Annotated in this window: 45 protein-coding genes and 2 pseudogenes; 15 read left to right on the top strand and 32 right to left on the bottom strand. The window is 43.8% G+C overall.

What is annotated here, in order from left to right; translation table 11 throughout:
• Positions 1-152 precede the first annotated feature (152 nt).
• Positions 153-581, bottom strand: coding sequence for a DUF2147 domain-containing protein (locus tag L1272_RS16455; RefSeq protein ID WP_199530124.1), 429 nt, complete (start codon positions 579-581; stop codon positions 153-155).
• 104 nt (positions 582-685) lie between these two features.
• Between L1272_RS16455 and L1272_RS16450 the strand changes: the two genes are divergently transcribed.
• Together L1272_RS16450 and L1272_RS16445 are read left to right on the top strand one after the other, a co-directional pair.
• The gene (locus L1272_RS16450; RefSeq protein ID WP_138599637.1) at positions 686-1120 is read left to right on the top strand and encodes a hypothetical protein; all 435 of its coding nucleotides are present in this window, start codon (positions 686-688) and stop codon (positions 1118-1120) included.
• Between the two features lie 57 nt (positions 1121-1177).
• Positions 1178-1861 carry a hypothetical protein gene (locus L1272_RS16445; RefSeq protein ID WP_235373882.1) on the top strand — a complete coding sequence of 228 codons (684 nt, stop codon included), beginning with the start codon at positions 1178-1180 and terminating at the stop codon, positions 1859-1861.
• Positions 1862-1864: 3 nt separating this feature from the next.
• Here L1272_RS16445 and L1272_RS16440 read toward each other — a convergent pair whose 3' ends face one another.
• Positions 1865-2563, bottom strand: coding sequence for a tRNA1(Val) (adenine(37)-N6)-methyltransferase (locus L1272_RS16440; RefSeq protein WP_235373881.1), 699 nt, complete (start codon positions 2561-2563; stop codon positions 1865-1867).
• A 76-nt stretch (positions 2564-2639) separates the two neighbouring features.
• On the opposite strand from L1272_RS16440, the gene srmB reads away from it, so the two are divergent.
• Together srmB and L1272_RS16430 are read left to right on the top strand one after the other, a co-directional pair.
• A complete protein-coding gene (srmB, locus tag L1272_RS16435) occupies positions 2640-3872 on the top strand; it encodes an ATP-dependent RNA helicase SrmB (protein WP_055198154.1) in 1233 nt (410 codons plus the stop codon).
• A 221-nt stretch (positions 3873-4093) separates the two neighbouring features.
• The gene (locus L1272_RS16430; RefSeq protein ID WP_054551241.1) at positions 4094-4432 is read left to right on the top strand and encodes a BON domain-containing protein; all 339 of its coding nucleotides are present in this window, start codon (positions 4094-4096) and stop codon (positions 4430-4432) included.
• Positions 4433-4453: 21 nt separating this feature from the next.
• On the opposite strand, the gene L1272_RS16425 is transcribed toward L1272_RS16430, so the two are convergent.
• Positions 4454-5386, bottom strand: a complete 933-nt coding sequence (locus L1272_RS16425) for a hypothetical protein (RefSeq protein ID WP_138619821.1) — start codon at positions 5384-5386, stop codon at positions 4454-4456.
• Positions 5387-5427: 41 nt separating this feature from the next.
• Positions 5428-6813: a DNA repair protein RadA gene (gene radA / locus L1272_RS16420; RefSeq protein ID WP_054551239.1), complete on the bottom strand. Its 1386-nt coding sequence runs from the start codon at positions 6811-6813 to the stop codon at positions 5428-5430.
• Positions 6814-7139: 326 nt separating this feature from the next.
• Here radA and L1272_RS16415 point away from each other — a divergent pair, with 326 nt between their 5' ends.
• Positions 7140-9620, top strand: coding sequence for a PilZ domain-containing protein (locus L1272_RS16415; protein WP_235373880.1), 2481 nt, complete (start codon positions 7140-7142; stop codon positions 9618-9620).
• On the opposite strand, the gene serB is transcribed toward L1272_RS16415, so the two are convergent.
• A complete protein-coding gene (gene serB / locus L1272_RS16410) occupies positions 9603-10622 on the bottom strand; it encodes a phosphoserine phosphatase SerB (RefSeq protein WP_199530128.1) in 1020 nt (339 codons plus the stop codon). The genes L1272_RS16415 and serB overlap by 18 nt on opposite strands.
• A 125-nt stretch (positions 10623-10747) precedes the next feature.
• Here serB and L1272_RS16405 point away from each other — a divergent pair, with 125 nt between their 5' ends.
• Positions 10748-11368 (top strand): AhpA/YtjB family protein, encoded by a 621-nt coding sequence (locus tag L1272_RS16405; RefSeq protein WP_054551236.1) that lies wholly within the window; start codon positions 10748-10750, stop codon positions 11366-11368.
• On the opposite strand, the gene L1272_RS16400 is transcribed toward L1272_RS16405, so the two are convergent.
• The 5 genes from L1272_RS16400 to L1272_RS16380 form a co-directional block, all read right to left on the bottom strand.
• Complete coding sequence (locus L1272_RS16400; protein ID WP_138619825.1) at positions 11335-12108, bottom strand: TatD family hydrolase; 774 nt, start codon at positions 12106-12108, stop codon at positions 11335-11337. The genes L1272_RS16405 and L1272_RS16400 overlap by 34 nt on opposite strands.
• A complete protein-coding gene (gene pdxH / locus L1272_RS16395) occupies positions 12109-12747 on the bottom strand; it encodes a pyridoxamine 5'-phosphate oxidase (RefSeq protein WP_199530129.1) in 639 nt (212 codons plus the stop codon).
• A 422-nt stretch (positions 12748-13169) separates the two neighbouring features.
• Entirely contained in the window at positions 13170-14912 is a 1743-nt protein-coding gene (argS, locus tag L1272_RS16390; protein WP_138599630.1) for an arginine--tRNA ligase, read from the bottom strand.
• Between the two features lie 61 nt (positions 14913-14973).
• Positions 14974-16563 (bottom strand): peptide chain release factor 3, encoded by a 1590-nt coding sequence (gene prfC / locus L1272_RS16385; protein ID WP_063528978.1) that lies wholly within the window; start codon positions 16561-16563, stop codon positions 14974-14976.
• Positions 16564-16819: 256 nt separating this feature from the next.
• Complete coding sequence (locus L1272_RS16380) at positions 16820-17467, bottom strand: LexA family protein (RefSeq protein ID WP_007105457.1); 648 nt, start codon at positions 17465-17467, stop codon at positions 16820-16822.
• A gap of 117 nt (positions 17468-17584) precedes the next feature.
• Here L1272_RS16380 and L1272_RS16375 point away from each other — a divergent pair, with 117 nt between their 5' ends.
• From L1272_RS16375 to eexR, 7 genes are read left to right on the top strand one after another with little or no spacing between them, the layout of a single operon-like run.
• Positions 17585-17836, top strand: coding sequence for a helix-turn-helix domain-containing protein (locus L1272_RS16375; protein ID WP_000451746.1), 252 nt, complete (start codon positions 17585-17587; stop codon positions 17834-17836).
• A gap of 55 nt (positions 17837-17891) precedes the next feature.
• Complete coding sequence (locus L1272_RS16370; protein ID WP_235373879.1) at positions 17892-18761, top strand: hypothetical protein; 870 nt, start codon at positions 17892-17894, stop codon at positions 18759-18761.
• Positions 18748-19410 (top strand): DUF6475 domain-containing protein, encoded by a 663-nt coding sequence (locus tag L1272_RS16365; protein WP_235373878.1) that lies wholly within the window; start codon positions 18748-18750, stop codon positions 19408-19410. Before L1272_RS16370 ends, L1272_RS16365 begins: the two co-directional genes overlap by 14 nt.
• Positions 19397-19945, top strand: coding sequence for a lytic transglycosylase domain-containing protein (locus L1272_RS16360; protein WP_025610846.1), 549 nt, complete (start codon positions 19397-19399; stop codon positions 19943-19945). Before L1272_RS16365 ends, L1272_RS16360 begins: the two co-directional genes overlap by 14 nt.
• Complete coding sequence (locus tag L1272_RS16355; protein ID WP_000210563.1) at positions 19942-20241, top strand: flagellar transcriptional regulator FlhD; 300 nt, start codon at positions 19942-19944, stop codon at positions 20239-20241. Before L1272_RS16360 ends, L1272_RS16355 begins: the two co-directional genes overlap by 4 nt.
• Entirely contained in the window at positions 20238-20771 is a 534-nt protein-coding gene (locus L1272_RS16350; RefSeq protein WP_000566755.1) for a FlhC family transcriptional regulator, read from the top strand. Before L1272_RS16355 ends, L1272_RS16350 begins: the two co-directional genes overlap by 4 nt.
• Positions 20772-20825: 54 nt before the next feature.
• On the top strand, positions 20826-21257 hold the full coding sequence (eexR, locus tag L1272_RS16345) for an entry exclusion protein EexR (RefSeq protein ID WP_028867978.1): 432 nt from the start codon (positions 20826-20828) through the stop codon (positions 21255-21257).
• 105 nt (positions 21258-21362) lie between these two features.
• Here the strand turns inward: eexR and merA are convergent, their stop codons facing one another.
• From merA to L1272_RS23280, 15 genes and pseudogenes are all read right to left on the bottom strand, one after another.
• Positions 21363-23036: a mercury(II) reductase gene (gene merA, locus L1272_RS16340; RefSeq protein ID WP_235373877.1), complete on the bottom strand. Its 1674-nt coding sequence runs from the start codon at positions 23034-23036 to the stop codon at positions 21363-21365.
• A gap of 37 nt (positions 23037-23073) precedes the next feature.
• Positions 23074-23487: an organomercurial transporter MerC gene (merC, locus tag L1272_RS16335; RefSeq protein WP_154622165.1), complete on the bottom strand. Its 414-nt coding sequence runs from the start codon at positions 23485-23487 to the stop codon at positions 23074-23076.
• A gap of 9 nt (positions 23488-23496) precedes the next feature.
• Positions 23497-23772: a mercury resistance system periplasmic binding protein MerP gene (gene merP / locus L1272_RS16330; protein WP_028867975.1), complete on the bottom strand. Its 276-nt coding sequence runs from the start codon at positions 23770-23772 to the stop codon at positions 23497-23499.
• 59 nt (positions 23773-23831) lie between these two features.
• The gene (locus L1272_RS16325) at positions 23832-24179 is read right to left on the bottom strand and encodes a mercuric transporter MerT family protein (RefSeq protein ID WP_028867974.1); all 348 of its coding nucleotides are present in this window, start codon (positions 24177-24179) and stop codon (positions 23832-23834) included.
• 84 nt (positions 24180-24263) lie between these two features.
• Complete coding sequence (gene merR / locus L1272_RS16320; protein WP_028867973.1) at positions 24264-24653, bottom strand: Hg(II)-responsive transcriptional regulator; 390 nt, start codon at positions 24651-24653, stop codon at positions 24264-24266.
• Positions 24654-24748: 95 nt separating this feature from the next.
• Entirely contained in the window at positions 24749-28318 is a 3570-nt protein-coding gene (locus L1272_RS16315) for a conjugal transfer protein TraG N-terminal domain-containing protein (protein WP_235373876.1), read from the bottom strand.
• Positions 28319-28321: 3 nt separating this feature from the next.
• Positions 28322-29710: a conjugal transfer protein TraH gene (locus L1272_RS16310; RefSeq protein ID WP_119978261.1), complete on the bottom strand. Its 1389-nt coding sequence runs from the start codon at positions 29708-29710 to the stop codon at positions 28322-28324.
• Positions 29711-29712: 2 nt separating this feature from the next.
• Positions 29713-30657, bottom strand: coding sequence for a thioredoxin family protein (locus L1272_RS16305; protein ID WP_235373875.1), 945 nt, complete (start codon positions 30655-30657; stop codon positions 29713-29715).
• A gap of 293 nt (positions 30658-30950) precedes the next feature.
• On the bottom strand, positions 30951-31655 hold the full coding sequence (locus L1272_RS16300) for a DUF3379 family protein (protein WP_235373874.1): 705 nt from the start codon (positions 31653-31655) through the stop codon (positions 30951-30953).
• A gap of 3 nt (positions 31656-31658) precedes the next feature.
• Positions 31659-32183 (bottom strand): sigma-70 family RNA polymerase sigma factor, encoded by a 525-nt coding sequence (locus L1272_RS16295; protein ID WP_235373873.1) that lies wholly within the window; start codon positions 32181-32183, stop codon positions 31659-31661.
• Between the two features lie 343 nt (positions 32184-32526).
• Positions 32527-32775: pseudogene (locus L1272_RS16290) on the bottom strand (HvfX family Cu-binding RiPP maturation protein); the annotation flags it as partial.
• A gap of 27 nt (positions 32776-32802) precedes the next feature.
• A protein-coding gene (locus tag L1272_RS16285; RefSeq protein WP_235373872.1) for an IS3 family transposase occupies positions 32803-33953 on the bottom strand; the annotation gives its coding sequence in 2 pieces (ribosomal slippage) (positions 32803-33713 and positions 33713-33953; 1152 coding nt in all).
• Positions 33954-34007: 54 nt separating this feature from the next.
• Positions 34008-35375: a His-Xaa-Ser system radical SAM maturase HxsB gene (gene hxsB, locus L1272_RS16280; protein ID WP_235373871.1), complete on the bottom strand. Its 1368-nt coding sequence runs from the start codon at positions 35373-35375 to the stop codon at positions 34008-34010.
• A complete protein-coding gene (locus tag L1272_RS16275) occupies positions 35376-35696 on the bottom strand; it encodes a hypothetical protein (protein WP_235373870.1) in 321 nt (106 codons plus the stop codon).
• Between the two features lie 848 nt (positions 35697-36544).
• On the bottom strand, positions 36545-36814 hold the full coding sequence (locus L1272_RS23280) for a helix-turn-helix domain-containing protein (RefSeq protein ID WP_366035308.1): 270 nt from the start codon (positions 36812-36814) through the stop codon (positions 36545-36547).
• A gap of 182 nt (positions 36815-36996) precedes the next feature.
• On the opposite strand from L1272_RS23280, the gene L1272_RS16270 reads away from it, so the two are divergent.
• Positions 36997-38505, top strand: coding sequence for a DUF4942 domain-containing protein (locus tag L1272_RS16270; RefSeq protein ID WP_235373869.1), 1509 nt, complete (start codon positions 36997-36999; stop codon positions 38503-38505).
• Between the two features lie 249 nt (positions 38506-38754).
• Here L1272_RS16270 and L1272_RS16265 read toward each other — a convergent pair.
• The 6 genes and pseudogenes from L1272_RS16265 to L1272_RS16240 all read right to left on the bottom strand — a co-directional run.
• Positions 38755-39024 (bottom strand): annotated as a pseudogene (locus L1272_RS16265) (IS481 family transposase); the annotation flags it as partial.
• Positions 39025-39039: 15 nt separating this feature from the next.
• Entirely contained in the window at positions 39040-39579 is a 540-nt protein-coding gene (locus tag L1272_RS16260) for a peptide-methionine (S)-S-oxide reductase (protein WP_041413416.1), read from the bottom strand.
• A 29-nt stretch (positions 39580-39608) separates the two neighbouring features.
• Positions 39609-40109 (bottom strand): peptide-methionine (S)-S-oxide reductase MsrA, encoded by a 501-nt coding sequence (gene msrA / locus L1272_RS16255; RefSeq protein WP_011711652.1) that lies wholly within the window; start codon positions 40107-40109, stop codon positions 39609-39611.
• Positions 40110-40111: 2 nt separating this feature from the next.
• Entirely contained in the window at positions 40112-40558 is a 447-nt protein-coding gene (msrB, locus tag L1272_RS16250; RefSeq protein ID WP_235373868.1) for a peptide-methionine (R)-S-oxide reductase MsrB, read from the bottom strand.
• Positions 40559-40778: 220 nt separating this feature from the next.
• Positions 40779-41333 (bottom strand): carboxymuconolactone decarboxylase family protein, encoded by a 555-nt coding sequence (locus tag L1272_RS16245; protein WP_235373867.1) that lies wholly within the window; start codon positions 41331-41333, stop codon positions 40779-40781.
• 58 nt (positions 41334-41391) lie between these two features.
• Positions 41392-41553: a peptide-methionine (S)-S-oxide reductase gene (locus L1272_RS16240; RefSeq protein ID WP_235373866.1), complete on the bottom strand. Its 162-nt coding sequence runs from the start codon at positions 41551-41553 to the stop codon at positions 41392-41394.
• A gap of 554 nt (positions 41554-42107) precedes the next feature.
• Between L1272_RS16240 and L1272_RS16235 the strand changes: the two genes are divergently transcribed.
• A complete protein-coding gene (locus tag L1272_RS16235) occupies positions 42108-43382 on the top strand; it encodes a hypothetical protein (RefSeq protein WP_005006246.1) in 1275 nt (424 codons plus the stop codon).
• Positions 43383-43426: 44 nt separating this feature from the next.
• Here the strand turns inward: L1272_RS16235 and L1272_RS16230 are convergent.
• Positions 43427-43806 (bottom strand): helix-turn-helix transcriptional regulator (locus L1272_RS16230; RefSeq protein ID WP_235373865.1); only part of this gene is annotated, 380 nt, incomplete at its 5' end.

The raw sequence follows: 43806 nt of genomic DNA, 5'->3' as shown, positions 1-43806 counted from the left end.
GCTGAAACCTTTGTACTGCCAGAGCGAAGAGAAAGACATTATCCAAGATGTGTGAAAAAGAGACCCAGTCGATACCCTGAACGAAAGCCCCAAAAAATGCCTGTCAGCTCTTAACTGACAGGCATTAAAGCATTGCTTGGCTTTTTTAATGGTTATTCAACGCGTTGCCAATATTGATTTCGATAGAAAAATGCAATATAGCCGCGTACTTCAAGCACCTTACCTTGTTCTTGTGGCGTCAGTTTAAGGGTATAGGTTTTACCATTGTTCGGGTCAAGAATTTCACCCTCTTGCCAGCTACCATCACCGGCATCTTTAGCACCTTCTATAATTTGTAACCCTAAAATTGGCTGATTTTTCTTATCACCTTTACACTCTTCGCAGATTGCGTCTTGCTTGGCTGGGTTAAGGATTTTTTCAACACTACCAACCAATACACCATCTTGCTCACTGATACGTACTAAAGATTTCGCTTCATTCGTTTCTTCGTCAATAGTTTTCCAAAGACCCACTGGCGTCAATGCGGCAAAGCTCAACTGAGAAAATAATAAGGTAGATAAAACAATTGATAAACGGAACATAAAAAACTCGTATAAAACTTAAGACTTTGGCACTATATCAGGGCTTAAGCAAACACACCATTTTGCTTAGCTCTGAAATCGACACAACATTGCGAGGGAACACAATGAGTCAGTTCACATTAATTACCGGTGATATTGTCAGTTACGACAGTAATCAGGTTGCTACAATTAACGCCACGGGCGAAATAAAAATAAATCGCTTTGCTGAGCCATTATTTATTCCTGACAGCGCCAAAGCCGCCATTGAGCTGGGTCGGCTTGATGATAACTTATTTAATTTAAAAAAATTATTACGCTCAGGCTATGCTGACCCTTGTCCAACAACCCGCGTACTAATTGAAACTACACATCCTTTACCTGACATCGAAGGTCTGCTGATCAAGCGTCGCTTTAGCATTATTGATTTTTGCAGCGCCGAAATAGAAAAGTCGCACAGTAAAGCTGTATTAGATACCCTATTAAAGCTTGAATATGTTCAGCAAATTCAGCTTGATGAAGTCATGCAATTACAACCACCGGTACAATTTAACAATCAATAAAGGTACAATAACTTATAAGTATGCTAAACAGCTCCTTCATTTGTAAAAGGAATAACAATGAAAAGTGCGCTACCAATAATAGCTGCCGCAAGCATTTTGCTCGCAGGGTGTGATGAATTAGAAGTTGAAGAAACTCATAACTTTGGCGACGAAATGTATGAGAACAATTACACACTCGTTAATACCACTGATTTAGAAGTGGATTATTACATGGCTAACACTGATTTATTTGGTGATGCTCAAGAATTTAAAGACTCTGAATACTATGTTGATACGCTTGCATCGCAATCACCTCCCGTTGATGTAACACATGCTCACAATGAACGTAGTCGTATTTCCTTTTATGTAGTCGATCACAGCGACACAAGTAACTCAGCCACACAGATGTATCAGGTAGCTCAAGATCAACCTTATCATTTTATTGCTTGGCAAAATGCTGAAAAGCTCCGTTTAACACTCGTCAAAAAAGCCAATGATAATAAAGATGACTTTTTTGCGATTCGTATTCTCGCAACTGAAAACCTTCGCTTAAAAGTCGAAAAACAACTCGTTAATTTATATCAGAATCAATTAAGTTACTGGTACCACATTGATGACTGCGCTGATGACTTGAAAATATCAAGAATTAACGATGAGGATAAGCGAGTCTATGAACCCGTCTCAATCTGCGACGCATCATATGGGCAGTCATATACCTTGCTCTTAAGTGAAGATGGCCTTGAAACGAGCATTGCTGAATAACCATTACATCTTTAGGTAAAAAGCTTTACATAGCTCCTTATAATCTTGGCTGTAGCTGCCATCAGCTGCATGTATGGTTAACGACGTTGTTTCGCATTCACCGTTGTTTTGGCTGAATAGCATCAGGCTTCGGCTCGCTTGCTTTTTGTCGCTGCTGCGAACCAAGCAATGGCGATTTAAGTACCAGCCAGCTTGCTCGGCAACAGCAATGAATTGTTGTGCCTCTACGCAAGGCAAGATAACATTCAAGCGTGTTTTACTGTGACTCAGTCTAGAACATGATGCTATTAATTCGCTGAAGCTAAGGCCATCAGTATGGCGGGCAGTATTTCGAGCATGATTATCACCTTTTAGGCTCGCATTAAAATAAGGTGGGTTGGTGATGATCGCATCAAAAGGCTCTGCTGCATTAAATGACTGCGCAGCTCCTTCGAAAAGGTTTATATCAGGCCATGGGCTAGCCGCAAAGTTATCTCGGGCATCACTGCAGGCACCAGAATCAATTTCAATGGCACTTACCTTTGCATCAGGCGCTCTTTGTTTTGCCATTAACGCCAACAACCCTGTGCCTGTACCAATGTCTAAAATGCCCTTAGCACCACTCACATCAGCCCACGCCCCTAACAAAATACCATCGGTCGATACTTTCATCGCTGCGCGCGTTTGCGTTACCGTAAATTGTTTAAACACAAAGCCTGACATTTTTTCACCTTTTCATTCACCACAGCCGCGTTAACGCGTATAATTAGGCTCAATTGTCCTCTATTTATGTCACTCTATGCAATTTTCTGAATTTGATATCGATAACAAGCTGTTAAATGCCATTAATAAAATGGGTTTTGATACGCCAACCAGTATTCAACAACAAGCGATCCCTGAAGCACTTCAAGGTCGTGATATTTTGGCATCTGCCCCTACTGGTACGGGTAAAACAGCCGCGTTTTTGATCCCTGCAATTCAATACTTGCTTGATTTCCCGCGTCGCGATCCTGGCTTTGCACGCGTATTGATCATGACACCAACCCGTGAGCTTGCTTACCAAATTCATGAGCAATGTGAATTACTCGCAGCACAAACTCATCTTAAAATTGGGGTTGTGACAGGTGGTATAAACTACGGGACACACAGAGAAATTTTCGAAAGCAATAACGATATTCTCATTGCCACACCAGGGCGTTTAATGGAGTACCTCGAAACAGAGAACTTCCATGCTGAAAACGTTGAAATGCTTATTCTTGATGAAGCTGACCGCATGCTAGACATGGGTTTTCGTAAAGAAATGCTACGCATTTGTGATGAAGCACGTAACCGCCGTCAATGTTTCTTATTCTCAGCCACCCTTGAAGGTGACAGCGTTGAGTTATTTGCAGAGCGAATCTTAAACGATCCGGCACTGCTTGAAGCCGAATCTTCACGTAAAGAGAAAGGCAAAATCCATCAATGGGTTCACCTTGCGGATGACTACGACCACAAGCTAAAAATGTTGGTTGAAACGTTAAATGGTGACGACATTCATAAAGCAATTGTGTTTGTTAAAACTCGTGAACGCCTTGAGACACTGGTTGGCGAGCTAAATAACGAAGGTCTTCGTGTTGCTTGGTTACGCGGTGAAATGCCACAAGATAAGCGCATGAAAGCGATGGAAAACTTTCACTCTGGCCGCAACAATATCCTAGTTGCAACAGATGTTGCTGCTCGTGGTATTGATGTTGCTGATATCAGCCATGTTATCAACTTTGATATGCCACGCACCGCAGACGTATATGTACACCGTATAGGACGTACTGGCCGTGCTGGTAAAAAAGGCATTGCGATTTCATTTATTGAAGCTCATGATGTGGCAATTGTTGGTAAAGTTGAGCGCTACATTGAGCAAAAGCTTAAACGCCGCGTAATTAAAGGGCTTGAGCCACAGCACAAAGAAGCGAAGATCCCATCTAAGAAGAAAAAAGATCCAGTAAAAATGAAGGCAAAGAAAAAAGCCAAAGCTAAAACGAAGAAGAAAAAGTAGTTTTAACTTTAACATCATAAAAGTAAAAATGCCGAGCTTGCCTCGGCATTTTTGTACCCTACCCTTTTTACTTATTTAGTGTGTAATTAGTTCACACTTTCTTACCCATACAGACCGGCAAAAATAGAAAATCAATTAAATTCAAAAGCTTAAAAAATGGAATAATAATTGTAACTGGTTCAGCAATAGTTCACAGCAGACTAGAACAACGAGGGAATTGTATGAGCCGCTTCAAATTAACCATAGTAATTACTTTATTAAGCTGTATTTTTTTACTTGCTTGCGCAACGAATGTGAGTGCCAATACTAGCGTGCTAACAACCAGCACATCGGCACAACCTCGCCTACAACAAATGGCCCTGAAAAAGTTAACAAATAATCCGAATTTTAAGATTAAACATCTTCAGGTGATTATCGATGGCAATACTGTTGAATTAAAAGGAATTGCAGAAACAGGATTTCAACGTGCTTTAGCGCAGAAATTTTTGGAGCACAGTCATGGTGTAACCCAGATCAGAAATAACCTTAAAGTGAACGCATTAAACAACCCGACACTTTAAGGTTAATAATTTAACAGAGGTTTATTTACCGCTTGCTTGTAAATTAATGTAGCTAGCTAATTCTTCTGGCTGCCCCATTAACGCCATAATCTGTTGGTTTATCTCCATCATGGTTTTTCCTTCAGGTAAGCTTGCTGACACAGTCAATTCAGACAATCCACTTACGAAGTTTGTGATAGCAGCTGCTAGCTCTTCACTTACTGGCGCCTGTTGTAACTGCATGGCAACAGTCTGTTGGAACTGCTCGTGGCTCATACCTTGTGCTTCTAAGAAACTATCAACAACTGCTTTAAGCTCACCTTCGTCGGCGATCGACATATTAATGCTACGTGGCTCAAGTTGAGTCATTGCAGCCATCATTTTTGATTGCTGTTGCAGTTGTTGCTCTAAAGTCAGCTCTGCACCTTGCGCTTCATTTTGCATTTTACTTATTGCCATTGATGCTTCCATTAATGGCGTTGAGTTGGCAAGGCCTAAGTTAAAACGCACATCAGCAACTTGGTTTGCAATAACGTTTAAAGCAAAATCACTGCTACCAGTGTCTTTATCATAATCTAGCGATGAATTTACGTCATAGCTTGCAGATGCTAACTTATTGTTCGCATTTTCAGGAAGTTGCGCTAAAAAGTCATCACTAAAACGAAAGCTCTTCATTACAAATCCAGTGTGAGGCGGCACTGCATCGACTTCATATCCTGTCACTTCAATATTGTCGATTGTGGCAATCATCTCATCACCAGTATAGCTTTGAACCTTAATCCCTGAAAGCTGCATGCTGCTAGCAAATACATTTGCTGAAATATCATTGTAAGTAATATCTACACCACTTTGCGCTGATAATGCACTTATTTGCTGATCAACGACCTTTTTTACTTCCTGTGTAGCTGCGTAGTTTGCGTAAAACGCACCGCCAACAGCCGCAGCAACAACCGCTGCTATAATTAACTTTTTCATTTTATTTCCTTTAATTGGTGTAAATTTTTAGCAGTGTATCATTAGTTGATTAACGACAATAGTTCATGCACGGTTTTCACTGGCGTGATCTTAGCGCCAAGCCCTTCCATTGATTTATGGTAATTGCGATGCGGAATAAAAATCTCTGTAAAGCCGTGTTGCGCAGCCTCCTTCACTCGAGGTACGCCGCTGTCGATTGGTCTTACATCACCATTTAAACTAAGTTCGCCCATAATACAGGTGGTGCGTGGTACAACAAATTCGTTCAAGCTGCTTAATAACGCTGCAACCAATGCTAAATCGATACAAGTCTCTGACTCATCGATTTTTAAGCCACCGACAATATTAAAAAAGGTGTCGTGAAAGATTTTTGTCTTTGTGTGTTTACGTAAAATTCCCGTGAGCATCTTAATACGATTCATGTTCAAACCAACACATACCCGCTGTGGGAACTCAGCTTCGGTTTCTGTAGTTAAACATTGAATTTCGAGTAGTAAGTTACGGTTACCTTTACGTATACAGGTAATGGCTGAGCCTGGAGATTCAGTACTCGAGCCTGATAAAAAGATTTCGCTCGGGTTATCAACGCTCAGCATTCCGCGTTCACACATTCTGAAAATACCCACTGTGTCGATATCACCAAAACGGTTTTTATTGGCACGCAATGTTCTGACTTGCCCATCATTAGTATCAATATGCAGTAAGGCATCAACTATATGTACCAGTGTTTGCGGCCCAGCAATTTCGTTATTTTTGTTTACATGGGCAATGATGAACATAGTTACATCGTTTTGCTTACAGTATTGCGTTAATGCCTGAGCTGCACTTTTTACCTGTGACGGTGAACCTGGACTACCATTTGCCGTTTCTGTCACCACTGCCTGAATTGAATCGATAACTGCAAATTTAATTTTGTTTTTATCGAGTTCTTCAATGATTGCTTCAACACTGGTTTCAGAAAGCAAATAAAGCTCATCTTCGTTATAATCTAAGCGCAAGCGATTCACTCGGTTTTTAAACTGAGATAAAGACTCTTCCGCTGTACAGTATAAAGACGGCATCAGCTTTGACATACGTGCAACTAAATCAGACAACAAAGTCGTTTTACCGGCACCAGGGTCGCCTGAGATAATGTTGACGGAACCTGTCGTTACACCACCGCTTAATACTCTGTCTAACTCACCGATTTCGGTAAGGCGTTTTTCTGCCTCGGTGGTTGCAACTTCGTTGATTTTCTTTGAGCCACCGCTTGCGATACCGGCATAGCCTGCCACTGCAGCACGACTTGCCGCTTGCTTTGATTGCCCTGCCGATGGTTTAAATTCTGCAAGTGTATTCCATGCACCGCACTTACACTGCCCTTGCCAGCGCTGATAGTTCATGCCGCACTCAGTGCAAACAAATTCGATTTTTGCTGATTTTGCCATTCGGCCTTACCTATTGAATTATTCTATTTTGACTAATTAGTAACTTAAAAAACTGACTAGCTAAATATTTCATGTATAGTAGTTTTATGAGCTAAAGCCTTTGAACTTAAATCTGTTCGGCTTTTTTACACAGCTATAAGCGCAATAAAAAGTGCTTTAAGGCACATTTTTTGCTTATAAATAAAACTTTACAAATCTTGCCATTTATTTGGCAGGTACTTATAACAATAACTAATACAATAAAAAAGTAGCGATTACTCAAGTTTTAATAATGTACTACCTGCAAGTATACCTACTTTTTTAGATAGACGGTGATGGTTTTATAAATGGCTGAAGACATTTTGCTTAAATATGAGAGCCTAGTTGAAGAGCTAAAGGCGCATTTAGGCACTCCTAAGTTTGACAAATTATTTAAATCAAAGACAGCTAGCTTAACGAAGCCAGAGCAGTTTTTGATTAAAATGGAAATGTCACGCTTATCTCAGCCAGTAGCTCGCTTTATTGATTTACGTGGTCAAGTAACTGGTCAAGTCAAACCCTACGAATATGATGGCAAACAACACTTTATGGACGATACCGCCATTGAAGTGTTCGAAGATGCTATAAAACGCCACGGTGGTTATACTCTTGCTGTTTACGAAGCGGTAATGAACACCGAAAACAATCACCGGGTAATGCAGAAAAAAGCCGCTGAGCAAGCTTTAGCTGACGATAGTGCCGCTACAGAGCAGCCAGCTAAGGTTATTAAGTTTGCATCATACGAGAGTCGCCGCGAAGAGCGGATGAATTACTCAATTAAAATCACCGTTGAACTCGATAAAGACAACAAAGTTGCAGCATCAACGTCTGATATTTCTCTGAGCGGCGCTAAAATAAAACTAGCTCCACGTTATCAAGTTAAAAAAGGTCAGTTAATAGGTCTTCGCTTAGTTGGCTTAGAGCAAGATTTTGAGCTTGGTTTAAAAAACGGTATTCAATATGAAATCGTAGCGGTAGAGAAAGTTTCTCGTGAATATAACCATATACGCCTAAAGCGTACCTTTATTGAAAATAACGAAAAATTTGATGAGTTTCTAGAAAGCTTTATCCATGGCAATAAACGTCGCTATAAGGTTAATCTCGACAACACCTTAGATGCTGTTGTTTCAAAAGGCTACGAGCAATACTATATCCCTCGTGTTACCTCACTTTATACCTTTTTAAGCCTACAGGGTGATAAGCTATATCCTAGCCTTGCGCTAACCACAGAAAATAATATTTTTATTCAACGCTATTTTTGTGATGAGCGTAAGTTGTCTTGCCTGTACAGCATCATCAATCAACAACGATTGGGAGACTTACTAAGCTCTCCAGAAGCTGTTAAAGAAGAGTATTTATATACTTTTACTCATACCGTTGCCGGGAAAATTTATTATTATTCTGCAACTCGATCTGAGCTTGATAGCCAACCAAACTTAAAAAATTTATTTTTAGGATTTGGTAGCCAGAAAGATAGCTGGCAATGCTTTAAGCTTCAGTTGATGCCAAGCCATCCGGAAGATTCGTATATTCCACTGTCGCTACCAAGCAGTGCTGGTAAAAACATCGAAAAACTAAATAAGCCACCGACACCTCGTGTGCAAGGGTTGATCAAAGATGTTAAATATCTACTTATTTTGACCTCAATCGGTACTAAGTTTGAACAACAAACGTACCAACAGCTTGATTACAATAAAGATGCGGTAAACCAACTTAAACAGTTTGGTCACAGTAAGCATAAAACGCCCCCTCATTTAGAGCCTGTGGCGCTTGAGTATGTGAACCTTCGTGCTCATAAACGCTATTTATACAAAACAGCTGTAAGTGTAGAACACCATGAGCAAACTATTACAGGCCATACCCGTGACTTATCTGTGATGGGCTTACAAATTGAGTTCGACCAGCCTGTTGAGTTCAAAAAAGGCGATATCATTAAATTAAACTTGCCTGAATTGCAAAAAATCACCAAAAAGCATGATTTAACAAACCTTGCTTATGAAGTCATGGCGGTGAGTAAGTCACTGACCACCGTGAATTTAAAAGTGCATCGAATTACTGACTTACCGCATATGGCAATTAAGTTTTTCACGGTATTAATTGATAACAACAAAGACAAGCTACGTGTTTGTGAAGAATCCCCTAAAATTCCAGGGCTATCTACTGCACTAAGAAATATGGTGACTAAAAGCGTATGCCAGTTTCCGTTTTATTTACATAAAGAAGCAGCGCATTTTAAAACCGGCGCTATTGGCCAAGGCTTATACCCAAGCCCACTGCATGTTTTATTACAAAATTTTGGATTGTTAAATGAAACAACTAGTATCGATGGTTTCTTATCGACAGATCAAATTACAGAAGTGATCACACCGCTGGTCAAAGACCGTAGTCGCCAAGACCCACCGTTACCATTCACTTTATTTGTTCGCTTTGACCCACGTAAAACCGTTATAAGCGATGCCATTACTAGTCGTTGTATTAGTGAAGATGACTATAAACCACAAACCTTGTTTGTAAAAAAAGCACTAAAAAGCGATTTAGTATATATTTTCAGGCTGTACATTTCTCGCACAGGGCGGCCTGATATTGATTATTTGGCGAATGAATTGAAATATATTAGTCAGTACGCATTACATAAAGCAAAAGATCTTGAAGAAGCGCTATGGGCAGTAGCTGGCGTAGGCGATATAATTGATATTACCGACGAAGCGCTTACCCATTTTGATATTGACCAAAGGTTGATCAATGAAATGAGTAAACGCAAAGCAACATGGTTAAAGCGAGTAATCTAATGGTAGGCCAAGCAAGTAGGCAACTTGTAGTAATGAGCCTTCATTAATTGCTGTTTGTGCTTGCTCAACTACTTTCTGTTTACCGTGCACAGCAACACCAAGCCCTGCAGCAGCCATCATTTTTAAGTCGTTTGCTCCATCACCCATGGCAACAGTTTGGCGGTTATTTAAGGTAAGCCTTTGTTCGATTCGTTTAAGTACACGGGCTTTTTCCTCAGCATCAACTATCGTGCCTATGACCTTGCCTGTTAAACGATTATCTTTGAACTCAAGGGTATTCGCATGCACTTCATCTAAATCAAGCAGTGACTGCACTTGCTCTGCAAAAGGCACAAAGCCACCTGATGCGATTGCTAAATGCCAATTATGCGCTTTTAGGTATTGGCATAATTCACTCACCCCCGGCATCAGCGGTAAACGCGCTTTTAAGCCATCAATTAAGTCACCATCGATACCTTCAAGCTTAGCAACACGCTGCTTTAAGCTTTGTGCAAAATCTAGTTGACCAGCCATAGCTTGCGCGGTTACCGCTGCAACTTCGTCATAAACATCGGCTAGGCGCGCAATTTCGTCGATACATTCAATAGTAATAGCTGTTGAGTCCATATCCATCAGCAATAAGCCTGGTTCATTTACCGTTGGCGGATCCGTTAATTGCACCAATTGAATACCCAATTGCTTTGCAAATTCCACTAATACTAGTGGACTAAGTACTGTTGTTGTTTCGCTATGAAAGCCCCACGCTACTGGCATGTCTGCGACTGGCTGATAACAACAAAGCGATAAATTACTAAACCCTTGCGCGGCTAAAAAATCACTAATCGCGACTAATTGCTCAGCATTAAGCTCATTACCAAAAGCAATACTGAACACGCCTTGATTTGCTTTTGGCGTAAAGTCTGTTGTAATAAGGTGTTTATTTTCAATTTTATACCAGCAATTTAGGCTGATTTGTTCAGCTAAATTTGCTGAAGGTGTAGCAGCTAAGCTAAGCTGTGACATAGTGGCTCCACATTAGACTTATGTCTGTCCTTGGAAGTGCTTTTGGCACTCGCACTCAAGGGGCTGTTAAAGTTATCATGTTGTACCATCAAAATTAAATGCTGTCAGTAACGTATACGGTGACTATGAAAAATAACCAACTTAAAATTCCCTTTTCAGCCACTTATCGCCAACGTGTTGTGCGCTTAAGCTTGGCTACAGCCTGTTTTGTGCTGTTAAGTTGGGTTGCCATGAATAGTAGCTTTCAAAGCCACCAATTACTTTATGATAGCGCTGATAGCACAGCGATAAGCTTAACCAAGTTTATGGCACTGAATGCCAAAACGCCGCTACAAGAAAAAAATAAACCTGAATTAAATGCGTTGTGTAATCACATTGCTGAAGATGAGTATGTGTTAGCGGCAACGATTTACGATCAGCAAGGTATTCAAATTGCTGCCAGTGATAATTGGCAAAGCCACCACACCTTTGGTTTATTACCCGATTCAACCCCTGGTATAAGTAAGCTTAAAACCCCATTTGTAGAGCCTGTGATAAGTGATAATGAAAGGCCAATTGGTTTTGTATCGATAACCTATTTAACACAGGCTTCTATTGCAACCAGCCACAGTAATTTCCATGACTTAGGGCGACAAGTGTTATTAATGCTGGTGATCACCTGTATATTCACTTGGCAATTAGGTCGAGGCTTGAAGCTTTGGCAAATAAATCGTTATATCAAGAAAAGTTCAGAGCAAGAATCGTAGAGTTCTGCAGCTAGTTGCAGCTTTGCATCGCCTGTCGCGCCTTTAAGCTCACATAAATGAGTAAATACATCGCGCACCTTTAGCGGCGTATTAACCTGCCCTTGAAAACCTGCCAGCGGCATTGATGGCGAGTCGGTTTCAAGCACTAAATGCTGCAGCTCAATTAAGCTGATAACTTTACGAGTTTTAGCAGCACGCGGGTAACTTATCACACCACCAACACCAAGTTTAAATCCTTGTTTTATATAACTCTGAGCTTGTTGTTCTGAGCCAGAAAAGGCATGAATTACCCCGCCAAACTTTGGTTTGCAGCGCTTAAATGAGCGAGCAATTAAATCATGGCTTTGCCTGTGATGCACAATAAGTGGTAAAGCGAGTTGGTTGGCAAGCTCTATCTGTCCTTCAAATAACTGCGTTTGTTTATCGAGGTTATCGATGCTTCGATCAAGGCCGCACTCACCGATGGCAATAAACTGCCCTGAATGGGTTTTCGCTAATTGCTCTAGTTCAGCGAGATGATGAGTTTGGTGATCAGATAAAAAATAAGGATGTAAACCTAAAGCCACTGAAATACTCGGCTCTGATTTAGTAAACGATAATAGTTTTGTCGATTGCGCCAAGCTCACACCCGGCACAATAAAGTGCTCGATCCCTACTTGCTTGCATGCTGTGATAAGCTCTGTGCGAGTCTCATCAAATTCGCTAAAATCAAGGTGACAGTGGGAATCGATAAAACGCATTTACGGATTTAAGCGGCCAAACTGCCAACTACCATCGGCTTGGCGTTGATACATAAAGCGGTCATGTAAGCGGTGTGCTCCGCCTTGCCAAAATTCAATTTTAGTAGGCTCAACACAATAGCCTCCCCAAAAATCAGGCAATGGAATTTCACCCTCAGAAAACTTTTGCTTCATTTTCGCAAATGTTTCCATTAATACCTTACGTGATGACACTGGACGACTTTGCTGAGAAGCCCATGCAGCTAACTGGCTTTCTTTAGGACGCGTTAAAAAGTACTTAGCCACAGCAGTTGTTGGTAAGGGTTTAGCCTCGCCGTAGACTATGACTTGTCGCTCCATGTGGTGCCATGGGAAATGCAGAGAAATTTTGTTGTTACCTTTTAGCTCCTGCGCTTTGCGCGAGCCGGTATTAGTAAAAAACACAAAGCCATTTTCATCAAGATGCTTTAACAGCACAATACGCTGCGAAGGCTGACCATGCTCATCAACCGTTGCAACGACCATCGCCGTAGGATCAGGCAAATTAGTTGCAACAGCTTGCTCAAGCCATTTCTCAAACTGCTTGATTGGAGATGCATCAAGCATGTCTTCAGATAAACCATCCTGTAAATATTCACGGCGAATATCTTCAAGTTTCATAAAATTCCCTCTATCGCTACTATCAGCTATCAGCTATCAGCTATCAGCTATCAGCTATCAGCTAAAGATTAATCAAGGTTATTGAGCTGTCAATTTGTTGGGTTTCGCTACGCTCTACCCAACCTACGAAGCTAAGTTCTAGGCTCTACAAGCTACTCCCCTAGCGCCTAGAGTCTAGGGCCTGCGATTTATGTTGGGTTTCGCTGCGCTCTACCCAACCTACGAAGCAGAATTCACCTAGGTAGTTTAGCCTAAGACAAGGCGGAAAACCGACTTATCCCTACGAGCTCTTAAACGTTCTGCAAGTGTAGGAGTGCTGACAAGGCGAAGTGCTTTTTTATACCAAGGAGCATACGTGTTTTGTATGTGACTTCGGTTAAAAAAGCACGACAACGCAGTCAAAGCGAACTACACGAAGCAGATTACATTTGCTCCATGACTTCGATACCTAAAAGATCCAATCCTGATTTCAGTGTCTTCGCAACCAAATTACAAAGTACTAAACGGCTGTCACGAACACTTGGCTCTACGCCTTCTTTTAGAACTGGGCATGCTTCGTAGAACGTCATGTATAGGCTTGCTAGTTCGTATAGGTATCCACATAATACGTGCGGTGTCGCTTCGCTGATCATTAGATCGAGTACTTCTTCTAGCTGAAGAAGTTTAAGTGCCAGCGCTTTTTCTTGCGGCTCGTTGATTGCAACGTCTGCTGTTAATGACGCCGCATCAATACCTGATTTACGGAAGATACTGCGAACACGTGTATATGCATATTGTAAGTAAGGCGCTGTCGCACCTTCAAAGCTCAGCATTGTGTCCCAGTTGAAGATATAGTCGCTAGTACGGTGCTTAGAAAGATCCGCATATTTTACTGCGCCAATACCTACTTTACGGGCAATTTCGCTACGCTCTTCGTCGCTTAAGTCTGACTCACGCTCAGCTAGTTTAGCTGCGGCACGAGTGATTGACTCTTCAAGTAAATCAGCAAGCTTAACGGTACCGCCAGTACGTGTTTTGAATGGCTTACCGTCTTCACCCATCATGGTGCCGAATGGGCAGAACTCATAACTTGTTTCATCACGTAATAAACCTGCTTTACGTGCGGTTAGCTCAACTTGATTGAAGTGTAAGCTTTGACGTGCATCTACAAAGATTAAGATGCGATCAGCACCCAGTTTATTTGAGCGGTAATCACAAGCAGCTAAGTCAGTTGTCGCATATAAGAAACCACCACCTGATTTCTGTACGATAAACACTGAAGGCTCGCCGTCTTTGTTAGCAAGCTCATCTAAGAACACGACTTGTGCGCCATCAGACTCAACGGCAATATTTTTGTCTTTCAATAGTGCGATGATGTTTGCAAGTTCACTGTTGTAAGCACTTTCTGCCATGATGTCATCTTGCGTAAGTGTTACGTTTAGACGCTTATAAACTTCTTCAGAATGCTTTACAGAAGTGGCAATGAATAACTTCCACAGCTTTTCGCAGTGTGCGTCGCCGCTTTGTAATTTAACAACGTAATTACGGGCTTTGTCGGCAAACCCTTCTTCATCATCAAAGCGTTTTTTCGCATCACGGTAGAAGGTTTCAAGATCGGCCAGCGCTACAGACTCTAAGTCTACACCTTGGTTGATTTGATCTTCTAAGTGCGCGATTAACATACCAAACTGAGTCCCCCAGTCACCCATGTGGTTTTGACGAACAACTTCATCACCACGGAACTCAAGGGCACGAACAACCGCATCACCAATGATGGTTGAACGTAAATGACCTACGTGCATTTCTTTAGCAAGGTTAGGTGATGAGTAATCAACAACTACTTTTTGTGCTGTTGCATGTGGCGCAACTGCTAGCTTTTCGTCTTCGTTTGCTGCTTTTAAGCTAGCTGATAAGAACTCAGGCTTTAAGTGAATGTTGATAAAACCAGGACCCGCGATTTCTGTTTTTTCTGCGATATCTGCAAGGTCTAGGTTATCAATAATTTTTTGTGCAAGTTCACGCGGGTTTGATTTTAATTTTTTAGCCGCGCCCATTGCGCCATTGATTTGATAATCACCAAACTGTGGACGTGTACTTTGTGTTACCGCTGGATTAGTGTCTTCAGGTAACCCTGCTGCAACCATAGCAGCAATTGCTTTGTCGATTAAAAGAGTACGAATATTCATTGTAATTTTTACCTTTATGGCCCGCTGTACGGGCACTTAAATTTGAAGCAGACTTAGCGTATTAGTTTTCGCGCGTGTGGTTAAACTTGATGTCTGGATAGCGTTCCATCGACAAGTTTAGGTTTACACGGCTTGGCGCGATATAAGTAAGGTTATCGCCACCATCAAGCGCTAAGTTGCTTTCGCACTTACGCTTAAACTCTTCAAGCTTTTTGGTATCGTCTGAGCTTACCCAACGTGCAGTGTTAACACTCACACCTTCGTAAATCGCATCAACGTTGTATTCTGCTTTTAAGCGCGCAACAACTACGTCAAACTGTAGTACACCGACCGCACCAACGATAAGGTCGTTATTAATAAGCGGTCTAAATACTTGCACAGCACCTTCTTCAGATAACTGAACTAAGCCTTTTAACAATTGCTTTTGTTTTAATGGATCTTTTAAGCGAATACGACGGAATAATTCTGGCGCGAAGTTAGGAATACCACCAAACTTCATTTTTTCACCTTGCGTGAAGGTATCACCAATTTGAATTGTACCGTGGTTATGTAAACCAATGATGTCACCTGCGTAAGCATCTTGCGCTCGCTCACGATCACCAGCCATAAAGGTTACCGCATCAGAAATACTCACTTGCTTACCAATACGCACATGGTTCATCTTCATACCTTGGCTATATTTGCCAGATACTATACGCATAAAGGCGATACGGTCACGGTGTTTAGGGTCCATGTTCGCTTGGATTTTAAATACGAAGCCAGAGAAGTTATCTTCTGTTGCAGCAACTTGGCGGTCTTCTGTTTCGCGTGGTAATGGCGCAGGAGCCCACTCAGTTAAGCCATCAAGAACATGGTCAACACCAAAGTTACCAAGTGCTGTACCAAAGTAGACTGGTGATAGTTCGCCCGCTAAGAACAGATCTAAATCAAACTCGTGTGATGCACCAATTACTAACTCTAGCTCTTCACGAAGCTGCTCAGCAAGTTCGCTACCAATCGCAGTATCAAGCTCAGGGTTATCTAAACCTTTGATAACGCGAACTTCTTGAATTGTGTGGCCTTGACCTGTGCTATACAAAATCGTTTCTTCACGGTGGATGTGATACACACCTTTAAACTCTTTACCACAACCAATCGGCCAAGTTACCGGCGCACAAGCAATGTTTAGCTCAGTTTCAACTTCGTCTAATAACTCCATTGGATCACGAATATCACGGTCACACTTATTCATGAAAGTTACGATAGGTGTGGTACGTAAGCGTGTTACTTCCATTAATTTACGAGTACGATCCTCAACACCTTTCGCTGCGTCGATGACCATTAGGCATGAGTCAACCGCAGTCAGTGTACGATAAGTATCTTCAGAGAAGTCTTCGTGTCCCGGAGTATCAAGTAAGTTAACTAGACGCTCATTGTAAGGAAATTGCATAACAGACGTAGTTACCGAGATACCACGTTCTTTTTCCATTTCCATCCAGTCTGATTTTGCGTGCTGGTTTGAGCCACGACCCTTTACGGTACCCGCTTTTTGAATCGCTTGTCCGAATAACAGAACTTTTTCTGTAATCGTGGTTTTACCCGCATCCGGGTGCGAGATGATAGCAAAGGTCCTTCGCTTATTGATTTCATTGAGAAAATCTTGGTTTGCCATGTATAAATTCTTTTAGTTTGTACACGGATTTGTACACACTTTTGGAAGTACTCTCTTTTCAGTTCTTCGCTTGTCAAATCCGTCGTGTTAATCGTAATTGGCCGCTATTTTCGCTGATCTTGACTTTATAAACAATCAATGGTTATCTAATCGGTTACCATTTACTCTCAGCGTGCGCCAATGCTCAGTTGTAGCTGTTTGCAATCGTTGCTTCTTCAGCTCATGAACAACTGTGGCTAAACCACAAATTCCTTTGCTACCAGAAATCGATGATAGCTTGTCGTACTACACCAATGATGGTGCAGTTGCCGTTGATCGGTATTGCAGGGTATTGCGGGTTCAAAGGTTTTAGGTACTTCTGTTCACCATCAATAACCAACTGCTTAAAGGTTGCTTCTTTCGAATCATCCAAACGCGCAACAACCAATGAACCTGATGAATAAGGTAACTCAGGATCAACAACGATCACTGCTCCCTCAGGTATGGATTTTTTTCCGCTTGGATTTTCCATACTGTCGCCTTTTACGCGAAGTGCGAAACAACCCTCATGTGCTTTCCCAGTGACGTCACGCCACTCCTCAGCATCTTCATGGGCAAATCCCTCCGCTATTTCAGTCCAATCACCGGCCTGAACCCAGTTAATGAGAGGAATTCTTCCCTTAATATCAGGCCCGACTTCTACATTACCGACCCCCAAGCCAATCTCGCCATCACCTGTGGCGAGCCAATGAGCATTCACGCGAAGCGCCTCCGCGATCTGCATGGTGTAACGAGACCTAGCCGATTTACCAGAGCAAATCTGGCTGATCGACTGCTGTTTGATACCAATGCGACGAGCCAACTCAGACTGAGTCACCCCAGTAAGCTGCAAGGCATGGTTTAGTCGTTCGGATAAAGTTTTCATAAGCCCGTATTCTACAAATAAAACTGTAGCCTTTCAACAATTTTAACTGTTGACTTGTCTACAGTTAAAACTGTAACATTCAATCTTGTAACAGTTATTATTGTAACAGGAGACGGTATGGAAGTGTTCAACACGACACAAAAACATCTCCGCCGTGCCATTGATTTGGTCGGCGGGCAATCAGCATTAGCGCGAGCCATCAACTCAAAACAGCAAAACGTCTGGTTTTGGTTGAATAAATCAGGGCGTGTTCCCGCTGAATTCGTTTTACCCATCGAACAAGCTACGCAAGGACAGGTAACCCGATCTCAGTTAAGACCGGACATCTACCCCGAATGCCCAAGCGAGCTGAAAGCCAGTAACCAGTAGGATTAAGGGCAAGTAATGGTCAGCATTTTACGTAAACACAGAAGCGAGTACCTCCATGCGTGATTATGGCAAGGTCTATACCCGCTTTTGGCTAAAGCAAAACGTTTTGTCCTGGAGTGACTCTGCGAAGTTGCTAGGACTGTATTTGCTTACATGCCCACATTGTAATTTGCTTGGCTGCTTTCGACTGCCGATTGGTTACGTTGCTTCTGACTTGAACTGGGATGAGCAACAGGTTGCCAAGACGTTAAGTGAGTTAGAACAAGATCAGTTCCTGATTCGTTGCGAGGGATCTGGTTGGACTTTGATTCGAAGCTTTCTGAAGCACAACCCAATCGAAAACCCAAACCAAGGTAAGGCAGCCTTTCGGTTGCTTAAAGATGTACCTGCCGACTTCGTTGGTATGGCATCGCTTTTGAAATCTCTTGCCGCTTTTCAAGCTCGGCTTCCAGAAGAATTTTCATCATTGTTTATGCCTGATGGCAACCCGGTAAGGGACTCTCAACGGTCGGATGACTCTGAGAGAAGCAATAAACCAACAGTTAAAACTGTTGACCAGATACAGTTTGAAGACTTCTGGGATGTACAAATACGCAAAGAAAAAAAAGCGAAAGCCAAAGAAGAATGGCTACGCATGGGCCTCAATGAAGACCATGAACTCGCCTTGGAAGTGCTAACACGCTGGAAAGAGCAACGAGAAAACCGATTGCAGTATCAAGATCGGACTAAGACCCCTATGCCACATAACTGGCTTTTAAACCGGCAATGGGAAGACGAGTACGTTCGCATTGATGAAGTACAGCAATCATCGACGAGCCTAAAGGGCAGCAATCACCAATTGAATATTGAAGAAAGCAATCGCCGCATTGCTGAAAGCTGGGCCGGACCGGGTATTCGGGAGGTTCGTTCAAGTGCAGGAGGTTGATAAACGCGAGTTTGCTGAAGTTTGGGGAGCTGCTTGGGCCATGTATGGCAAAAGCGTATCACCACAATTGCTATCCATCGCATTTGAAGCCCTTCGTGCTTATAGCATTGAAGAAGTGCGAATCGGTCTGACTCGGCATATTCAATCACCGGATACTGGGCAATTTTTTCCAAAGCCCGCTGACGTCATCAAGCATATCGACGGCAACTCGGGCTCAAGAGCCATGGTTGCTTGGAACAAAGTTGACAAGGCTGTTCGTCAGGTTGGCGCTTGGACATCAGTGATGTTTGACGATGCGCTTATCCACCGCGTGATTTCAGATATGGGTGGATGGGTTGAACTCTGCAAGGTTGATGACAGGGAATACCCCTTTAAGCAAAAAGAGTTTTTAACACGCTACCAGGCTTACTTGCTACGGGACGAAGTGGGTGAATACCCAAGGCTATTACAGGGTATTGCAGACCATCAGAACCAGCAAAAAGGATTTGATATGCAAACGCCTGTTGCCGTAGGCGACTGGTCAAAAGCGGCACAAGTTTATACGAGAGGCATCGCCGACTTTAGCGCAGTGCCATTAAAAAGAATAAGCCCGAAAGCCATTCAGGCGCTTCTCGGAAATCAATTAGAGGACAAAAATGAAAACGATTAAAGCAAAAACCATTGCCCTAGTGATAGCCATGTCTGCAAGCACTTCAGTCTATGCGTTTCCGGGCTATCAGTGGGAAAAAGCAGCACAAAGTGTTGGTATTGATCCAGTCATGCTCTACGCCGTTGCCTTGGCTGAGTCGGCCTCACATCGAGGTCTTAACATGACCAGTCCATGGCCATACGCAATTCGCAATGGTTCAAATGCAACCTACGCCAAATCTAAGACAGAAGCGGAGCAACTGTTAAACCAAGCACTGCAAGAGAGTGAAAAATACCAGCTCGATATTGGCCTAATGCAAATCAATTTGCATTGGCATGGGCATCGGGTGAGCTCAGCGGCGGAACTGCTAGACCCCATCACCAACCTTACCGTCGGCTCCAGTATTTTGGCCGAAGCAATCAAGTCTTCACCTAACGATTTAGAGCTTGGCATAGGCCGCTATCACAGTTGGAACGAAGAGCGTGCACGCTGGTATGGGCAAAGAGTGCTTTCTATTTATCGCAATATTTTACATGAACTGGAGGTCCGTCAATGACAACCAATCAACAAGACTTCTATCAATTAAACTTGGCGTACCTGCACGCAGCACGGGAATTGGCGCGCATTGATCCGCAAGAGGCTGTCTTGCGCTTTGGACTTACACGCGATGTGGTTGATGCTCTGATTAATGCTGGTGTTGACGACCTGCAACGAGTGGCGACCTCATCATTCATGCTGTTTCAACCAAGGGGTAACCAAAGCCAACTGATTGAGATGGTGAAGAGCAAAGGCACAGGTATCCCAAGAATCGCTTATTTATTATCAACCCTAAACAACAAGGGGGATGCATGATTGATAACCTGTCCAAAAGTGAGCTGTTTACCCGAGCCTCGCTGCTTATTAAATACGGATTTCGAACAACCATTATCGCGCTCGATACAGGTTTGCCAATCCACATTATCAGAAGGCTCCACAAAGAAGTGACTGGCAAGTCACCTTGTCCTGGTCAATTGCCAGAATCTGATGCCATCGTCAAAAGCAGAAGAGCATTAGTTGAAGGCTCCCTGCTTATGGCGCTTTATGTCAATATTGGTGGTGATAATGTCTACAAGCAATTAAATATCGATGCTTTGATGAAGGCTTACGATGCGTATTTGGTTGCAAGAAAAGAAGCAGATCTTCCAGCTGAGATCCCCTGGAAAAAACTGACCATCAATGAAGGTTGGGTTCTAGCTCGTGATTTAAGATCACAGCTAGCATCCTTACACCGGTGTCGATGCGGCAGTCTGTATTTGACGGTATCTCAACAGCGCATTCAGCTTAAATGTCCTGTGTGCGAGATTATGGCCGAGCAAACCACTAGAGCACTTTTTGAGAACTAAAATGCTGATGCATGATTTGATTGTGCACCGCCCGTGCACTTTGAGAGTACTAAGATGATAAAATTACTTAAATCTTTACCAGCACGCTGCTGGTTTATATCACTGGGGCTTTTTCTGGCGACTTTGGCTGCGGCTCATTTTTTTCCCTCAGAAATATTAACGGCATCTGCCAAGTTAGCGGCTTTGCCATTTCTGATTTGCACCATCGTTTTTTTCAGCTACTTGGGATTCAAAGCAATTGCTAGTCCTATCGGCCTTATAACCATCACCACTATGTTTTTAGCAATCGCATATTGGCAAGCGAGTTGGACAATTTTATGTGTCGGTTTAGCCTTCTTAGGCTTAAGCGGACTAATCCATTTATTTCAAAGACAACTGAAAGATACCGGTCGAGAACTAAGCCTGAGCGAAAAAAAATATTGGTACTGGGTAAACGAATTTGCAGATGGTCGCTCATCTATCCTCCCTAAAAAAACAAGGTCATAGTAAATTGACTGCTTTTTTACTTATACTCAAAAAATTGATTGGCACTTTCGTACTACGAATGAAAAATGCCATTTCCATCAATGAATACGGATCAACTCAAGTTCGTTACCCAGCACAACAGGACAGTTCTTTGACATCCTTGTTAAAGGTTTGGGCGCAGAGCTTCAAACCCTCCACCATAGTCAGGTAAGGGAAAAGCTGGTCGGCTAATTCCGTCACCGTCATACGGTTGCGGATCGCCAGCGCCGCACTCTGGATCAGTTCTCCACCTTCATGCGCCAGAATCTGCGCCCCGATCAGGCGGCCAGTGGCTTTTTCCGTCACCAATTTGATAAAACCATCGGTCTCGAAATTCGCCAGTGCGCGCGGCACGTTCTCCATCTCCAATACACGACTGTCGGTTTCAATGTCTTGTGCGTTGGCTTGCTCTTCCGTGAGCCCAACAGTTGCCACCTGGGGATCGGTAAAAATCACTGCTGGCATGGTGGATAGATCCAGTTTGGCGTATCCGCCCGTCATGTTGATGCCGGAACGGCTACCGGCGGCCGCGGCGACATAGACGAATTGCGGCATGTTGCAGCAGTCTCCGGCGGCGTAAATACCGGGAACATTGGTTTCCATGCGTTCGTTAACAACGATTTCGCCCTTTTTGTTGGTCGTAACACCCACCGCGCCCAGATTGAGTTGGCAAGTATTGGCGTGTCGCCCGGTGCTTACCAGCAAACGATCGCAGCGTAGATCGCCCGCGTTAGTTTCCAATGTAAATTGGCTTCCATCGTGGGTCACCTTGGTAGCTTGCGTACTGTTTAATACTCGAATGCCTTCTTTTTCAAAACATCCGGTGAGTTTTTCACCGAGCAAGGGATCTTCCCGATAAAGCAATGTATGTCTTGCTAATATGGTGACTTCACTGCCTAAACGGCGATAAGCCTGGGCAATTTCCAGCGCTACAACCGACGAACCAATCACGACCAGGTGCTGCGGCAATTCCTGAGCAAACAGCGCTTCGGTAGAGGTCCAATAAGGTGTTTCAGTTAAACCATCAATAGGAGGAATGGTTGGCGTGGAGCCGGTAGCGATCAGGATTTTATCGGCGTGAACTGCCTGCTCGGTTCCATCATTTTTTCTGACTATCAGGGTGTTGGCATTTTTAAATTGCGCCCAACCTTTAAGTAAACTAAGCGCAGGATTTGTCTCCAGAATATTCTGGTACTTTGCCGCGCGCAGCTCTTCGACCCGAGCGGTCTGCTGCTGAGTCAACAAGACTCGACTCAATTGGGGCGCATGATTTTCCAGTCCGGTAAAGGGATTATTGCGTTGCTGCTGAGCCAATTGAGCGGCGCGGATTAGAATTTTTGAGGGTACGCAGCCGACATTCACGCAACAGCCGCCAATCACATCGGCTCCCTCAATAAGAGTGACCTTGGCACCACCTTCAGCGGCTTTAATAGCGCAGGCAAAAGCGCCGGAACCCGTACCGATAATCGCCACGTGTTGAGTTTGGTTGCTTTCAGTGTTGCTTGCATTTTCGTTGTCACAGCAGTCGTTCGGTGAAGTAATTTCTTTTGCAGTGCCAGTGGATTCTTTTGCGATATAACCGAGAGCTTCTATTGCTCCAATGAGAACGATTACGCTGACCCCACCGTTCGTGGTGATCGTTGCTCTGGCGTTTTCATAAGATATTTCAACCTTATTAACGCCTTCGATCGCATCGAGTGCTTCTTTAACGTGGGCGACGCAACTTGGACAGGTCATCCCTTCTATCGATAGTAAGATCATTCGTTTTCCTCAAATAGTAGTCAGGCATTGCGTCGTGTTAAACAGCACAGCTGTCATCATCACAGCGTTTATTCGCCGGTGAAAAAATATCCCAAAGCGATACGGCAACCATCAGGCCTAATGCTGAATAGGTGACATAGCTGCTCCAGCCGTACTGGAAAAACGGATAGAGCGATAACAGCAATAAAATGGGGCCGGCCACACCCAGCGCACTACGGTGCCATTGCCGGTGGCTGAACCAGCCAAGTCCGTTGAGTACCAAGGCAATCCAGGCAAACAGGGGTAATAGCGTGCTAACAAACAGACCTTCCCATTGGCTGAGAAAACCCAGTCCTACCGCAGCGCCCAGACTGGCAATGGCCGGGAAACACATGGCGCATCCCATAGCAGAAACCAGCGCGCCCAATGAGCTAATCTTATCGCCGAACCGGGTCAGTAACCGTATTAGCATTTCTATGCTTTACTCCTTGAGCGTTGACGGATAACCCGCGTTAGTGGTGGCTTCGGTCAGTGCTTTTACCGTGGTTTTTTCGTCGTCGAAGGTGACCACCGCCAGTTTGGTCTTAAAGGTCACTTCGGCTTTACTGACGCCATCGACTTTTTGTAAGGCTTTTTCCACGGTAAAGGGACAGGTCACACAGTTCATGGTTGGGACTTCCAAAGTAACTGTTTTCGGGGCAGCTAAAGCGTTCAGGCTGGTCAGTACGAACAGGGACATTAGGGCGAGTGTTTTCATAATTTTCTCCAAGAGCAAGCCATAAAGATTTAATCAAAATAAAAGGTTAGAAATCGTCATCAGGCGAACCAGACAATCCAATAATTACTGGTGACTAAAACCAACGCAGTCAGTGCCGTTAACCAAAAGATCACCTGCCGACGTTTTCGCACTTGAGGAACTGCACAGGCGGTGCCTGGCTCACAGTCCTCGACGGGGCGATAGACCTTCCAGCCTGCGAAGCCAAATAAGGCTAAAACCAGCAGGATAAAAATGGGACGATAAGGTTCTAACAAGGTTAAATTACCAATCCAGGAGCCACTCACGCCTAGCAGCAACAAGACGAAAGGACCAGCGCAGCAAAGACCAGCGCCAATAGCGGCAATAACACCGCCGATGATTGGAAAGTTGGGATTACTTTTTGACATAACTCACTCTACTTATCGTACTTTAGTAAAACAAGCTTAAACCCCGTACCCAACTACGGAGTCAAGATAAAATTTGACTCATTATTAATCTTCAGGAAGTAGGGAATCAATAATGGGACAGTGGGATTGGTTAGTATTAGAATTACACTCATTCAATAATTCTGTGAGAACGGTTTCTAAGCGGCGAAGACCTGCTATTTTGGCTTTCACACTTGCAAGCTTGTGTAAAGTCATTTCTTGCACTTCTATACAGGGAGTGTCATTAAGGCTGAGTAAATTGGAGATTTCTTCCAAAGTGAACCCAAGATCTTGGGAACGTTTAATGAATTTTATTCGGTTTAATGTTGCCAAAGGATAAAGTCGGTAGCCTAGATGCGGTTTTTCAGGTTTTTCTATAAGACCACGTCGTTCGTAATAACGAACAGTCTCAACATTGATACTAGCTTGTTCGGCTAATTTTCCAATTGTGTACATGTTATATTTCTCCGTATCTAAGTACGGAGAAATATATCCCTATCTACGTAATTAAGCCATAAAACTTCGTTAGCCTTGAGCTTCTACTCCTTGTTTTATTTATTTCCTGATGCCTGGTTATATGCCCTAATATCGATCAAGTTGTTCTGAGCATAATCTCCCGCAAGGGATGCATTTGAGATCACTGCAATCTGCTTATCCACAAATGCTTTATCTTCATCAGACACACTGTCAGAGATGTAAGCGCCACTCTCATCCTTTTGACGATACTCATTTAGCATTTGCTCCCTTAGACCAAGCATTTCAGGCGACCAACTCGATGAGTCTTCAGAGTTGAAAACGCGCCCCGCCAAACCTTCATTGAAAGCTTGAGCGAAAACTTGACTTTGAATCGGGGTCAATCCCATTCTCTGCCCTTCGCTGTATGCTTCCTGTTTAAAATCATCAGCATACTGCTCTAGAAACTCACCATATCGATTGTTAACTGCCGCACCGAATGCCCCCGCCAACATGGCTTCAGACTTAGTGCCCCAGTTTACTTCGGAGGCATACTGCGAACTCGATCCACTGTATGCATCATTAAACGCCGTCAAAGGATTTTCTAAAGAGGTTCCTGCATCAACGGCGGCTTTTAAGCCATCCCAGGTTGATTTGCTGGCCACAGTAGCGTTGTGCAAGAAACCTCGTGAGCCAGGATCTTCAAGCGCTTGTTCTTTGTAACTCTCATAGTCTTCGCCAAAGTGATTCAGGGTATGCAGAGCTGCATCAGTATGCTTGCCACTGAAATCACCAATAGCACTGGCGCTGTTGAAGAACATTTCAGCACCAGAAACTCCGCTATCATCAGCCATAATGCGTGATCGCCACTGAGATCCAGCTTCACTGTTTAGTTCAGATTGATAGGTACTTGTGTCAGTAGCTACGGCCTGTTGGGCTTGCTGCTGATGCGCATTCAACTGTCCATCTATACCAGACAGATTGGTTTGGTAAGCCGATTGAGCTGCGTTGAACTGAGTTTGAACTGTTGCTGCATCCTCGTAGCCGCCCAATACACCCGATTCAACTTGGCTTTGAGCACCACCAAAAGTAGGTGCAGCTGATGACAAGCCTTCATTAGAGCGCGGTTGAATTGATCGTAAATCGGCTCCGGTAGCCATGGCCATAACAGTCATTGCTGCTTGATAATCATTGTCTCGTTCAGCGGGCGTTGAGGAGTTGCTATAGGTTAAAGACTCCATAGCTGCGGCCACATACGCCTGATTATCATCAGGTAGCAAGCGCTGATACATTGGAAGGTTTTCACGTAATCGGTTACCTGCTTCAACATGCTGGTTCATATAGCGACCTAAATAATCCATGACTTCAGGATTATCCGCTGCTAATCGAGTTAACGTCGCACCATCAGTATTTCTTTGTCCTGATAGACTGTAGCTGGCCTGATCAAGCTCACTAAAGCGGTTTGATGCCGTGACAACGTCTTGTGCTGAGCTCTGAAGAGACTGATAGTCTTGGTTAGACAAGGACATCTCAACGCCAGAACGTCTTGAATCTGAAAGGTCCTTAACCATTGCATCGCGATACTCTGCACGTCGTGAATCACTTGATGCCAAGCTTTTCATCTCCCCAGTGAGCGTATTTGCGGTCGTTGACCGAGAACTGCCCTCTGATGACTCAAATTGGCCACTAAAGTTACCACCTAAATCCAAGCCTGCTCGTAACCGTGATATTTTTGGCACTCTTGATGATTCTGGCTTATCCACTCTTGGTAGGTTGCCTTGTGGGGAGTCATTCCCCCCTGTACCAAGTAATCTTCCCAAGAACCCTTTATCTGCTACTTCTTTATCATCGGTATTTGTAATGGTTCCATCGCCACCGACCCTTAAGCCTCCCGATAACACGCCAGATACCAAGCCACGTACAGCATCTTTTTTATCGTATCCAAAACCATACCGAGTTTGCAGGTCATCAGTAACCTGATTAACAACGGCGCTAGATGCGGAGTTAGATGAGCCGATCTGACGTCCAACCGACGACAGGTTGTCGTAACTTAGCTTTTCACCAAAAGTTCGACTCATGGTATTCCCAACCTGACGACTAAAGGCTTGGGTTGCCTGAGTCATGGATTCTTTTGCAGAGCCGACCATTGAACCCACTGCGTTTCCGACAGAGAAACTGCTAAGTAGGTTTGACGCGCCGGTCATAGCAGAACCAGTGAGGGCTGAATTTTGGAACATTGACTGTGATTGCATCACCGGGGCATTTTTCGCGACATCTGGACTTGCCATCTTTTCATCAATGGCATCACCGTTTTGAAGACGTCCAGCCAAGTGGGTTGCAGTTATTGCTGAGCCATACACGAGCATGAGCGAAATCGCCGGAACACTCGACGCCAACATGCCGCCAGTTGCTATCCAGGTTTGCAGCACTGAATCCATCTGCATCATCCCAGCAAAAGATGGCACTTCTGTACCTGCAAAGGCATCAAGAGCCGACATTTTCCCTGCAACGGTTAAATGAATATACAGGTTAATGATGGCCATGACAGGCATCCAAAGTTGAATCCAAAGCAGGATTAACAAGTACTTCCCAGCCATTCGCATCCCGATTTGGCCAAGGGCTATCACAAAGGCCATCAAAGGGGTGATGGCGTAAATGAAACCCTCAAAAAACGTCATCATCGGACGAACGATACTTTGGAACAGGGTCTGCTCCGCCGCCCATTGTGTATTGCGCTGTTCAATCGCTTGGTTAACCATCACGGCTGCGGTGAAAGCTTGATCATCCATATACTTGCCCGTCACGCTTTGCTCATAAATAGGCAAAAGCACTGACGCGGTCATGTACTCTTGGGTGTTAACCGAAGCCAAACCAAGATTATTCAGTGCATTTCGGATCACGTCATCAGTGTCCGTTGCTGACGAAGTCCCCAATGAGGCTGACAGAACCTGTTTAAGCCTTGGAATGAAGGTTGATTCTGTCATGAGTTTTAGTTGGCTATAGGCATCAGTGCAGTCCAGATCGCTACTGCTACCACTAAGCATGATGCGCGTGCCATAAATGCGCGAATCAAACCTAATCGCAGTCATCGGGTTAGGATCACTCAGCACCTGATCGAGGTTCTTTTGGCCGATGTCGATACCAATCAAGGTGCACTCTTTGATGTAGTTAAACCACGATTGTTCGATATCTGAGCCACCGACACGATTTGCATCACCCAACCCAGAGCGATCCATCACCTGTTTTCTCACTTTAATCAGTGACTGTAAACTGGATGCAAAGCCGTATTCCGTCATGGCGGGAGTTGAGAACGCCGTTTCAAACAATCGCGTGATTTGAAAGCCAACAGTCGAAATCGTACTACCTGCGGCAGCAACACCGATGGGCACATTATCAACCACTCGAACTTGTCCCGTGTACGCATCCTCAATGCTCACTCGGGTACTGGGCCCAAACATGGTTGCAAAGACTAGCCATGAGACTAAAACGTGTTGAAAGTTAATCCCACGACCGCCTTGCATTAAGGCCTGAACAGAGATCATCAATACCCCAATGAGCAAGCCAATCCGAACCATTGAAGTAAAGTCGCCTGTACCAGTGATCATCGCGACAGCGTTCAAGACCTGTTCTAAAAATGCCGAATCCCCGATAGAATAGATTTCCCACATTATCTATTCCCCCAGCGCCGTAGATTTAACGGTGTAATAACGCTGCTTGCGAATGGTCTGAATCACCTGATTAAAATGCGCCAGCAACTCTTGCTCTGAGCCGTATCTTCGCTGTAACGCGGCGTACTCCTCATTGATTTGGCGACGTGCACGTTCAAGGTCTTCAGTTAACAACTTCGCATAGGCATGATCTTCTACACCAGAGGTGCTTCTAGCTGCATTGAGCATGTCTTCAACCAATGCCCGGGCCATCTCAACAGCAATAAATGGTGCAGCTCTTGAAGCAAACGACCTAGCAGCCCCTTCATTTAAAGCAGAAAGTGTTCGAATCATGCCGCCAATGCTTGCAGGAGCCGAGGTCATAAAAGCCTTTTCGGTGGTGCTAGCTGCCCCAGTATTTCGAGCAAACTTAAAAATAATGCCGTTACTAGAACCTGTACCAAGAAGTAAATTTTCGACCTGAGTTGATAACCCGGTTAGGGTCACGTTAGTGATTGTCGGATTTAGACAGCCGTCTTGTGTCACTGTGTCACATCGGTACATAGCAACGTTGCCGCCATGAATTAGATGCTCAATAGTCACTTTATTGCCATTCAGTCTGGTCAGTTTTGGGGCTTTACCTTGGCCATCAGCGGCATTAGCAAGATCACCAACAATGATAGAACCAGTCACCGACATAACCGCTTCAAGAAAACGGTCATCCCCAGATGCAAACCAGCTTGATGCCGAGTGACGTTTCAGTGCTCGCCAAACCAAGTTGCCTTTAATCGTTTTGTTCACATCAGATGCCGCGACACTCGAAGCGTTCTCGTATGGGTTCTTACCATTGGACTCACTCCAACTGGTAAAAACGTCTCCAGCCCCTTTAAGTGAGCTCAACATGCTGGCTTCTGTTTGCCCCTTTTTACCAAAAGCAGCCAAGGTATCGTTCACGACTCCCTGAGCCATTTGACAGGAATTGCCAAAATACTCGTTCAACTGCTGGATTTTCTTTTGCAGAGTCTCCATGTGCTGGGAACATTTCTCACACATAGCACTGAGCGCCAATTGGAATGCATACCCCTTGGCATTTGCCGCTACAGAGCGAAGTAATTGAACAAACTGATCAGCATTAACAAATGACAAACTTCCAGCGAACATATCAATGCCGCCACAACCGGCTTGGAATGACGGAGGCACCATAGAGACGAGGTTCTCGTTCATGATCCTGTTACGAACAACAACACTTCCGCCAGATATAACGCCACGCCGCTGACTCTCGAATACACCAGGCGCAGTGCTGTTGGTCATTGAACCAAATAACTGATTCATCTCCTGTTGCAAGCTTGCTTGGCTCATAGACGAAAAACCAATCGCAAAGGCGATTAGCGATACTCGTAATACTTTTTTCATCGTTATAACCCTCCTTGTGCACGCAGATAGCGAACAAGGAACTCAGGATCCTGCAATATCTTCTCGTTAAGCTCTTGGGCTGACATCGCGAGTGACACGCCGGGCTGAACAGGTCTAGTGGCATAGTAAGTTTGATCGTCAATCCAACCGGCTTGATGGGCTGCAAGAATGATTCGATTATTGAGCTCATCAAGGCTCATTGCGCCTTGGCCAATCGGAGTGATGACATTAGGCGGATCAACTAAGAACACGGCAGGGACAGTCGTAACGGACAAGGATTGTGCTTGTCCTGAATCGACTTTGTAATTGGGAAACTCTCCACCCGGTAAAGGCATGCCATCGACAGCAATAGCAAACACCTCGAAACCGTAGTTCAAAGCCATGGATTCGATGATAGGCGCTTGAGCGTGGCAGTAAGGGCAATCCGAACGATAGAAGAAGAACAAGCCAGCCCGTTTTGCTACTTCACCTAAAGCTACATCGCGTTGAGCGCCAGCTTCTCGATCCATCCGATTGGCAGCATAGGTCGCCAAGGGTCTGCGACTGATTTCATCCAAAACAGGATCGCCCATGACCACCTGCTGACTAACATCAGCAAACTGTGAACCCTTATCCATCATGACGCGCTGAAGATACAGATAAGCCCTGACGTTCTCATTCGTCGGCTCATCAATTGCCTTGTCCATGAACGATTGCATATGCTCTCGGAACCATGCGGCACTGAAGGGCTTTAGTTCGCTCTGACTGGACTCCACGACACCAGTTTCCGGCTCTATCAGCTCATCAGGCTGCTCAGGTTCAGGAATAACCTGATACCAAAACCAGCCTTCCTGACCACGCTGATAGAATGGTCCATCACTGGCATGGGCGGGCAAGATGAATAGCAAGAAAATAATGATTGGGATGGTCACCCATAGGATGAACCAAGGGAACAAGGGGGGTCTCATTGTCAGCTCCAGAAAATTTCATAGAGCTAACATGCTAATGATCCCGGTAAGAGCGATTGGCCAGATAGATGAATGAATCGTGTGTTTTTCTGACTAGCTGTTGTAACCAGTAACAACAGCTAATTTTAACGAGCCAAATTTATGATTGGACCGCTTTGAGCGAAAATCAGTCGTTCGAAACAGTGAATTTCGAAAGACCGAATTTCTGCTTTGCTTCTGAAGCAGCTTTTAGTAAAGCCTTTAAAAAAATTCGCCGGGTTCAGCCCCGGCGCATTTAAAAAACAACAGCGGGTTTAGATGCTATAGGTCAGTTTTTCTTTGACCAACGCCGGCATCCTGCTTAACTCAGCCGGTACATCGCTCACAACGACCACATTTGCAGTTCTCAGTTTCAGGCTGGTTCCGGCGTAGCGTGGATCGGAAAATTGTTCGACAAAATCCAGTTTTGCATCGGCGGGCACGACAAATATCGTGACAAAACCCAGACTGGTTTTCATCACAAGATGCAGTGATTTAGTGCCATTAAAATCACAAAATTTAGCAAACATAATCGACTCTGGAAAATCATTGAGTTTTAAATCGTATGCCGCCAACTTAGCGTTCACCCCGTCTAATGGCTGTGGCATCAGCATTTTCTCAACCATCGGCATTTCACTACGGACATGGGCCAGGGCATATTGTGCTAAATCTTGTTGCGCTGGCGTTTGCAGTACACTGAAACTAAGTCCGATCGCAAATGCAACGGAAGCCGCAATACCTGCTTTCCAGTACTCGCTAAACCAGCTAGGTTGACGATCTTGAGCTTCCAGCCGGCGTTGTTGATCCAGTAAACGTGTGAGTAGCTCCGGAGGCACTGGGACTTCGAGCGCGTTGCGAACACGATAATCTTGCTTTTGAATATTGTGGATGGATGCACTGCACTCCCCATCAGTCTCACTCTGAAGCTGAGGGTCTGAAGGATCCGACAAAAGCTTGTGTATAAACTGCTTGTTGTCCACTGCTCAGTCACCTTTTCCTGCATTAAAAAACCGACGTAAATACGCTCTGGCTCGAAACAGCCGGGTATTCACAGTATTGATATTCAATTTTAATTGCTCAGCAATTTCATCGCTGACAAAACCACCCATAACTTGCATCACCAGCGGTTCCCTATACTCTTCCGGCAATGCACTGATTGCCTCCCGCACCTGGGCGTCTGAAAAGTCTTGTTCAGGTCCGGCAAGCTCGTCATCCATTATCTCATCAAGTTCGGTATCTTCATACTCGAACTGCTTCTTGTCGAATCGACGGGCATTTTCGCGTCTTAAGATGGTAAACAACCATCCTTTTGCTGCGTTCAGATCCTCCAGTGCATCCAGACTTTTCCAAGCCCGTTCATAGGTATCTTGAACCAAGTCCTGCGCCAAATCACTGTCTCGGCACAACCAGTAAGCAAAACGGTATAGATCCGTGTGATACACCAGTATCAAACGCTGGTAGCGCACGTTTTTAGGCTCTCTAAAAGATAAGACCTGAGCATTCACCATTACATTTCCTGAGTGTCATAAATTTTTTCAACTAGCACACCAGACAGCGTAAAGCCCAAGGGCAACCTTCGTAAAGTAAATTTTGAACAATTGTTCAAGAATTTGTTTTGGCGCAAAAAAATGCCCCAGCGTTGTGGGGCGAAAAGTGCATAATCGATATTACTAACCAAGACGGGTGAGCATTATTCAATACGAGTTCAACTACTTCAGATCTTTGCTCTGGAGCTCTTCGGGTATTTTTGCCGTTTTACGGGCGAACAATCCAACCAACCAATATCCTATTCTGCCAACCACATAGAATGTCCAGCAGATGATGCATGGAGGGATATCTCGAAAACTGGTATCAGGCTTTTTCATTTTTGCACCTCACTGACGAGTCAGAAAATTTCATTTTGAACCAATAATCAAGGCTTAAATAACGTCCACCGCCAGTGAACAACAACGAAAGCAGCATCACAAAATACGTCGCCGCAAATTCGATCCCGTTATTCAGGATCACCAGCCTGCCACTGCTGGTTAGCCAGTCATAGTTGCCATGTTCCTGCAAAATTGCTTTTGCTGCGGCAAGTTTTTCCGGCGCTTCGACAACTGATCTGATCCGGCAACACTGGACACGCCACTAAGCTACTTTCTTTAATTCATAGTTTTCTGGGCTGAGATAGCCAATAGCACTATGCCTTCTGGTTTTGTTGTAATCAACTTCAATGTATTCAAATACCTGCTGTTGAAGCGTTGCCCTATCAGTTAATGGCTCATCTTTGAGCAGTTCGACCTTTAGAGTATGGAAGAAGCTCTCTGCCACTGCGTTGTCCCAGCAATTGCCTTTTCTACTCATGCTTTGTATCAGCTGATGTTTTTCAATCAGATTTCTGTAAGCCATTGAACAGTATTGGCTGCCTCGGTCGCTGTGGACTATGACTTCCTTCGGTCGTCCGCGGCGCAGTAAAGCCATTTGCAATGCTTTACACGTCAGCTCGGCCGTCATTCGCGAATTCATCGACCAGCCAATCACGGCTCGCGAGTACAAATCAATGATTACGGCCAGATATAGCCAGCCCTCGTTAGTTAGCAAATACGTGATATCACCCACCCACTTCTGGTTGGGCGCATCGGCACTAAAGTTCTGTTCCAGCAGATTTGGCGCCACTGGCAACTGATGGTTGCTGTCTGTAGTCACCTTGAACTTCCGAGCTGCTTTGGCTTTTAACCCTTGCCTTTTCATGCTGTTCAATATCGTTTTCAGGTCTGCATGGTCGCCATTTTCAGCCAATGCAACCTGAATGCGGCGCGCGCCGTCTCGTTGCTTAGCTTGTGCAAAAGCCTTATTGATTTTCTCATCCAGCGCGGCACGCCGTAGAGCTTTCTCGCCAGGCTCTTCACCATTGCGTCGCCACTGATAATACCCACTTCGCGATACACCAAACACAGCGGCCATGCGTTGCAGGCGGAACCTGTGTTGGTGCTCCAGCATAAATTCAAACGCTGCTACTTTTGATTTTTCGCGAAGTAGGTTGCGGCCTTTTTTAAGATAGCTAAATCCTCAGCCTGATCAGCCAGTTGGCGACGTAACTTCGCGACTTCGGCCGCTAGCTCAGCTTCACGCTGGCTGGTCGTGGATTTTTTCTCTGATGCGTTACGCCAGTTGTAAATCTGGGTTTCGTATAGCTTTAACTGCCTTGCTGCTTCGGCCACGCCAACACGTTCGGCCAGTTTCAGGGCTTCGGCTTTAAATTCTGCGGTATAGGTCTTGCGATTCTTTTTAGTTGTCATAGTCACCTCGTTATGTGATTTTACTCACTTAGCGCGGTGTACAGAACTACTGGATCAGATCAGCTTGTTACCTACAAGGTCATTTTGCGTAGCGAGATGATAAACGGGATCGGAACCGCAATAAGGAAGGAATGCACAAGTAGAACATTTTGGTACACTTATGGCGATGGATCTATCTAAAGCATCCAGTATAAAGTCGCCTCCAATTACCTCTTCATATGTTGAAGTATGCAGATTGCCAAGTCTAAACTCTTTATGCCCAACCTCAGCTTGCATCCTTGCCTCATCAGAAGCGTAAATATCTCCATCATAGTTATATATGATACCGCTAATCATGGCTCCACTTGGCGATTGAAGATCAACATATCCTAAATCTTTTGGAGTTAACATTTTTGTCAGTATTATAGAAGAGTACTGCTCAATCAGTCTGTAACCCTGTTTATTTATTTCAATTATATATGACAATGTCAACTTGAAAAAATCAAGCCACGTTTCTGTATCATATTTATAAATATGCCCCTTTGTGACTGCGAAACCAAAAGGACTCAATGGGCGGATAAATATGGCGTGAAGGTCATTCTTTACATACTCATCTACAATTTCCTTATAAAAATCAAGAGAACGACTCGTAGATGTCATTAAGGCCGAAATGTGATCCACACCTAAAGAGCTTTTAACTTTATTTATTCCTGCAATGGTCAAATCATATCCATTTTTCTCAGGTTTAGGTCTGTTTTTATCGTGAAGTTCTTTTGGTCCATCAAGTGAAGTGCTAATATATATTGAGTGCTGTTTACAAAAATCAAGAATCTCTTGATTTATAGGGGATAAATTTGTTGCGATAACATATTGAACACTTCTACGTTTCTCTCTGGAAATAATTTCAGCTCTTTCAACTACATATCTTATTAAAGAGAAATTTAGAAGCGACTCGCCCCCTTGAAACTCAATTTTTATAAACTTAGAAGGACTTTTGAATATGAAATCTAGAGCCTTTTCCGCTGTCTCTATTGACATATCAAACTGATTTGAGTCTGCACTTAGATTTTGTCGTGATACTTGGCAATAATTACAAGTGTAGTCGCAACGCAATGTCGCGACTATCATATGCAAAGAAGTGAAGTCTTTTAACCTTGATATCTTAGTTTTGTATTTTAATCCAGTTAACTTAATCGGAAGTTCATCGCCTTCCTCATATATCATGCTTTTTGTAAGCAGCTTTTTTTTTAGTTCTTCATTTACATCATTTGGGTTTTCAACAATTTGCACTAGCTCATCTTTTTTAACAACCATAAATTCTGATGCCATATTCGTAATTACGAATCTCTCATCATCCAAAGGTGTAAATCTGATTGGGAGAAGTGAATAAGTTCGCTCTTGCTGAAACGAAGAAACGTCAGAAAATCTTTTTGTTAATGTCATTTAATTCACCAATGGTGTATTGGAAAATGCGTAGGCCAAAATAAGATTTCTTTCTGCCTCTGTTTTAAGAGCAATTTTTGTCCTTAATGACTCAAGAAAAAGTTGATTCTTGACCAAATGAACAATATCTTCTGAGCCTAAATCGGAGCTTGGATAACTTGTAATTTCAACTTCGATCTCATTCTCATTTTCATTAAAATTAAAGCTGGCATACTCAGTATAAAGATAACAAGCGCTTTGAACCTCTTCTAAAGAGTACAGGTTTTTCTTGAAACTGACTTTTGATAGTCCAGTGACATCTTTAATGCTTAATTTGTTCATGAAAAAGTCCAAAAGGGCATTACGCCCTTTTTCTTAGAAACTAGATGATGAGTGTGACGAATGAGATGAGTGCGACGAATGTGATGAGTGCGACGAATGTGATGAGTGCGATGCGTGCAGGTCATCTAATTGGGTTGACTCACTTGGAGCAATTATAAAATCCTCACTGAATCTGTCTTGAGAGTTTACAACTTCCTCTACAGATTTTAAGGTTTTTGTCGTTTCATTAGACGGTGACGCCGCAACGTTTGCAGTACCAAGTGCAGCAATAAGTAGTGATGTCCCTAGTAAAAATTTCTTTTTCATAACGCCTCCTGTGTTTGAATTCTCAATTTAGCTAATTTCTTTCCTTTACGCAAGTGTAGTAGCTAACTAGTATTAGCCATACCTTTATAGTCAAACCAATCTCTGCTTCTGGCACAAAGCCAAGATCCGACGAAGTGGTACTTTCCATGAAAGTGGTGGTGTGATTAATTTGCAACACGTGGTAAGGACCGGCAGCAATGAGGTGGTAAATTAAATGCAATTATCCAGTTCAGCACATGGAGTTTGTAAGATCTGGAAGGCATAGTGCTTATTTTCATGTAGTTACAAATAAGGTTCAATTTGATGAAATTGATATCACTGACTTTCCTGATGGAAAAATTAAAGTAGGTGATACGATTTTTCTTCAAACCGTTCTGACAAAGAAAAGCGCAAAAGTCAGTTACTGTAAAGGGGGTTTATGTCAACAACATAGCACTTGTTACAGTTGGCAGCCTTGCTTTTCTTCCTATCAGTCGAAACTTGATTCACTTTAAGATATTTGCAAAGACTTATTTATCCACAACCGAGAAGGTTGGTTAAGCTCAATCTTCTTTTTCTGAGTTAATGACGACTCTCAGACCATCGCTCGGATCTGTATTTATGGCGGTGCAATAGGTGATTAGTTCGGGTATGTCGAGTATTTGGGAGTTCACTTCGACTCTTGAAATGTAAGATATGGACCGGCCAATCCTCGATGCGACTTCTTTCTGAGTAAGGTTTGCGCTCAAGCGTTTTTCCTTCAACCAAACAGCCAGGGCAGCTCCTGCTTTTGATTGCGTCGTCTTTTTTTTAAATCCAAGCTTTTTACGCACTCAATTTCAACTAATGAAAATGACTTTTCTAAAGTTTAGCTATCTTTTCTAATGCGAGCAATTGTTTAGGCTGAGTGCTTATTTAGCGGTGTAACCATTTGTTTTAGCGGTGTAACCATTTGTAGCGAGAAAACCGGCTTGTTTTAACGTGGGGGTATTAATTTATTAAGTCGGAGATATTTATGGACAATTTAGCGTTTGATTTTACTTCTGATTCTAGCAATGTTCCTTACCCTGATTTCTCTTCAACTGCGGCTCTTGTTCGCCATCTGAAAGAAGCGGATCAGGATTATGAATTTTTCCCGTCTACGGATGAGATTCTTTCTTGTGTTCGCAATGACATGCTGCAATTTAGCTCCAGTCGTGATGATGCAACTATGCCGGGTTGTTCAGTGCTGGACATCGGAGCTGGCGCAGGCGCGGCCTTGACTAAGCTGACCCTTGGGCCTCGCTATGCGATAGAAAAATCCAGTGTTCTTGTCCAGCAGATGCCACACGATATTTTTGTAATTGGATCTGACTTTCACGCCCAATCAATCATTGACAAGAGGGTTGAGGTATGCTACTGCAATCCTCCATATAAAGAGTTTGTTGCCTGGTCAGTTCGAATTCTGATGGAGATCAGTTCCTCTTTGGTGTATTTGGTTATACCGCAACGCTGGGAGTCCTCTTCTGAAATCCAAAATGCGATTAAGGTCCGCCGTGCAGAGGCGACCGTGATTGGTCAGTTCGATTTTCTGGATGCTGAGCGTCAAGCTCGCTGCAAGGTTCATGTGGTACGCATAGATTTGCGCAATAAGTATGACCGTGACCGTTCTTTGTATCATGGCAATGGCCGTCCTTGTGTTGAATCCTTTGCGCATTGGTTTGAAACCGAATTCTTAAGCACCGTCACCCCTGACCGCTCTGAAGCGTATTTAACCCGCATGAAAATGATGGAAGAAGCGCAAGAGATTAAATCGCAAGGTGGTGATTTAATTGAGTCCGGAGGTTTGGTGAATATGCTGGCCCAACTGTATGAGCTTGAGCTTAAGCAGTTGGTGGAAACGTACCGAGGAATTATGGCTATTCCGGCAGATTTGGTGGCCGAACTGGGTATTGAAAAGAATAAGGTTCGTGACAATTTTCAGCTGAAAATAAAAGGTTTAAAGGCGGCTTACTGGAAGGAGCTCTTTGACCGGCTTGATACGATTTCAAACCGCCTGACATCTGGTTATCGTCAAAAGATGTTGAATAAGCTTCATGAAAATACCTCTGTGGATTTCAGCGTAGAAAATGCAAGCTCAATTGTACTCTGGGTTATAAAACAGGCCAATGAATGTGCAGATAGTCAGTTGGTTGAGTTGGTAGAAACAATGGTAGAGGAAGCTAATGTAACGCTCTACCGGTCTAACGCCCGGACCATCAAGGTGTCAGGGTGGAGGTATGACCGTGTTGTGGACATTGGCCCATTTACCTTGGACCTTCAATTCATCTTGCATAACGTTGGAGCCCTCTCTACTAGGGGTAACAACTTAATTGATGACCTGTGTACCGTCGCTATCACCTGTGGTTTTGATGCCTACGGAAATGAAAAAGCGGCCAAAAAAACGGTGGTTGGCAAGGTCCAGGAATACTATTACCACGACGTGAATACAGGTAAAAAGGCTGTGCTTTTTACGGTACGGAGCTTCGGCAATGGCAACCGATAAATACACAGGAAATTTTTTTCACAAAAGTGTATGAATGTTGATAGAAGCAACAAGCTACCATCGAAGGGAGTTTCCAAAGATATTGGTATAACAGAGCATCGAACAGACTCAGTTGGAAAGGATCTCGCGTAGAAGCTCTATCATCTTCACGGATAACTCGCGTTTCCAACGATAAATTAGTTTGGGATTATGTAGGGTAACGTTGTTGTATCGTTATGTGATTTTACTCACTTAGCGCGGTGTACAGAACTACTGGATCAGATCAGTTTCAACTGACGTTCTGCCGTTGCACATTTTGCCCTGATGAGTTCGTTCATTGTTGTAAGACAGCCACTCATCCTGATCATTTTGCCGCGTCTCCAGCGTTTGATTAACTTGTTGCGAAAAGCCACCTGATAAAACTCGTTCAGGATCGCCTTATCAAACTGCTCGCAGATCCCATTCGTTTGCGGTGACATCGTTTTAGTTTTCGTGTGATCGATGCCACTACTAGAGTTGGTAATCATGACGCTCGAACTTGCAGAGTAGCACAGCCTATATCGATGTTAACTCTACACCTGACTCTGTCAATTTATGCGTATCAACATAGTGGCTGAAACGTGCTAATAAGAAGGTGAGTTTTGGATGAATGTACCTTTGACAAAATGGTCTGTTGGGTGCTGTATAAAAGTAGTCGATAAGCTCAGTTTTATTCGCTTTAAAATCCTTAAAAAAATAAACCTGAGTAATGACTGGCTGCTCAAAATCAGCTCTACAGGCATCTAATATGTTTACAGCCTGGTTATACTGAACCTCATCATAAGCGTATATCGCTGAACGATATTTACCACGCATTGAGTGGTTTGATGTGCTCGCGTGAGTATGTAAATGGATTTCGATCAAGGTTGATAAAGAAATAACAGTCGGATCAAAAACCACTTCAATGGCTTCGCTGAACTGAGCGTTGTCACCAATTGAGGCGATCCAACCTTGATTGACAGTAGCAATGCCAATAAGTGATGAAAATACGCCTTCGGTGCACCAGTGACAACCACCGCCTAAGCCGATTGTATTGAGGGTGGTTGTCGTATGCAAATTGCAAGTCTGTGTGGGCTGCTGCAAACTCATTGAGATGAGGGCAACTTCCAGTCTGGTCTGGGGAAGTGGCAGGTATAGCCATTTGGTCGGAGTTCCAAATAGTCCTGATGCATAGCCTCCGCTTCCCAAAAATCACTTGCAGGTTCGACTTCAGTCACTACTTTTCCAGGCCATAATCCCGAAGCATCCACGTCAGCAATGGTTTTTACTGCCTCAGCATGCTGTGCCTCAGAGGTATAATAAATGGCTGAGCGATAAGATGTGCCCTTGTCATTACCTTGTCTATTTACTGTGCTAGGGTCATGAATCTGAAAGAAAAACTCTAAAATTTGTCGATAGCTGGTGATTTCATTATCGAACATTATTTCAATGCCTTCAGCATGGTTACCATGATTGCGGTAGGTAGCATTAGCCACTTCACCACCGGTATAACCTACTCGGGTTGAAGTGATACCGGGACGTTTGCGGATAAGATCCTGCATGCCCCAAAAGCAGCCGCCGGCTAATACTGCGCGTTCAATTGCCATAATTAAATGTCCTCTACTTGGTCTAAATACTCTGCGTAACCTTTACTTGCCATTTCTTCCCTAGGAATAAAACGTAATGACGCTGAGTTAATACAATAACGTAGGCCACCCTGGTCTTTGGGACCGTCTGAAAATACATGGCCTAAGTGACTGTCGCCATGAGTTGAGCGCACTTCTGTGCGGGTCATGCCGTGCGACGTATCAGTGATTTCAATTACGTTGACAGGGTCTATCGCTTTAGTAAAGCTCGGCCAACCACACCCTGATTCATACTTGGCAGAAGACGCAAATAAAGGCTCACCTGACACGATATCCACGTAAATACCGGGCTTGGTGTTGTTTAGCAATTCACCAGTCCCGGGACGCTCTGTACCATTTTCTTGCGTCACCCGATACTGCTCCTTAGTCAGAGCAGAAATTGCATTCATAGATTTTTGATAGGTATTCATAAATGTCCTCTTATATAGTAGAGCCATGTGCCTTTCAGATTATAAGAGACCTTCTGTTTACAGAATTTATTTCACTTAGGCCGTTAACCCGAAAAAATGATCTGATCCAGTAGTTCTGTACACCGCGCTAAGTGAGTAAAATCACATAACGAGGTGCCTATGACAGCTAAAAAGAACTGCAAGACCTATACCGCAGAATTTAAAGTTGAGCACCAATGGATTAGACATCAATGCCTAGTGGTTGAACGGCCGGGAAGTCGACCTCGGTCTGTGTCACTTCGTTAACGTAGTTAGTGAAAGTGTTCAGAGCGACAGCCAACAGAATATCCACTACATGTGCATCACTGTAGCCAGCGTTCAGCACCGCTTGGACCTGGTCATTGCTGACTTGCCCGCGTTGGCGCACTACGGCGGCAGCAAAACGCACGGCTGCATCGGCCTTAGGGTCATTGGATGCACCGTTGCGGTTGGCAGTGAGCTCAGCATCATCAAGCTTGGCCACCTTTCGGCCCAAGAAGGAATGGGCGGCAAGGCAATAATCGCAGCCGTTGAGCTCAGCCACGGCTAGGGCAATACGCTCAAGAGTCGCTGTACCCAAGCCGCCTTTTGTTGATGCGGCGCTCAATTGCAGGTAGCCGGTCAGCGCTGCTGGGCTGTTGGCAACGACGCGGAACATGTTCGGAACGCGGCCCAGTTGTTTTTCCACAGCCTTGAGTGAGGCATGGGTAGCAGTAGGCGCGGCGTCGATTGTGGTAGGGGTGTTCAAACGTGACATAAATTTCTCCTAGTGATTTTAAAGTCAGTACGCTGTATTGGCGTGGAATAAAATGTATTTAAGAAGGTTCTGCTTGATAATCCGTTGCTATCGCACGGCTCATCTTCACGTCTTGCGCAGTCGCCATTTCAGTGCCACTACACATCTTCGTTGACGTTACGCCGTCCTGATTTCTAAGGAGGTCTTCGAGACTCCAAAAACACCCTCCAGCAACGATCACATAATTTATGTTTCATAAAGCCTCGTTGGTTTTTATCTATTTACTGATGTACCTGACTTTACAGCGTGTAAAACAGGTATAACATGTTCAGTAGTTCGTATAATGTGACTTATTAGACAGTTTACGTAGGGGGTATGTATGGATGCAGACTTTGGATATCAGATTTAAAGAGTTGTGAAATTAAGGGTTCACGAAAAAAATGAATGTCTGCAAATATAGGGCAAATTAGATTGTCTATGTCCATATAAATTTCAATGCTTTACATTTTTAAATGTTCAATTGCGTTACTCAGATTCAACTTTTGGTGGCAGATTTATCTTAAACATCAGCCCAGCAATTCGCACGGTAGTACTTTGTTGACTATCCCCTGACAAAGTAACAATTTCTTGCCACAATCAGACTTGAGCACTTTACTTCGCGCCTATGTGCACTGCTTAACGCACCAAGGCTTCTGATGTTCTGATTGACACCAATTACTTCGTTTCCTGCTTGATACTTTGAGATCAACAGGATTGAATAAAGTAAAAGGGGCTATTTAAATATTGAGGGAACAAGTGGCAATAGATTTGAGCATAGAAATCGCACTGCTGTTAGAGCGCTGGCAGGGCATTGTAAACATGATGGCTCAAGTCGCGGAAGTGCCTTGCGTGCTGATTAATCGATTAGATAAAAACGAAATTTGTGTTCAGGCAGTTGGCAGTGTGTCGAAACCAGCTTTTTATTGCGATGAACCTATTCCATTGGCACTAAACAGTTATTGTTCCCAAGTCATTGCCAGTCACCAGCCATTGCTAGTTGAAAATGCAATCGGTACCCGATACGAGAACAATAACCCGACATTTGCCGCAGGCTTTAGTTATTACTACGGGCTGCCTTTGCTTTGGCCTAGCGGAGAAACTTTCGGTACTTTGTGTATGTTGGACCGGGCAAGCGCAGACCGGGCATCACAACACTGTTCCTTACTCACACTCTTTAAGCAGGCTATTGAATATGATTTGCAATTGCTGCAGCAACAACAAGAGCAGCTCAAGCGTGAGCAACAAGCAGACTTAAAATTTATCCAACTTTTCAATGAGATATCCAATAGGATAAAACCGGTAGCGACTAATAAGTTACTTCAATCCGAGTTATTTGTACTGTTGACTAGCCAGTACCAATATTGGCATCAGGAGCTTGAGCTACAGCTTAATCAAACTGTCTTAGCTCATGAAAACTCCATTCATATCGCGGCACTGGTTCGAATTTGGTCAAATTTGTTGGCAATTGCCCATGAAACAGAATGGTTGAGAGCTACAGCTGTCGCTGAACCTTATAGCTGTGAGGCTGAAGCGTCACTGGTTGATGCAACGCCATTATTAGAACAAGCAGTCTATAAAACAGCGTTGACGCTTGGTACTGAACTCGTTTTGAGGAGTCATTTGCCTAACCCACTGTTACTCAGTGGGAGACCTGAGTTATGGTCGCTGATAGGGCTGGCTATCACCAGCTTTTTAGTCATTGGCGCCAGCGGCACCAGTAAAACGGTATTTGTCAGTAGCCGAATAAAAGGTAAACATAGAGTTTTGGAATGGTCCCTCCATGTAAAAGGCCAGACGATGCCACTGCATTTTACCCGTGATAATCAAGCGCTTTATGGTTTTGCTTCCGTATGTGCCGAGCTCGCTGGTGCTGTGTTGGAATCTGGTGAGCAGCAATTAACTGAGAGTATTCATCAACAGAGTAGTTATCTGAACTCGAATCGTGATCACGTCGACGACATTGAAAGCAGGAATGCTTCAAGAACTCGGTTTATCTGCTTATGGATACCGGTGGTGGGAGACGATTTATAAACTCTCAGCGATGAAAGTCGAAGTTGTGTCTTAGATTATCATTTTTACGCCATTTTAGAATTTTCCTTTCTATAAGCACTAGGAGTTACGCCAATTTTTTTCTTAAATAATTTTTGAAAGTGTTCATGTGCCGGATACCCAATGGCTTCACTCACTTCAGGAACAGATTTACCGGTTTCTTTAAGCAGCTGCTTCGCTTTTTCAAGCCGACAATAGGTTAAATAATCAAGAGGTGTCATGCCAGACAGTTTCTTAAACTTAACGCTGTAGTTCGTACGCGACATTCCAGCAATCTCAGCGAGATCGTCAAGACCCCATTTTTTATCGAGACTATGATGAATAGCTTCCAAGGTTTTGCTGAGTTGCGGATTTTCGATCAGTTTGAAGAATCCAGCATTTTTATTGGATTTGTACATGTGGATTC

The organism is Pseudoalteromonas sp. PAST1, from assembly GCF_021532515.1.
Lineage (GTDB): Bacteria > Pseudomonadota > Gammaproteobacteria > Enterobacterales > Alteromonadaceae > Pseudoalteromonas > Pseudoalteromonas simplex.
The sequence above is the reverse complement of the archived record's forward strand: the minus strand, read 5'-3'. Positions and strand labels throughout refer to the sequence as shown.

Coding starts and splice junctions, on each gene's coding strand:
- srmB (WP_055198154.1), top strand. CDS start 2,640: ATGCAATTTTCTGAATTTGATATCGATAACAAGCTGTTAAATGCCATT.
- radA (WP_054551239.1), bottom strand. CDS start 6,813: ATGGCAAAATCAGCAAAAATCGAATTTGTTTGCACTGAGTGCGGCATG.
- L1272_RS16375 (WP_000451746.1), top strand. CDS start 17,585: ATGGAAGTGTTCAACACGACACAAAAACATCTCCGCCGTGCCATTGAT.
- prfC (WP_063528978.1), bottom strand. CDS start 16,563: ATGGCAAACCAAGATTTTCTCAATGAAATCAATAAGCGAAGGACCTTT.
- msrB (WP_235373868.1), bottom strand. CDS start 40,558: ATGAATACCTATCAAAAATCTATGAATGCAATTTCTGCTCTGACTAAG.
- eexR (WP_028867978.1), top strand. CDS start 20,826: ATGATAAAATTACTTAAATCTTTACCAGCACGCTGCTGGTTTATATCA.
- L1272_RS16245 (WP_235373867.1), bottom strand. CDS start 41,333: ATGTCACGTTTGAACACCCCTACCACAATCGACGCCGCGCCTACTGCT.
- merR (WP_028867973.1), bottom strand. CDS start 24,653: ATGTACACAATTGGAAAATTAGCCGAACAAGCTAGTATCAATGTTGAG.
- L1272_RS16325 (WP_028867974.1), bottom strand. CDS start 24,179: ATGTCAAAAAGTAATCCCAACTTTCCAATCATCGGCGGTGTTATTGCC.
- pdxH (WP_199530129.1), bottom strand. CDS start 12,747: ATGAAACTTGAAGATATTCGCCGTGAATATTTACAGGATGGTTTATCT.
- L1272_RS16310 (WP_119978261.1), bottom strand. CDS start 29,710: ATGAAAAAAGTATTACGAGTATCGCTAATCGCCTTTGCGATTGGTTTT.
- L1272_RS16430 (WP_054551241.1), top strand. CDS start 4,094: ATGAGCCGCTTCAAATTAACCATAGTAATTACTTTATTAAGCTGTATT.
- L1272_RS16295 (WP_235373873.1), bottom strand. CDS start 32,183: ATGGTGAATGCTCAGGTCTTATCTTTTAGAGAGCCTAAAAACGTGCGC.
- msrA (WP_011711652.1), bottom strand. CDS start 40,109: ATGGCAATTGAACGCGCAGTATTAGCCGGCGGCTGCTTTTGGGGCATG.
- L1272_RS16270 (WP_235373869.1), top strand. CDS start 36,997: ATGGACAATTTAGCGTTTGATTTTACTTCTGATTCTAGCAATGTTCCT.
- L1272_RS16380 (WP_007105457.1), bottom strand. CDS start 17,467: ATGAAAACTTTATCCGAACGACTAAACCATGCCTTGCAGCTTACTGGG.
- L1272_RS16455 (WP_199530124.1), bottom strand. CDS start 581: ATGTTCCGTTTATCAATTGTTTTATCTACCTTATTATTTTCTCAGTTG.
- L1272_RS16355 (WP_000210563.1), top strand. CDS start 19,942: ATGACAACCAATCAACAAGACTTCTATCAATTAAACTTGGCGTACCTG.
- L1272_RS16370 (WP_235373879.1), top strand. CDS start 17,892: ATGCGTGATTATGGCAAGGTCTATACCCGCTTTTGGCTAAAGCAAAAC.
- L1272_RS16315 (WP_235373876.1), bottom strand. CDS start 28,318: ATGTGGGAAATCTATTCTATCGGGGATTCGGCATTTTTAGAACAGGTC.
- L1272_RS16275 (WP_235373870.1), bottom strand. CDS start 35,696: ATGAACAAATTAAGCATTAAAGATGTCACTGGACTATCAAAAGTCAGT.
- L1272_RS16305 (WP_235373875.1), bottom strand. CDS start 30,657: ATGAGACCCCCCTTGTTCCCTTGGTTCATCCTATGGGTGACCATCCCA.
- L1272_RS16425 (WP_138619821.1), bottom strand. CDS start 5,386: ATGAAAAAGTTAATTATAGCAGCGGTTGTTGCTGCGGCTGTTGGCGGT.
- serB (WP_199530128.1), bottom strand. CDS start 10,622: ATGTCACAGCTTAGCTTAGCTGCTACACCTTCAGCAAATTTAGCTGAA.
- L1272_RS16445 (WP_235373882.1), top strand. CDS start 1,178: ATGAAAAGTGCGCTACCAATAATAGCTGCCGCAAGCATTTTGCTCGCA.
- L1272_RS16360 (WP_025610846.1), top strand. CDS start 19,397: ATGAAAACGATTAAAGCAAAAACCATTGCCCTAGTGATAGCCATGTCT.
- L1272_RS16450 (WP_138599637.1), top strand. CDS start 686: ATGAGTCAGTTCACATTAATTACCGGTGATATTGTCAGTTACGACAGT.
- L1272_RS16405 (WP_054551236.1), top strand. CDS start 10,748: ATGAAAAATAACCAACTTAAAATTCCCTTTTCAGCCACTTATCGCCAA.
- merP (WP_028867975.1), bottom strand. CDS start 23,772: ATGAAAACACTCGCCCTAATGTCCCTGTTCGTACTGACCAGCCTGAAC.
- hxsB (WP_235373871.1), bottom strand. CDS start 35,375: ATGACATTAACAAAAAGATTTTCTGACGTTTCTTCGTTTCAGCAAGAG.
- L1272_RS16415 (WP_235373880.1), top strand. CDS start 7,140: ATGGCTGAAGACATTTTGCTTAAATATGAGAGCCTAGTTGAAGAGCTA.
- L1272_RS16350 (WP_000566755.1), top strand. CDS start 20,238: ATGATTGATAACCTGTCCAAAAGTGAGCTGTTTACCCGAGCCTCGCTG.
- L1272_RS16440 (WP_235373881.1), bottom strand. CDS start 2,563: ATGTCAGGCTTTGTGTTTAAACAATTTACGGTAACGCAAACGCGCGCA.
- merA (WP_235373877.1), bottom strand. CDS start 23,036: ATGATCTTACTATCGATAGAAGGGATGACCTGTCCAAGTTGCGTCGCC.
- merC (WP_154622165.1), bottom strand. CDS start 23,487: ATGCTAATACGGTTACTGACCCGGTTCGGCGATAAGATTAGCTCATTG.
- L1272_RS16400 (WP_138619825.1), bottom strand. CDS start 12,108: ATGCGTTTTATCGATTCCCACTGTCACCTTGATTTTAGCGAATTTGAT.
- argS (WP_138599630.1), bottom strand. CDS start 14,912: ATGAATATTCGTACTCTTTTAATCGACAAAGCAATTGCTGCTATGGTT.